General features: G+C 53.7%; 56 protein-coding genes (1 of these 56 only partly in view). 13 read left to right on the top strand and 43 right to left on the bottom strand.

The window, feature by feature from the left end:
• Window positions 1-1,558 carry the 3' portion of an aconitate hydratase AcnA gene (acnA, locus tag HVE01_RS16015; protein ID WP_146945094.1) on the top strand. The gene continues 1,175 nt to the left of window position 1, outside the view, so only the last 1,558 of its 2,733 coding nucleotides appear in the window; its start codon lies beyond the left edge, outside the window; its stop codon occupies window positions 1,556-1,558.
• Between the two features lie 83 nt (window positions 1,559-1,641).
• Here acnA and HVE01_RS16010 read toward each other — a convergent pair whose 3' ends face one another.
• The 24 genes from HVE01_RS16010 to fliD (HVE01_RS15895) all read right to left on the bottom strand — a co-directional run bounded on the left by HVE01_RS16010 (window position 1,642) and on the right by fliD (HVE01_RS15895) (window position 25,995).
• Window positions 1,642-3,321, bottom strand: coding sequence for an NAD-dependent malic enzyme (locus HVE01_RS16010; RefSeq protein ID WP_146945093.1), 1,680 nt, complete (start codon window positions 3,319-3,321; stop codon window positions 1,642-1,644).
• Between the two features lie 179 nt (window positions 3,322-3,500).
• Entirely contained in the window at window positions 3,501-4,712 is a 1,212-nt protein-coding gene (locus tag HVE01_RS16005) for a YeeE/YedE family protein (RefSeq protein ID WP_146945092.1), read from the bottom strand.
• 137 nt (window positions 4,713-4,849) lie between these two features.
• Complete coding sequence (locus HVE01_RS16000; protein WP_146945091.1) at window positions 4,850-5,872, bottom strand: tryptophan--tRNA ligase; 1,023 nt, start codon at window positions 5,870-5,872, stop codon at window positions 4,850-4,852.
• Between the two features lie 50 nt (window positions 5,873-5,922).
• Window positions 5,923-6,399 carry a pilus assembly PilX family protein gene (locus tag HVE01_RS15995; protein WP_244973753.1) on the bottom strand — a complete coding sequence of 159 codons (477 nt, stop codon included), beginning with the start codon at window positions 6,397-6,399 and terminating at the stop codon, window positions 5,923-5,925.
• Window positions 6,400-6,428: 29 nt separating this feature from the next.
• A complete protein-coding gene (locus tag HVE01_RS15990) occupies window positions 6,429-6,902 on the bottom strand; it encodes a PilW family protein (protein WP_146945090.1) in 474 nt (157 codons plus the stop codon).
• Between the two features lie 13 nt (window positions 6,903-6,915).
• Window positions 6,916-7,323 (bottom strand): type IV pilus modification PilV family protein, encoded by a 408-nt coding sequence (locus HVE01_RS15985; protein WP_146945089.1) that lies wholly within the window; start codon window positions 7,321-7,323, stop codon window positions 6,916-6,918.
• Window positions 7,324-7,725 (bottom strand): type IV pilin protein, encoded by a 402-nt coding sequence (locus tag HVE01_RS15980; RefSeq protein WP_146945088.1) that lies wholly within the window; start codon window positions 7,723-7,725, stop codon window positions 7,324-7,326.
• Window positions 7,726-7,788: 63 nt separating this feature from the next.
• Window positions 7,789-8,769 carry a 4-hydroxy-3-methylbut-2-enyl diphosphate reductase gene (gene ispH, locus HVE01_RS15975; RefSeq protein ID WP_038478382.1) on the bottom strand — a complete coding sequence of 327 codons (981 nt, stop codon included), beginning with the start codon at window positions 8,767-8,769 and terminating at the stop codon, window positions 7,789-7,791.
• 55 nt (window positions 8,770-8,824) lie between these two features.
• A complete protein-coding gene (fkpB, locus tag HVE01_RS15970; protein WP_125751655.1) occupies window positions 8,825-9,268 on the bottom strand; it encodes an FKBP-type peptidyl-prolyl cis-trans isomerase in 444 nt (147 codons plus the stop codon).
• A gap of 27 nt (window positions 9,269-9,295) precedes the next feature.
• Window positions 9,296-9,844, bottom strand: a complete 549-nt coding sequence (gene lspA / locus HVE01_RS15965) for a signal peptidase II (protein WP_146945087.1) — start codon at window positions 9,842-9,844, stop codon at window positions 9,296-9,298.
• Window positions 9,837-12,668 carry an isoleucine--tRNA ligase gene (gene ileS, locus HVE01_RS15960; protein ID WP_171880218.1) on the bottom strand — a complete coding sequence of 944 codons (2,832 nt, stop codon included), beginning with the start codon at window positions 12,666-12,668 and terminating at the stop codon, window positions 9,837-9,839. Before ileS ends, lspA begins: the two co-directional genes overlap by 8 nt.
• A 7-nt stretch (window positions 12,669-12,675) precedes the next feature.
• Complete coding sequence (gene ribF / locus HVE01_RS15955) at window positions 12,676-13,713, bottom strand: bifunctional riboflavin kinase/FAD synthetase (protein ID WP_125751665.1); 1,038 nt, start codon at window positions 13,711-13,713, stop codon at window positions 12,676-12,678.
• A gap of 145 nt (window positions 13,714-13,858) precedes the next feature.
• Entirely contained in the window at window positions 13,859-15,436 is a 1,578-nt protein-coding gene (gene murJ, locus HVE01_RS15950) for a murein biosynthesis integral membrane protein MurJ (protein WP_146945086.1), read from the bottom strand.
• Between the two features lie 109 nt (window positions 15,437-15,545).
• Complete coding sequence (rpsT, locus tag HVE01_RS15945; RefSeq protein ID WP_125751671.1) at window positions 15,546-15,812, bottom strand: 30S ribosomal protein S20; 267 nt, start codon at window positions 15,810-15,812, stop codon at window positions 15,546-15,548.
• 292 nt (window positions 15,813-16,104) lie between these two features.
• Entirely contained in the window at window positions 16,105-16,860 is a 756-nt protein-coding gene (locus HVE01_RS15940) for an amino acid ABC transporter ATP-binding protein (protein WP_146945085.1), read from the bottom strand.
• Window positions 16,857-17,525, bottom strand: a complete 669-nt coding sequence (locus tag HVE01_RS15935; protein ID WP_125751677.1) for an amino acid ABC transporter permease — start codon at window positions 17,523-17,525, stop codon at window positions 16,857-16,859. Before HVE01_RS15935 ends, HVE01_RS15940 begins: the two co-directional genes overlap by 4 nt.
• Window positions 17,526-17,627: 102 nt before the next feature.
• Complete coding sequence (locus HVE01_RS15930) at window positions 17,628-18,398, bottom strand: amino acid ABC transporter substrate-binding protein (protein ID WP_146945084.1); 771 nt, start codon at window positions 18,396-18,398, stop codon at window positions 17,628-17,630.
• 238 nt (window positions 18,399-18,636) lie between these two features.
• The gene (locus tag HVE01_RS15925; protein ID WP_146945083.1) at window positions 18,637-19,209 is read right to left on the bottom strand and encodes a PIN domain-containing protein; all 573 of its coding nucleotides are present in this window, start codon (window positions 19,207-19,209) and stop codon (window positions 18,637-18,639) included.
• Window positions 19,209-19,664 carry a helix-turn-helix domain-containing protein gene (locus HVE01_RS15920; protein WP_095603744.1) on the bottom strand — a complete coding sequence of 152 codons (456 nt, stop codon included), beginning with the start codon at window positions 19,662-19,664 and terminating at the stop codon, window positions 19,209-19,211. Before HVE01_RS15920 ends, HVE01_RS15925 begins: the two co-directional genes overlap by 1 nt.
• A 161-nt stretch (window positions 19,665-19,825) precedes the next feature.
• Window positions 19,826-20,425: a hypothetical protein gene (locus HVE01_RS15915; protein WP_146945082.1), complete on the bottom strand. Its 600-nt coding sequence runs from the start codon at window positions 20,423-20,425 to the stop codon at window positions 19,826-19,828.
• Window positions 20,426-21,024: 599 nt separating this feature from the next.
• A complete protein-coding gene (locus HVE01_RS15910) occupies window positions 21,025-21,216 on the bottom strand; it encodes a hypothetical protein (protein WP_146945081.1) in 192 nt (63 codons plus the stop codon).
• A 93-nt stretch (window positions 21,217-21,309) separates the two neighbouring features.
• Window positions 21,310-22,533, bottom strand: coding sequence for a FliC/FljB family flagellin (locus tag HVE01_RS15905; RefSeq protein WP_146945080.1), 1,224 nt, complete (start codon window positions 22,531-22,533; stop codon window positions 21,310-21,312).
• A 478-nt stretch (window positions 22,534-23,011) separates the two neighbouring features.
• Window positions 23,012-24,415 (bottom strand): flagellar filament capping protein FliD, encoded by a 1,404-nt coding sequence (gene fliD / locus HVE01_RS15900; protein WP_146945079.1) that lies wholly within the window; start codon window positions 24,413-24,415, stop codon window positions 23,012-23,014.
• Window positions 24,416-24,648: 233 nt separating this feature from the next.
• Window positions 24,649-25,995: a flagellar filament capping protein FliD gene (gene fliD, locus HVE01_RS15895; protein WP_146945078.1), complete on the bottom strand. Its 1,347-nt coding sequence runs from the start codon at window positions 25,993-25,995 to the stop codon at window positions 24,649-24,651.
• 381 nt (window positions 25,996-26,376) lie between these two features.
• Here fliD (HVE01_RS15895) and HVE01_RS15890 point away from each other — a divergent pair, with 381 nt between their 5' ends.
• Window positions 26,377-26,706 (top strand): hypothetical protein, encoded by a 330-nt coding sequence (locus HVE01_RS15890; RefSeq protein ID WP_125751695.1) that lies wholly within the window; start codon window positions 26,377-26,379, stop codon window positions 26,704-26,706.
• 294 nt (window positions 26,707-27,000) lie between these two features.
• Here the strand turns inward: HVE01_RS15890 and HVE01_RS15885 are convergent, their stop codons facing one another.
• From HVE01_RS15885 to HVE01_RS15825, 13 genes are all read right to left on the bottom strand, one after another.
• Complete coding sequence (locus HVE01_RS15885; protein WP_241006752.1) at window positions 27,001-27,603, bottom strand: YqhA family protein; 603 nt, start codon at window positions 27,601-27,603, stop codon at window positions 27,001-27,003.
• 64 nt (window positions 27,604-27,667) lie between these two features.
• Window positions 27,668-28,261, bottom strand: coding sequence for an exopolysaccharide biosynthesis protein (locus tag HVE01_RS15880; protein ID WP_146945077.1), 594 nt, complete (start codon window positions 28,259-28,261; stop codon window positions 27,668-27,670).
• Between the two features lie 90 nt (window positions 28,262-28,351).
• Window positions 28,352-28,804, bottom strand: a complete 453-nt coding sequence (locus HVE01_RS15875; protein ID WP_146945076.1) for a tellurite resistance TerB family protein — start codon at window positions 28,802-28,804, stop codon at window positions 28,352-28,354.
• A gap of 152 nt (window positions 28,805-28,956) precedes the next feature.
• Window positions 28,957-29,970 (bottom strand): nucleoid-associated protein YejK, encoded by a 1,014-nt coding sequence (gene yejK, locus HVE01_RS15870; RefSeq protein WP_146945075.1) that lies wholly within the window; start codon window positions 29,968-29,970, stop codon window positions 28,957-28,959.
• Between the two features lie 53 nt (window positions 29,971-30,023).
• Window positions 30,024-30,785: an ABC transporter permease gene (locus tag HVE01_RS15865; RefSeq protein ID WP_146945074.1), complete on the bottom strand. Its 762-nt coding sequence runs from the start codon at window positions 30,783-30,785 to the stop codon at window positions 30,024-30,026.
• A complete protein-coding gene (locus HVE01_RS15860; protein ID WP_146945073.1) occupies window positions 30,782-31,717 on the bottom strand; it encodes an ABC transporter ATP-binding protein in 936 nt (311 codons plus the stop codon). Before HVE01_RS15860 ends, HVE01_RS15865 begins: the two co-directional genes overlap by 4 nt.
• A gap of 58 nt (window positions 31,718-31,775) precedes the next feature.
• Window positions 31,776-32,054: a peptidylprolyl isomerase gene (locus HVE01_RS15855; protein WP_089040730.1), complete on the bottom strand. Its 279-nt coding sequence runs from the start codon at window positions 32,052-32,054 to the stop codon at window positions 31,776-31,778.
• Between the two features lie 82 nt (window positions 32,055-32,136).
• Window positions 32,137-33,201, bottom strand: coding sequence for a serine hydrolase (locus HVE01_RS15850; RefSeq protein WP_146945100.1), 1,065 nt, complete (start codon window positions 33,199-33,201; stop codon window positions 32,137-32,139).
• A 56-nt stretch (window positions 33,202-33,257) separates the two neighbouring features.
• On the bottom strand, window positions 33,258-34,364 hold the full coding sequence (locus HVE01_RS15845; RefSeq protein ID WP_146945072.1) for a heparan-alpha-glucosaminide N-acetyltransferase domain-containing protein: 1,107 nt from the start codon (window positions 34,362-34,364) through the stop codon (window positions 33,258-33,260).
• Between the two features lie 204 nt (window positions 34,365-34,568).
• Complete coding sequence (locus HVE01_RS15840; protein WP_146945071.1) at window positions 34,569-34,841, bottom strand: hypothetical protein; 273 nt, start codon at window positions 34,839-34,841, stop codon at window positions 34,569-34,571.
• A gap of 300 nt (window positions 34,842-35,141) precedes the next feature.
• Window positions 35,142-36,437, bottom strand: a complete 1,296-nt coding sequence (locus tag HVE01_RS15835; protein ID WP_095603727.1) for a TRAP transporter large permease — start codon at window positions 36,435-36,437, stop codon at window positions 35,142-35,144.
• Window positions 36,434-36,964, bottom strand: a complete 531-nt coding sequence (locus HVE01_RS15830; RefSeq protein ID WP_213017542.1) for a TRAP transporter small permease — start codon at window positions 36,962-36,964, stop codon at window positions 36,434-36,436. The genes HVE01_RS15835 and HVE01_RS15830 overlap by 4 nt, the downstream gene beginning before the upstream one ends.
• Window positions 36,965-37,077: 113 nt before the next feature.
• Window positions 37,078-38,058, bottom strand: coding sequence for a TRAP transporter substrate-binding protein (locus tag HVE01_RS15825; RefSeq protein WP_146945070.1), 981 nt, complete (start codon window positions 38,056-38,058; stop codon window positions 37,078-37,080).
• Window positions 38,059-38,368: 310 nt separating this feature from the next.
• Between HVE01_RS15825 and HVE01_RS15820 the strand changes: the two genes are divergently transcribed.
• Window positions 38,369-39,136, top strand: coding sequence for an SDR family NAD(P)-dependent oxidoreductase (locus tag HVE01_RS15820; protein WP_146945069.1), 768 nt, complete (start codon window positions 38,369-38,371; stop codon window positions 39,134-39,136).
• A gap of 18 nt (window positions 39,137-39,154) precedes the next feature.
• Here the strand turns inward: HVE01_RS15820 and HVE01_RS15815 are convergent, their stop codons facing one another.
• On the bottom strand, window positions 39,155-40,057 hold the full coding sequence (locus HVE01_RS15815; RefSeq protein WP_125751730.1) for a LysR substrate-binding domain-containing protein: 903 nt from the start codon (window positions 40,055-40,057) through the stop codon (window positions 39,155-39,157).
• Window positions 40,058-40,208: 151 nt separating this feature from the next.
• Between HVE01_RS15815 and HVE01_RS15810 the strand changes: the two genes are divergently transcribed.
• Both HVE01_RS15810 and HVE01_RS15805 read left to right on the top strand, forming a co-directional pair.
• The gene (locus tag HVE01_RS15810; RefSeq protein ID WP_125751733.1) at window positions 40,209-41,414 is read left to right on the top strand and encodes a CaiB/BaiF CoA transferase family protein; all 1,206 of its coding nucleotides are present in this window, start codon (window positions 40,209-40,211) and stop codon (window positions 41,412-41,414) included.
• A 10-nt stretch (window positions 41,415-41,424) separates the two neighbouring features.
• Window positions 41,425-42,387, top strand: a complete 963-nt coding sequence (locus HVE01_RS15805; protein ID WP_241006753.1) for a hydroxymethylglutaryl-CoA lyase — start codon at window positions 41,425-41,427, stop codon at window positions 42,385-42,387.
• A 2-nt stretch (window positions 42,388-42,389) separates the two neighbouring features.
• Here the strand turns inward: HVE01_RS15805 and HVE01_RS15800 are convergent, their stop codons facing one another.
• The 4 genes from HVE01_RS15800 to speB form a co-directional block, all read right to left on the bottom strand.
• Entirely contained in the window at window positions 42,390-43,850 is a 1,461-nt protein-coding gene (locus HVE01_RS15800) for an aldehyde dehydrogenase family protein (RefSeq protein WP_146945068.1), read from the bottom strand.
• A complete protein-coding gene (locus tag HVE01_RS15795; protein ID WP_146945067.1) occupies window positions 43,851-45,515 on the bottom strand; it encodes a 5-guanidino-2-oxopentanoate decarboxylase in 1,665 nt (554 codons plus the stop codon).
• 11 nt (window positions 45,516-45,526) lie between these two features.
• A complete protein-coding gene (locus HVE01_RS15790; protein ID WP_125751744.1) occupies window positions 45,527-46,909 on the bottom strand; it encodes a YjiH family protein in 1,383 nt (460 codons plus the stop codon).
• A 136-nt stretch (window positions 46,910-47,045) separates the two neighbouring features.
• Window positions 47,046-47,996, bottom strand: coding sequence for an agmatinase (gene speB, locus HVE01_RS15785; RefSeq protein WP_125751748.1), 951 nt, complete (start codon window positions 47,994-47,996; stop codon window positions 47,046-47,048).
• 199 nt (window positions 47,997-48,195) lie between these two features.
• Here speB and HVE01_RS15780 point away from each other — a divergent pair, with 199 nt between their 5' ends.
• The 5 genes from HVE01_RS15780 to HVE01_RS15760 all read left to right on the top strand — a co-directional run bounded on the left by HVE01_RS15780 (window position 48,196) and on the right by HVE01_RS15760 (window position 53,944).
• Complete coding sequence (locus HVE01_RS15780; RefSeq protein ID WP_125751751.1) at window positions 48,196-49,608, top strand: sigma-54 interaction domain-containing protein; 1,413 nt, start codon at window positions 48,196-48,198, stop codon at window positions 49,606-49,608.
• 114 nt (window positions 49,609-49,722) lie between these two features.
• The gene (locus HVE01_RS15775; RefSeq protein ID WP_125751754.1) at window positions 49,723-50,853 is read left to right on the top strand and encodes an ABC transporter ATP-binding protein; all 1,131 of its coding nucleotides are present in this window, start codon (window positions 49,723-49,725) and stop codon (window positions 50,851-50,853) included.
• A 29-nt stretch (window positions 50,854-50,882) separates the two neighbouring features.
• Window positions 50,883-52,163: an ABC transporter substrate-binding protein gene (locus HVE01_RS15770; protein WP_146945066.1), complete on the top strand. Its 1,281-nt coding sequence runs from the start codon at window positions 50,883-50,885 to the stop codon at window positions 52,161-52,163.
• 63 nt (window positions 52,164-52,226) lie between these two features.
• Entirely contained in the window at window positions 52,227-53,111 is an 885-nt protein-coding gene (locus HVE01_RS15765) for a carbohydrate ABC transporter permease (protein WP_146945065.1), read from the top strand.
• A complete protein-coding gene (locus HVE01_RS15760) occupies window positions 53,108-53,944 on the top strand; it encodes a carbohydrate ABC transporter permease (protein ID WP_146945064.1) in 837 nt (278 codons plus the stop codon). Before HVE01_RS15765 ends, HVE01_RS15760 begins: the two co-directional genes overlap by 4 nt.
• Window positions 53,945-53,949: 5 nt before the next feature.
• Here the strand turns inward: HVE01_RS15760 and mtnA are convergent, their stop codons facing one another.
• Complete coding sequence (gene mtnA, locus HVE01_RS15755; protein ID WP_146945063.1) at window positions 53,950-54,975, bottom strand: S-methyl-5-thioribose-1-phosphate isomerase; 1,026 nt, start codon at window positions 54,973-54,975, stop codon at window positions 53,950-53,952.
• Window positions 54,976-55,086: 111 nt separating this feature from the next.
• Between mtnA and mtnB the strand changes: the two genes are divergently transcribed.
• From mtnB to HVE01_RS15740, 3 genes are read left to right on the top strand one after another with little or no spacing between them, the layout of a single operon-like run.
• Window positions 55,087-55,677, top strand: coding sequence for a methylthioribulose 1-phosphate dehydratase (mtnB, locus tag HVE01_RS15750; protein ID WP_146945062.1), 591 nt, complete (start codon window positions 55,087-55,089; stop codon window positions 55,675-55,677).
• The gene (gene mtnC / locus HVE01_RS15745; RefSeq protein WP_146945061.1) at window positions 55,674-56,360 is read left to right on the top strand and encodes an acireductone synthase; all 687 of its coding nucleotides are present in this window, start codon (window positions 55,674-55,676) and stop codon (window positions 56,358-56,360) included. Before mtnB ends, mtnC begins: the two co-directional genes overlap by 4 nt.
• Before the next feature lie 11 nt (window positions 56,361-56,371).
• Window positions 56,372-56,920, top strand: a complete 549-nt coding sequence (locus HVE01_RS15740) for a 1,2-dihydroxy-3-keto-5-methylthiopentene dioxygenase (RefSeq protein ID WP_146945060.1) — start codon at window positions 56,372-56,374, stop codon at window positions 56,918-56,920.
• Window positions 56,921-57,132 lie beyond the last annotated feature (212 nt).

Raw genomic sequence — 57,132 nt, 5'->3', positions numbered from 1 at the left:
CAAGTTCATGCAAGAGGACACTAGCGCAGACACAACCGCAAAAGGAAAGCTCTCCTCGGAAGGCGGCCAAACGGCGGTGGGGGCTGAGCGCAGCTTTAAACATGACACCAGCCAAGCCGTTAAACTTAACGACAAGGATTTCAACCTCGATCCAGGTGCCGTGGTAATTGCCGCTATCACCTCATGTACCAACACCTCCAACCCCAGCGTCATGATGGCCGCCGGACTGCTAGCACGTAATGCACGCCAAAAGGGACTCACTACCAAGCCTTGGGTTAAAACCTCGCTAGCCCCCGGTTCCAAAGTAGTAACCGACTACTTAGCAGCCGCGAACTTAAGCGATGACCTGAATGCGCTGGGCTTTAACTTAGTCGGTTATGGTTGTACGACGTGTATCGGTAACTCCGGCCCGCTGCCCGATGAGATCGAGAAAGCGATCAGCAGCGGCGACCTTGCCGTGGCATCGGTGCTTTCAGGTAACCGCAACTTTGAAGGCCGCGTTCATCCGCTAGTCAAAACAAACTGGCTAGCCTCACCGCCCTTGGTGGTCGCCTATGCGTTAGCCGGCAATGTACAGTGCAACTTAACGTCCGACCCACTTGGCCAGGACGATGACGGCAACCCGGTTTATCTCAAAGACATCTGGCCTTCTCAAGCAGATATCGCCAGTGCGGTTGAACAGGTCAACACCGAGATGTTCCGCAAAGAGTATGGAGCAGTATTTGAAGGCGACGATACCTGGAAAGCCATCAACGTTCCTGAAAGCAAAGTTTACCAGTGGCCTGAATCGACCTACATTCAACATCCTCCGTTTTTCGAAGGCATGGAGCGTGAGCCGGATGCCATTGAGGATGTTGAAAACGCCCGTGTGCTAGCCCTGTTAGGCGACTCGGTGACGACCGACCATATCTCCCCGGCGGGCTCTATCAAGCCCGACAGCCCTGCGGGTCGTTACCTGCAAGAGCACGGCGTTAAGCCCGTCGACTTCAACTCCTACGGCTCACGTCGAGGTAACCATGAAGTGATGATGCGCGGCACATTTGCCAACGTGCGCATTAAAAACGAAATGCTGGATGGGGTTGTCGGTGGCGAGACCCGCCACGTTCCCAGCGGCGAGCAAATGGCGATTTACGATGCCGCCATGAAATATAAGGAGGAAGGTACCCCCTTAGTGGTGATTGCCGGTAAAGAGTATGGCACCGGCTCTTCACGGGACTGGGCCGCAAAAGGCACCCGCTTATTGGGTGTGCGCGCGGTTATTGCCGAGTCCTATGAACGTATACACCGCTCAAACCTAATTGGCATGGGCGTGGTACCGCTGCAGTTCCCTGAAGGTGAAAGCCGTGCAACGCTGGGTTTGACCGGTGATGAAGAGATATCAATTGCTGGCTTAAGCGATTTAAGCCCAGGCGGCAGCGTGAAAGTCGTCATCAAAAATGATGCTGGCGAGCGCACCGTTGATGCCAAGTGCCGAATTGATACCGTCAATGAGCTGGCTTACTACCGCCACGGTGGTATCCTTCACTACGTGTTGCGCAAAATGATCGGCGCAGCCTAAAGGTAAAACCTACCAATGCTTGCATAGCCCCCACCATGGTGGGGGCTTTTTTTACGCTCTGGTTTGGCTTCTCGTTTGTAAGCTTAGAAGGCTCTGCGGCGATAAGCACGATACTCAGGCGACCAGCACGCTCTCTCGATACGCTCACGTAGTTCGGTACCGCTTGTTTTAAGCGCCACGCCGTTTTGTTGCGCCTGGGCAGCTACTTCAAAAGCAATCGATTTACTAATATCGCGAATCCGCGATAGCGGCGGTAGCAGTGCGCCCTTGCCCTCCTTAACCAGCGGCGCTTCACGCGCCAGTGCCCGAGAGGCGCTCATCAACATTTCATCTGTCACGCGATTAGCGTTCGCGGCAATCACACCTAGCCCGATACCGGGGAAAATATAGGCATTGTTGCACTGGGCAATTGGATAGGTACGGCCGTTATACACCACCGGAGCAAAAGGGCTGCCAGTCGCGACTAGCGCTTGGCCGTCAGTCCAGCGAATCACATCTTCGGGTACTGCTTCTGCCTGAGAGGTAGGGTTAGATAGCGGCATAATCACCGGATGTTCGCAGCCCGCGTGCATGGTGCGCACCACTTGTTCGGTAAAAATACCGCGCTTGCCGCACACACCAATCAATATCGTTGGTTTCATTTGGGCAATGGTCTCTTCAAGCCCCTGACCATTCCAGTTAGCCACCAGCTCAGAATCGTGGGCCAAGCGGCGCTGGAAATCCCGCTGCCAAGGCTGATCCGTGGTCATCAACCCATCTCGATCAACAATAAATATTCGCGACCGTGCTTCGCTTTCAGTCAGCCCCTCTGCCTGCATGGCCACGACCACCTGCTCAGCAATACCACAGCCTGCCGAACCACCACCAACAAACACTACGCGCTGCTGGGCAATCGTTTCATCGCGAGCCTGGCACGCCGCCATTAAGGTGCCCACCACCACTGATGCGGTTCCTTGCACATCGTCATTAAAGCAGCACAAATCGTCACGGTAGCGCTCTAAGAGTGGCACCGCATTGGCCTGGGCAAAGTCTTCGAACTGCAGCAGAACGTTCGGCCAGCGACGTTTTACAGCGGCAATAAATTCCCCCATAAACGCATCGTACTCTTCCTGGCTAACCCGCTCATGGCGCCAGCCCATGTACATAGGGTCTTCCAGCAATGCCTGATTATTAGTGCCCACATCAATCATAATCGGCAACGTGTAGGCGGGGCTAATACCACCACAAGCGGTATAAAGTGCCAGCTTACCGATGGGAATACCCATCCCACCAATTCCCTGGTCACCCAGCCCTAGAATCCGCTCACCATCGGTGACAACAATCACCTTAACGTTATCTTTGGTGGCACTGCGCAGGATATCGTCCATATGCTCGCGATCCGGATAGCTGATGAACAGCCCCCGGTGATTGCGATAAATATTAGAGAACTCCTGACATGCCTGCCCGACCGTAGGGGTATAAATAATCGGTAGCATCTCTTCCAGATGCTGAGAAACCAAGCGAAAGTACAGCGTTTCGTTGTCATCTTGGATGGCACGCAAATGAATGTGCTTCTCTAAATCACTATGACACTGCTGATACTGGCGATAAGCCCTCGATAACTGCTCGTCAATGGTCTCTACTTTTTGCGGTAACAAACCAATCAGGTTAAACGCTAGCCGCTCCTCTTGAGTAAACGCGCTGCCTTTGTTCAATAGCGGCATTTCAAGCAAAGAAGGACCGGCGTAAGGAATGTACAGGGGGCGTTTACTCTTCGTAGACATAGGCACTCTCTTTTTATGTCGATTGCTATTGCAATGCAGCAACGCTGGGCGTTGGCGGCGTTTATCCGTAATGTAACACGCTAATACGACAAAGGTGGGAGGGACATAAGCAATGGCAATAAAAAAACGCCTTGGTAGCTACCAAGGCGCTCATAAAAAGCCTTAAAACTGATCAACTACTAGCAGCTTTTAGCAACAGGCTGGCGACCTTCAACACCGCTAAAAAAGAACGGCCGCAGCTTAACGCCCACCATGTTGCCGGCGAACGCCGCAACCATCCATATCCAGCCATGCAAGCTGCCAGAGGCAATGCCGCTGAAGTAAGCGCCAATATTGCAACCAAATGCCAGCCGCGCGCCATACCCCAGCATAACGCCACCAATAACAGCCGCTAATAAGGATTTAAACGGAATGCGGAAGTTGGGAGCAAAGCGCCCAGCAAGGCTCGCTGCGGCAAGCGCACCCAACATGATGCCAACGTTCATCACCGTCGTGATGTCACTCCATACACTCGCCTCTAATGCCGCCGCATTACCGGGCGCTTGCCAATAGCCCCACTGACTGACATCACCACCAACGAGCTCAAACCCTTTCGCCCCCCACAGCGCGAACGCAGAGGTAATACCCCAAGGGCGACCAGCAAGGGCCAATGTTGCGAAATTAAGTAGCGCTAGCGCCACTGCGCCAGCCATCAACGGCCACGGCCCCGTTAACCAGCGCTGACTGCCAGGCTTATCGACCAGCGGTGCCTGCTCCAAGTGGCCATGGCGACGCTTTTCCATAATCACAGTAAACGCAGTAATCGCTGCAAACAGCACCAAGCTAATCGCGATACCACCGCCAGCACCTGCCACATTCACCAGCGACACAGGCTGAAACGCGGGCAGGCTCTGCCACCACGTAAAATGCGCCGAACCAATCACCGACCCGACAATAAAGAACAGCAGCGTGATTAACATTCGTGCATTACCACCACCTGCAGTAAACAGTGTGCCCGACGCACATCCGCCACCTAACTGCATGCCTACACCAAAGATAAACGCCCCCACCACAACCGAAATACCAATCGGCGCAACAAAACCACTCACGCTAGTGCCAAACAGCGAACCAGCGCTTAACGCCGGAAAAAACAGCACCACCGCAATCGCCAACATCACCATTTGGGCACGCAAACCTCGACCCCGCCGCTCGGTGATAAATACCCGCCAAGCAGCGGTAAAGCCAAATGCCGCGTGATACAGCACCAGCCCAAGCAAGCCGCCAACAATCATTAAGAGACCAATATTGGCGCCAAACACGACACCGATAATCACCGCGCCCAGCACAATGGCTGCCGCTGAGAGTAATGGCACCCGGTTCTGACTAGGTGCCACTGCAGAAATCGTCGACATAGCTCACCTTCTAACAACGCCAAAAGCGCCTGTTAGAAACAGGCGCTTGGCTGAGTTGGACAATAATGAGAAGCCTAACGCTGGCTTTAGATCGCTGGAAATTCTTTATTCAGCAGTGCATATGCTTTTTAAGAATATTAAACAAAGCGTCCTAAACCTACTACGGAACGTAAGCGATCCATGGTGACGGCGGCTTCTTCTCTGGCGCGATCAGCACCTTTTTGCAGCACCGCTTCAATATGCGCGGGGTCTTCCATAAGCGCGATGTAACGCTCGCGGGGGGCAGTTAAGTGCGCATTCAAGTAATCAAATACCTGGTTCTTAGCGTCGCCCCAGCCAATACCTGCCACGTACTGCTCGCGTAGTGCAGCGGCTTCCTCATTGCTGGCAAACGCTGAGAATATCTGGAACAGCGTGCAGGTGTCTGGGTCTTTGGGCTCACCGGGTTCCAGTGAGTTAGTTTTGATTTTGCGCACCAGCTTCTGCAGTTTTTTCTCGCTAGAGAAAAGCGGGATCGTATTGTTATAGCTTTTGGACATTTTACGACCGTCCAAGCCCTTCAACACTTCGCCTTTTTCATCCACAACGGCTTCAGGCAGAGCGAAATACTGGCCTTTAAACATGTGGTTGAAACGTCCGCCGATATCACGCGCCATTTCAATGTGCTGAATTTGGTCGCGCCCTACCGGCACTTTATTGGCATTAAACATTAAGATGTCGGCGGCCATTAACACCGGGTAGCCGAACAACCCCATGGTGACGCCTTTATCAGGGTCTTGGTCACCGGCTTCTTCATTGTCAGCGACTGCCGCTTTGTATGCGTGGGCGCGGTTCATCAGCCCCTTGGCGCACACACAAGAAAGCATCCACATTAATTCGGGAATTTCAGCGATATCCGACTGACGATAAAAAATGGCGTTATCGGTATCTAGCCCTAGCGCAAGCCACGTGGCGGCAATTTCCAGACGCGACTCTTGCACACGCTTCGGATCTTGGCATTTGATCAGCGCGTGATAGTCAGCAAGAAAGTAAAACGACTGTACATTGGGGTCTTGGCTTGCCTCAATGGCAGGCTTAATAGCCCCGACATAGTTACCAAGGTGTGGCGTTCCGGTCGTGGTTATCCCGGTCAGCACGCGGGTTTTGGCTGTCTGACTCATAATGTGGATCCAGCTGGGTAAAGGTCAAAAAAAGGTAAGTCATTGTACACTTAATGCCAAACCACCGTCGCCTGTGTCTGATCCTCTCCTCCTTCTACTTTGATAAACACAGGTAGGCTCTGTGCTAGTAATGTTTCACTATCGGCATCGCTAATAACCGCACCTAACGCCACTACCCAAGGTTGGCCGTCACGCTCAATGGGCGTAAATAAACAGCTATTGTGTTCGCAGTCATCGCCCAGCAGCGTGGTCGACAGGTGTGCTACGACATCATCCCAATGGAGAGTTTGATCGCTATTGATTCTGAGCACGCTTTCTCCCCAGGTTAATTCACTAAATGATGCCACTGCTTGCGAGGCGGCTATTTCAGCGCGCATTTGCGCTAACGTCGATGCCCGGTAATTACTCGCTAAGCGTTCATCCACAAACGCAGATTGAACGCAGATAACGCCAATAATCAACGCGCTAGCTAGCAGCGCCATCACCACAACGAGCGCAGCGCCCTGCTCCTGCGGTCTAAGCTGCATATCGCCTCCTTGTGCACACTCCACACCGTTCATGGACTAGCCGAAAACGCAGACTGCAGAGCAGCCTCTCGATGGGTAACGTGGAAATCGATATTGGCCCCTTGCCGACCTAATGGCAGTGACACTACGCTAACCCCGTTGCTGGCGGGCGCTCCAAGCGGTTCGTCCCGCTCACAGCTAGCGCCAGCGTCATAATCAAAGGTGACCAGCGGCTGAGCCTCCTGCATATCCTGAACCGTGCAGCGACAGTCAGCTTCAATCACCACGCACTGCAGGCGAAAAAAAGGCGCTCCGTTTGAGTCGGTAGCGCCGTGTCTGCGTAGGGTGTCGGTAATTGATGTCGCCGCGTAAAGAAGCGCTTCCTGATGACGCCCCAATTGATCTACCTGCTTAAAGATATGAAAGGTGCTCAAGAAAAGCTGTCCAGCACCCAGAATCACCACCGTCCCAATGACCATGGCGACCAGTAGCTCTGTTAACGTAAAACCGCGCTGCACATCCATGGCAGGCCTACCTTTACGGCTGATTGGGAAGTTGGAACACGTAGTTGAAGATATCGTCGGACCCATTAGGCTCAGTCCGCAGGCGCACCACCACATCAAACCGGCAGCCTTGGCGCTCAATACGACTCTGTTGCCCCTGGGCATAGCCTAGCGCCGCTTGTTGGCCTGCAAACCAATGGCTATGCCATGCGGACTCAATGGTGGATAACAGAATCGTGTCACAGTCTTGGTGTGAGGAAAGCGCTGCCCATATCCGCTCTTGGGCATCTAGCGCAGCGACATTCGCTAGCGACTGCGTGTAGCCTGCACTAGCGCTTTGCAGTGCTGTTATCTGCATCGCGGCGACACCTATCAGTCCAAACGCTAAAATCACCAGCGCGATAAGCGCTTCAATTAGCGAAAAGCCGTTTTGCCTAACCATTTACCAGCACGCCTCAGGCAGGCGCTCACCTCGCGCATTAAATTGAATATCGCTGTGACAACCGTCAGTTTGTGATGTTGTCGCCGTCAGTAAAAACCCGCCATCGTCCTCACCGCCGTCATCGGCTGTAATCGTGTAGTTACCATCGGGAGAAGAGGGAGTAAAGGAGCAGTCGGCATACGTGTATTGGCGAGAGTAACAGCGCTCAAGCTCGGCGGCGGCCTGCAGCAAACCAGCATGGGCATCCGTGCGTAGCGAGCGCTCAACATAGCGGGTGTAATTGGGGTAGGCAATGCCCGCCAAAATGCTGATGATAGCGACGACAATCAGCATTTCAATGAGCGTAAAACCGTGCTGACGAGCTTCCTGGCGCCCAGCACGGTTAGCAAAAGGCAAAGGCACTGAACGCGCTCCTATATCAGTTAGCCCATACCCTGAGTATGTCGCAAACCGATATGCTTTGCATCAGTCGCTTACAATCACTTGCTCACGCAGCTCTTTCGGCATAGAAAAGGTAATATTCTCTTCGCGTCCCTGCAGCTCAACAGGCACCTCTGCACCAAAGGTCTGCAGCTTGTCGATAACACCTTTCACCAGCACTTCTGGCGCACTGGCTCCGGCAGTGACACCAATGCGGCTGACACCTTCCAGCCACGCTGGCGCAATTTGGTCGGCATTATCGATCAAATAGGCAGGCGTGCCCATCCGCTCGGAAAGCTCGCGCAGGCGATTAGAGTTGGAGCTATTGGGGCTGCCGACGACCAATACCAAGTCGCTATCTGCCGCTAGCTCACGCACCGCATCCTGGCGGTTTTGAGTGGCATAACAGATATCATCTTTGCGTGGCCCCTGAATCTCTGGGAACTTCTCTCGCAGCGCATCAATTACCTTAGCGGTGTCATCCATCGAAAGCGTGGTTTGGGTCACAAACGCCAGCGCTGACGGGTCGTTGACGGCTAACTTCGCCACGTCCTGCTCATCTTCGACCAGGTAAATCTGGCCACCGTGGGAAGTGTCATAACGCCCCATGGTGCCTTCGACTTCCGGATGGCCTTCGTGACCAATCAAAATGCACTCTTGGCCGCGCTTAGCATAACGCAACACTTCCAAATGCACTTTGGTGACCAATGGGCAGGTCGCATCGAAGACTTTGAGACCGCGCTGCTCGGCTTCTTGTTGCACGGCACGGGAGACACCGTGGGCCGAGAAAATCACGATCACGTCGTCAGGCACTTCATGCAGCTCTTCAACAAACACCGCGCCACGTTCACGCAATGTTTCCACCACAAAGCGGTTATGCACCACCTCGTGGCGCACGTAAATGGGCGGGCCGAAGACATCTAGCGCGCGGTTGACGATGTCGATCGCGCGATCCACGCCAGCACAAAAACCGCGCGGGTTCGCTAGCTTGATCTGTATTGGCTGAGAGGACTCTGATGACTGCATAAAAGCGCCTTGATGCAACTTGCATCGCCGGTTAAATGAAAACGAGTGCTTAAAATCAGTGTTTGGTGATGGGCGTTACGTTCAGCACATCGACTTCAAACGTCAACGTACGACCGGCTAGCGGATGGTTAAAATCCACTTCCACACGGTCGCCGTCTATGCTTTTGACCACGCCAGGCAGTTCCGTTCCCGCTTTATCAGCAAATGACATCACCATACCGACTTCAGGTGCTTCATCACCGAAATCGGCACGCTTCAGCGTTTGAATATTTTGCGGATTATGCTGCCCAAAGGAGTGCTCAGGCGTGATTTGAAACGACCCGCTCTGGCCTGCGGCCATGCCTTTAATCGGGTGCTCAAAGCCAGGTGGTAAGTTACCGTCGCCATACTGAAACGTCGCCGGGGCTTTCTCTTTGGTGGAATCGACTACCGTGCCATCCTCCAGCTTCAGCGTGAAGTGCAGGGTAATTTCCATACCATCGTCAATTAGGTAGTCCATGGTTCCTCACTCGTCACTCTATGGCTTTCAATCACGCTGCTGTAGCGCGGCTTTCTTACGACGTCGATCACCCATTATCGACTCCCAAATTAACCCCACCGCCCCCAGCGTAATGCCGATATCCGCCACATTAAAGGCGGGATAGTACCAACCAGCGGCATGGAACGATAAAAAGTCCACCACATAGCCATGTACTAAACGGTCATACAGATTACCCAGGGCACCGCCAATAATCAGCGGCAACGCCACGGCCAGCAGCTTTTCATCCGCCTTAACGCGGGAGAGCCAAACGGTTAAGCCAATGCTGGCTCCAATGGCAATCAGCGCAAAAAACCAGCGCTGCCAGCCGGGATGGTCCGCTAGAAAGCTGAACGCAGCGCCAGTATTGTGCAGCAGCGTTAGGTTGAAAAACGGCAGCACCTCAATGGGCTGGGCATAATTCAACAAATGGCTGGCGGTGTATTTGGTCAGCAAATCTAACACGATGATCGCCACCGCTAGCCACAGCCAGCGCAGCGGCCGCCGCATTGGCGGCCGCTGGTGTGGATCGTTGGTGGTTGACGCAGTGTTAGGCATAGTAACGAATCTCGCCGCTGCCCTCTGGAAGGTTACTGATACAGCGACCACACAGGTCGGCATGCTCAGCATGGGTGCCTACATCGGCACGATGGTGCCAGCAGCGCTCGCACTTCTGGTGCTCGCTTCCGCTAACCGCCACTTTCAAGCCTTCAAGCTCGGTGCTTTCTGCGTTGGCGGCATCCGCTAGCGGTGCTAGATGGACTTCACTGGTAAGCATCACGAAGCGCAGCTCGTCGCCCAATTTGGACAGCGTAGCGTTCAGTTCGTCGCTCACGTACAGCGTAACTTCCGCCGCCAAGCTGCCCTTGATGACTTTGGCATTACGGGCGTCTTCCAAGCACTTATTCACCGAGTGCTTCACTTCCAGCACTTGCTCCCAGAAGGCACGGCCCAGCTCAGCGCCGTCATCTAAGGTGCTAAGCCCGGTGTAGTAAGTTTCCAGCAGTACGCTGTCGCCACGCTGGCCAGGAATATGCTCGTAGATCTCCTCAGCGGTAAACGACAAGATCGGTGCAATCCAACGGCTCAGCGCTTCAACCACATGATAAAGCGCGGTTTGTGCGCTACGGCGGGCAAGTGAATCCGTTTGGGTGGTGTACTGGCGATCTTTAATGACATCCAGATAGAAGCCACCTAATTCCCGCGCGCAGAAACCGTGTACCTGCTGATACACATCAAGGAAGCGGTACTCTTCATAGGCTTTTTCGATACGCCCCTGCAGCTGTGCCGCACGGTCAACCACCCACTGATCCAGTGCCAGCATATCGCCAAAGGCCACCTGGTCGTTAGCCGGATCAAAACCATTCAAGTTAGAAAGCAAAAAGCGTGCAGTGTTGCGGATACGACGATACACATCGGCGGTACGCTTCAAGATTTCGTCGGACACCGCCATTTCACCGGAGTAGTCGGTAGACGCGACCCATAGACGCAAAATATCAGCGCCCAACTTATCCATCACACTTTGCGGCGCGACCACATTCCCCAGCGATTTGGACTGCTTACGGCCCTGTGAATCGACGGTAAAGCCATGGGTTAGCAGTTGACGATAGGGCGCATGACCATCAATCGCCGAACCGGTCAGTAGCGACGAATGGAACCAGCCACGGTGCTGGTCCGAGCCTTCCAGGTACAAATCAGCACGCGGGCCGCTTTCATGACCATGAGGATGCGAGCCACGCAGCACATGACGATGCGTGGAGCCGGAGTCAAACCAGACATCCAATGTATCGGTGACTTTGTCGTACTCAGCAGCTTCGGCACCGAGCAGCTCAGCGGGATCGAGTTTAAACCACGCTTCGATACCCTCTTGCTCGACGCGCTTAGCCGCCTCTCCCATCAACTCAACCGTCTTGGGATGCAGTTCGCCGGTTTGCTTATGCAAGAAGAACGGAATCGGCACGCCCCAGTTACGCTGGCGAGAGATACACCAGTCCGGGCGATTAGCGATCATGCTATGCAGACGCGCCTTGCCCCACGCGGGGGTAAATTCGGTGGCTTCGATGCCTTCCAACGCCCGCTCGCGCAGCGTTTTGCCGTCTTTACCTTTGATATCCATGCCCACAAACCACTGGGCGGTGGCACGATAAATCACCGGGGACTTATGGCGCCAGCAGTGCATATAGCTGTGTTTGATAGGCGTGTGCGCCATTAGCGCATTAACCTCGCGCAACTTCTCAACGATATGCGGGTTGGCCTTCCAGATCATCTGGCCGCCGAAGAACGGCAGATCATCAGCATAGACACCGTTCCCCTGCACCGGGTTAAGCATGTCATCAAAGCTCATGTCATGCTCACGGCAGGTGATGAAGTCATCCATACCGTAAGAAGGCGCTGAGTGAACGATGCCCGTGCTGCCCACTTCAGACTCAACGTAATCTGCTAGGTAAACCGGCGAGAGGCGGTCATAGAACGGATGACGGAAATTGATCAGATCCAGCGCGGCACCTTGTGCGGTAGCAATTACGCTGCCCGTCAGCTCAAAGCGCTCCAAACAACTTTCTACCAGCTCTTCTGCGAGCAGTAGCAGGCGTTCGCCGGTATCCACAAGCGCATAGGTAAACTCAGGGTGAACGTTCAGCGCTTGGTTAGCGGGGATTGTCCAAGGCGTGGTGGTCCAGATCACCACCGCCGCCGGCTTGGGCAATTCGCTTAGGCCAAAGGCCGCCGCTAGCTTGTCGGCATCTTCTACCGGGAAAGCGACGTCGATAGCATCGGATTTTTTATCGGCATACTCAACTTCCGCCTCAGCCAAGGCCGAGCCACAATCAAAGCACCAGTTAACTGGTTTTAGGCCTTTGAACACATAGCCTGCATCTACCATCGCCGCCAAAGCACGGATTTCGCCTGCTTCATTAGCGTAATCCATCGTGCGATAGGGGTGGTCCCAGTCACCGATGACGCCCAGGCGAACGAAGTCAGCGAGCTGCGTTTCAATCTGCGCACCGGCATATTCACGGCACAGCTCGCGAGCTTTATCCGCGGCCAAATGTTTGCCGTGGGTGGTTTCTACTTTGTGCTCAATAGGCAGACCGTGGCAATCCCAGCCCGGCACGTAAGGGGCATCAAAGCCTGCCAGATTCTTCGACTTAACAATAATGTCTTTAAGGATTTTATTGAGAGCGTGACCAATATGGATACTGCCGTTGGCGTAGGGAGGGCCATCGTGCAGAACAAACAGCGGCGCACCCGCACGGGCATCGCGCAGGCGCTGGTATAGGTTCATATCCTGCCATTTAGAAACGCGCCCTGGCTCCTGCTTCGGCAGCATGCCGCGCATAGGAAAGTCGGTTTCTGGCAAGTTTAGCGTGTGCTTATAATCCATAGTCCGGTCAGCCGTCGTTAGCATCGGCGGCGTTATCCGCCGAAGAGAAATCAGAAGAAGCGGTCTCACGCCCAAGCGGGGCCGAGGCCAGCGGAAGAGAATTCATGCAGCCAGCACCCGCTGCTGCAAAGTAGCGGCGCGCTCTGGCTTGATCGTGTTCAATTTGCGTTTTTAGCGCATCAAAGTCGTCAAACTTCACTTCCCCGCGCAAACGCGCGCAGGGGTAAACCGTCAGCCGCTGACCATAGAGGTCGCCTGAAAAATCCAACAGATGAACTTCCAGCGTGGGGCGTTTAGATCCCACCGTTGGCCGAAAACCAACATTCGCCACGGCGGGATAGCGCTGACCATTAGCCAGCTCGGCCACCACAGCAAACACGCCGCGCAGCGTTAATGGCTGAGGCAACAGCGGCAGGTTAGCAGTGGGCACACCAATGGTGCGCCCTAGCTGCTGGTCGCGTACCACACGGCCATGCAGCGAATACGACCTGCCAAGCAGGCGTGCAGCGACCTCAAAGTTACCGCTGGCCAGCAAGGTACGCACGCGCGAACTGGATACCCGCTCGTCATCAACTTTAAAGGTGCGTGTGTGTTCAACGCCAAACCCTTCTACCTGCCCAACAGTTTCAAGCAAGGTGAAGTCACCACGGCGGTCGCAACCAAAGCGGAAGTCGTCGCCCACCACCAGATGCTGCACTCCCAAGCCCTCAATGAGCACTTGATCGATAAACTCGCGCCCAGTCAGGCTGCGCAAGGCATCGTTGAAAGGCAGGCACAGTACCTGTTCGGCACCATGGTCTCGTAGCAAGCGAACTTTTTCACGCAGGCGGGTAAGCCGCGGCGGTGCTTGATCACCGGCAAAAAACTCCCGCGGCTGAGGCTCAAACACCACCACGGTCAGCGGCACCTTCAAGCGCGCCGCATGCTCACGGCACTGCTGCAGGATCGCCTGATGGCCGCGATGCACACCATCAAAATTACCGATAGTGGCAACGCAGCCCCGATGAGCCGCTGTCAGATTGTGCAGACCTCGAATGACGTGCATGGCACCTCTTTTTTAAAGCCTTTTTAAAAAGCGTTTGCCGTCTAAAAGCGTTTGATTATAACCAACGCGCTGATCAGCTGCAGGGGAAGATTACGTTCACCCGGTTATCACCTTCTTTACCACCTTAACACTGCTTGTTTGCGCATCAGCTATTCATCTTAAAATGACGCAGCCGTAGGCCAAACGCGGCCAGCCAGGCAAAATAAAGCCCACCACCCAATACCACGAGTCCCGCTACCCAGCGAATGCGCTGCCACAGTGCAAAATCAAGCCACTCCTGCCAGTCGGGGGCAGCCAGATAAAGCGCAATACTCATCAACGCGCTACCGCCCACCAACTGTACTGCGTAGCGCCCCCAGCCCGGCTGAAAGACCAACACCTTCTGGCGGTAGAGCAGATACCCTAGCAGTCCAGCATTTAAAAACGCCGACAGCGCGGTCGCCAATGCCAAGCCTGCGTGAGCAAGCGGCCAAATTAACAGCAGGTTAAACACCATGTTAGCCACCATGGCGATAATGCCCACTTTGACCGGTGTTTTAGTATCCTGGCGGGCAAAGAACCCCGGTGCCAACACCTTGATCAGCATAAACGCCACCAATCCAAAGGCGTAAGCGCGTAGGCTCATGGCGGCCATTTGAATATCGGTATCGGTCATTGCCCCGTAGTAGAACAAGGTAATCAAAAACGGTTCTGCCAGCACGGCCAGTGCCAGCGCGGCCGGTACCCCCAGCAGTAGCACGACGCGAATGGCCCAGTCTAACATCGCAGAAAAGTGTTCGGTGGACTGCTCCGCATGGCGCTTGGAAAGTGCCGGCAGAATAATCGTGCCAATCGCTACACCGAAGACCCCAAGCGGAAGTTCGACCAACCTATCTGAGTAGTACAGCCAAGACACGCTGCCCGCCGTTAACAACGAGGCCAGCACCGTATCCAGCAGCAAGTTAATTTGCGAAACCGATACGCCAAACAGCGCGGGAGCCATGAGCTTCAGGATGCGCTTTACGCCTTCGTGGGCAAAATTTGGCCACGGGGTCGGCAGCAACCCAAGGCGCAGCAAAAACGGCACCTGAAATGCTAACTGGGCAGCACCCGCAATCAACACCCCCCAGGCCAGCGCCATGGCGGGTTCTTCCATTAACGGCATTAACAGTAGCGCCGCGCCAATCAGCGAAATATTCAGCAGCACGGGGGTGAACGCGGGCACCGCAAAGCGGTTCCAGGTATTCAGCACGCTTCCCGAAAAAGCGGTTAACGAAATCAGCAGCAAATAGGGAAACGTCAGGCGCAACATGTCAGCTGTCATGGCCAACTTTTCGGGGTCGCGCCCGAAGCCAGGGGCAAACACCCACACTAGCCACGGGGCCCCCAGCATCGCCAACGCGGTTATTAGCGCCAAAATAGCGGTCAGACTGCCCGCTACTGCGTTCAGCAGCTCGCGAATTTCCTGCTTACTGCGCTGGGTTGAGTACTCTGAAAGCACTGGCACAAAGGCTTGGTTAAACGCCCCTTCGGCAAACAAACGACGCAGAAAATTAGGAATTTTAAACGCAACGAAGAACGCATCCGAGCCATTGCCTGCCCCCAAGAAGGTGGCAACCACCACATCGCGCACCAACCCCATCACACGCGACAACATGGTCATGGCACTGACCACTAACCCAGAGCGCATCAACCCGCGGCGCGGGGGCGACATATTTGCTTGCGGTGGTGTGTTGGCGGTCATCACTCAATCCATAGCGACTAAAACAAGAGACCCAAAGTCGCCGCGGGCAACGCGACGTATAGACACAAAAAAACCGGCCGCAGCCGGTTTTTTTATGGCGCCTGCCGGCTTACGCCGCCAGAGCCTTAATGCGCTTGTTCAAGCGGCTTTTCAGACGTGCAGCTTTCTTCTTAGAAAGAACGTCTTTATCAGCGATGCGGTCGACAACCGGCTGCATTGCCCGGAACTCTTCCATCGCTTTGCCATGATCGCCGGTGCTGATCGCTTTGATCACACGCTTGATGTAGGTGCGGACCTTGCTGCGCTGGCTGGCTTTCAGGACGCGACGAGTCTCGGCCTGGCGGGCGCGCTTGCGTGCTTGCTTGCTGTTCGCCACAGGTATCTCCTTGGAGAATAAAGGTTGCCAATAAACGGCAACGGATTAACTATGTGATTGTCGGTCGGCTTTCGCCACTAGGTTTTCACCATGACACGACATTTCCGTCAGAATCTTTCCACAATAACCAATTGATTTGGAAGCAATTAAAACGCTGCCAAATGGTGTAACGAGCAGTTCAAAAGCTGCCCGCCCACGGGTCTTGTCTGAGAGGATGGCGTAGTCTATCACGCGTTAAGCGGGCTTGCCAGCGCTTGTCAATGCTTTTCCCGCACGGATCGCCACTCATCCGTTATGGCAATGCCTGCCCCGTTGGCGCCAAAATTTTGCGCAGAAAACGCCGTGTTCGCTCATCTTGAGGGTTGGTGAACAGCGCTTCGGGCGACCCTTGCTCGACAATTTGCCCTTCATCCATAAACACCACCCGGTCGGCGACGTCTCTGGCGAACTGCATTTCATGGGTCACCACAATCATGGTTTGCTGCTCGGCGGCGAGCTGTTTCATTAAGCTCAGCACCTCTTCCACCCATTGCGGATCCAGCGATGAGGTTGGCTCGTCAAATAGAATCACATCAGCATTCGCGGCCATCGCACGCCCAATGCCTACCCGCTGCTGCTGGCCACCGGAAAGCGATGCTGGGTACGCATCCGCCTTATCGGCCAAGCCAATGCGCTCTAAAATCTCCCTTGCCCGAGCGTGTGCCTGAGCCTTAGGCAGCTTATCCACGACAATCATGCCTTCGCTGATATTTTCTAACGCCGTCTTGTTGGCAAACAATCCATAGTTCTGAAATACAAAAGCGGTTCGTCGGCGTAGCGCCAGAATATCGGCACGACTAGCACGCCGGGCATCGACTCTTAAATCGCCTACCGTAATGTGCCCCGCCTCTGGGCGTTCTAGAAAGTTAATACAGCGCAGCAGGGTTGATTTTCCGGTACCCGAGGGACCAATAATGACGATGATTTCACCCTGTTCCAGGTGCAAATCAACGTCCGAAAATACTGGCTGCTGGCCAAAACGCTTACTGACAGATTCGAGGGTGATCATCGCTGGTACGCCTTATTCAGATACGTTTCCAGACGGCGCTGCCCCCAGGAAAGCACTTCCACCACCACCCAGTAAATAATCGCCACCAGCAGAAATGCTTCCAGGTAGAGAAAGCTGCCCGAGGCTTCTTTTTGGGTAGCGCCCATCATTTCGGTGACACCCAGGGTAAACGCCAGGGAAGTCGCTTTAATCATATCGATGAAGTAGTTCATCAGCGTTGGCGTTGCCACGCGGGTGGCTTGAGGCAGAATAATCCGCCGCATCAATTGAGACTGGGTCATACCGATGGACAGCGCTGCTTCGGTCTGGCTGCGGTCAATACCGACAATCGCCGCGCGAATGGATTCCGCCATGTAGGCCGAAAAGTGCAGCGTTAAGCCCAGCACTGCGGCCGTCACTCCGTTGATGGAAATCAGCGCGTTAATCAGCTGGGGTAAGCCGTAATAGAACAAAAATAGCTGTACTAACAGCGGCGTTCCACGAAAAAACGAGATAAACAGCATTGCCGCGCCGTTCAACACCGGCACTCGCGACACCCGGATGACCGCCAACAGGCAGGCAATGATCAGCGCCAACAGCATGGCGATGCTCGCCATTTGCAGCGTTAACGGTAAATAGCTCAGTAGGACCGGCAACAGGTCCCACATATACTCCACATTCAGCATGGTTATTCCAAGGTCAGTTTCGCAACGTCGCTATAAGCGAAACGGCCGTGGCAGTGCCACGGCCGCAATCAGTTGCTGGTCGTCTAAAGGTAAACGCCGCGATTATGGCTGGGTGATATCAGTATCGAACCATTTTTGCGATATTTCACCTAATGTACCGTTTTCACGCAGCTCTTCCAGGGCGGCATCTACGCGGTCACGCTGCGCACGGCCCTCTTCATCATCACGAAACGGCAGCGCGTTTTCTATGATGGTGAACGGCTGGCCGGCCAATGCAAGCGGCAAGCCGCGCTCGCTGATCACTTGGCTAGCGCTAACGCGATCCATCACAAATGCATCGATACGGCCAAGCGCCACATCCTGCTCGACGTTGGATTCGTAGGTACGGATATCGATCTCATCAGCATTAGGCTGTTCACGCAGCAACTGCTCATAGTTAGAGCCTAGATTGACCGCGACGCTTTTGCCGGATAAATCTTCAACCCCCTGAATAGTGTCATTACCTGCCCGTACAACAACCTGGGCACCATCGTAAACATACGGTGCGGTGAAGGCGTACTTCGCTTTGCGCTCATCGGTGATGGTAATTTGGTTAGCAATGGTATCAATGCGCCCCGATTCCAACATGCCCGCCAAGCCAGAGAAGCTTGCTGTCACGAATTCAATCTCATCGCCAGTCACATCACCCACGGCGTTCATGACATCCACTTCAAAGCCTTTAAGCTCATCACGCTCAACGTATGTAAAGGGGAAATACCCCCCAGACATGCCGACACGCAGCGTATCCGCGTAAGCAGCGGCAGACAGCACACCACTTACAACGCTAAGCGAAAGAACGGCAACGGCTTTTTTCCAACGGCTCACATTCGTCATCATATCTCCCTCTCAGTGGCACCGAGGCGCCCTGCTTTAAATGTGAGCACTGGTTGCGACGTTCGTCGAACATCGGCCAGTGCAATGAGGCCAAGATACCAGCAAAAAAGAAATAATAAACCTATTTTTTAGTTCTTTTTGGAATTTATGAGCAACCGGTGGTGCTATCGTGATGATAAAGGAAGCACTCTGCGTAATCGCCCAGCTAGCACTAAATCAAAAGAGAGACGCGCGCCCTCTAAAGCAGCGACCCAAAGCGCCTTAACTCACTCACTGACTCGGGAAGTCTTTGATTAAACAGCAAGTCTAGATATTCATTAATACTAAAAGGTGGTTTTTTTAGGCTTTTACGATGATTTTGAACGGCTTGGACAACATGCCCTGGGCTTAAAGCCAACATATCCGAAATGAATTCATCTGGATGTATTGCCCTGATATCGTATTGTGCTAAAGCATGATCAGGAAAATCCTTTAAGTTAAACGTAATGATAGCTTCTGCACCACTATGAATAGCACAGGCAAGCACATGACGGTCATCTGGATCGGGAAGCAATAACCCATCAATCAATGGCTCAAACCCTGATACCACCGCATCTCGTGTGTGCTTATCCATCAAGTCGCGAACACGCTCCAACTGCGCCCAAGTTAAATCGCTACGTTGCTCCAATAGATTGCGCATCCATTCGTCATGGATTAGTTGCGACCAGCGTGCTCGATAAAGATCCGTCATGGCCAAGTGAATCAAAAAACTTCTTAGCGGGGCTGGATAAAGCACACATGCATCGTATACGACAGTGTAGTAAGAACTCATCAATACCCCAGACCCAGCGACTGATCGAGCTCCGACAACTCCTCAAGTACTTGCAAACGTTTTTGATCTACGCTGGTTTTATAAGCCATCACATCGGTGTATTTGAGTTTTCGCCGATTTCCAGCACGATGATAAGGAATCCTTCCTTCATCCAGCACTTTAATTAATGTCGGTCGTGACATGTTGAGCACATCTGCCGCCTCCTGAGTTGTCATTTCAGCATGAACAGGAATTAGCTTTACCGTATTACCATCACCGAGCTCGGTCAAAATATCGATCAACAGGCGCAAAGCGCTCACAGGGACTTCAACTTGATGAATATGCCCATCTTTATCAGTAATAGCGACATGTTGTGTGGAAGCTCGCGTTTCAACATGTGCCGCAAGTTCACGACTGGAGAGCTTAGCCAGAGCAGCCTCTTCTTGGCTAGGTAGCAAATTAGACAACGATCCCATTTTTATCTCCTCAGGTGTCATATATACCATTATGCACCCAGAAAACAATTTATTCGAATTTTTCGAAATCGTGACTGGCTGTTATCTGTCATCTAAGAACTGAGGTAATCTCCCCATTGCAAAGTGAACGAGCAAGCGAGCAGCAATGGCGCCTCAGATAGCTAAACTTTGGCCTTACCAGAAATAACGGCTTTAAACCCTGCCTTGCTGATTGGCTGCTGATTGGCGTCAACCACCTTACCGCCTAAACGTGCCAATGATTTAGCAAGAGAAACCAGCCGCACAAGCTGGAGTTTGCTGGGTGAAAGGGAACGACTATTCTCATTCACCTTAATAGTGACGCCCTTAATTAAGTACTGGCTATTATCATCAGTAAACGAAGGAAGCTGCCCAGGAGGAAAGGCGTTTTCAACAACGATAGGGTTACGTGAAGACTCCCCCATCACCGTAAAAGATTTCGTACTAGGCTCATACACCGCTCCCGCAGATGCCAGCGCTACGCTTAAGCGCTCATTTAGCCCAGGAGAGGGAGTATCGAACAACACTTGAACGCCCCAAGAAGTGTTGCCCTCATTCGCCAGCGTGGGGATATCTTCCGCTTGCGTTTTAGCGCCCATCGACAGCTTTCTCGGCCGATTAGCAGGCTGGGAAGCGCCCCTAAACTCGCCGCTAAGAATTAAATACATAGCAACAAAGCCACAGGTCAGGCTAACCCACATCGTACCAATCGCCACCACTAGCGTGAGCGTATACGTATCCATACTATGTTTATTATCCTTACCCTATTGTTGCCAGCACGGCCAAAAGTTAACCGACCAAGTGGATTATGCTAGATAAGCGCGTCACCACAAGCCCCTCTTGGTCTATAGCACCTTTTGAAGCTACCCCAACATCGCTCGCGCATGCAACACACCGCCATGCCCGAACAACCCACCGCACCGTCATTCCCGAGCAACCCACTGCACCGTCATTCCCGAGTGGGGTTATCGGGAATCCATTTTGCCCTTTGCCCGATAATACTCCGCTGCCTGCTTCATCATGGATTCCCGCTAAGGACATGCGGGAATGACGGACCTAGGGCGTAACCTCTGTGAGTGGCGGGTGTCAGCTAGCCAACATCACTCGCGAATGCAACACACCGCCATGCCCTAGCAACCCATCACACCATCACTCCCGAGTAACCCACCGCACCGTCATTCCCGAGCAACCCACTGCACCGTCATTCCCGAGTGGGGTTATCGGGAATCCATTCTGACCTTTGCCCGATAAAACTCAGCTGCCTGCCTCCCCATGGATTCCCGCTAAGGGCATGTGGGAATGACGAACCTGGGGCGTAACCTCTGCAAGTGGCGGGTATCAACTACCCCAACATCGCTCGCGTATGCTCGCGCTGCTGCTTCACAGCGCCATCTAATATATCCAGTAGCTTTTCATAATCCTCCGGCATCTCCTTATCCATGCCGGTGTCTTCAAAGCGTTGTAGCATGGCTTGAGTGTCCGCTATAACGGTTTGCAGCTCGTCGATAACGTATTGTTGTTCTTCATTGGTCATGTTACCCCCAACAAAAAACCGGCCCCCATAGGGAGCCGGTTCATTTTGCACCTTAGCGATAGAGAAAACTCCCTATCAAAGCTAAGCCTCAGATTAACCCAGCAGAGAAAGAACGTTCTGCGGAATCTGGTTGGCCTGTGCCAGTACAGAAGTACCGGCCTGCTGCAGAATCTGTGACTTAGTCATGTTAGCCACTTCTACCGCGTAGTCTGCATCTTCAATACGCGAACGTGCCGCAGAGAGGTTGGTCTCATTGGTATTCAAGTTAGTGATGGCGGATTCGAAGCGGTTTTGGACGGCACCTAAGTCGGAGCGAAGAGTATCCACCATGCTTAATGCATCATCTAGCTGCTTCAGCGGGTCAGCAGTGCTACCATTTTGAAGGCTGGCAGCGCTCAGTTTAGCTCCATCAACAGTAAATGCTGCGGTAGCGGTTGAAGTATCAGCATCTTGCGGATCTAGAGCGACGTAGAATGTTTTAGCAGCACCATCAGCCGCAACATCCAACCCTTTATTGGCTAAGCTTTCGGAAGCAGCTTGGCCTGCAGCATCATTGGTCAAAGTGATGCTGACCTCCGCATACCAGTTGCCGTTACTATCCACTTTAGCATTTCCAGAAGTGTCAGCAATAGTAACACTACCGTTACCGCTTAATCCTAAAGAGGTCTGAAGGTCAGCGGAGAAGTTATTGATGCTAGTATCATTAACCGAAGTGGTGTCACCATACGCTGCTTGCATGGCTACAGTAGTGCCGCCAGTTTGATCTGTGAAGCCACCGGCAACATCAGGTCCGGATACGCTGTAAGTGCTCAAGCCCAAAGTAGTTGAGGTAATTTCTTTGAGGTTAACGGCGATCTGTTCACCATCATTTGCACCCACTTGAATATTGAGCGCTTGGTCATTTGCCAGTACCTTAACACCGTTAAAATCCGTTTGTTGTGAGATTCGGTTAATCTCACCCATACGCTGCCCAATTTCAGCTTGGATAGAGTCAAGGTCTTTCTGCGAGTTGGTACCGTTTTGCGCCTGAACGGTCAGCTCACGAACACGCTGCAGGTTGTCGTTCACCTGGTTCAGTGCGCCTTCAGCAGTCTGGGCAACAGAAATACCGTCGTTAGCGTTACGCTGCGCCTGAGACAGACCAGTAATCTGGCTGCTCATGCGGTTGGCGATGGCTTGGCCAGCTGCGTCGTCTTTAGCGCTATTGATACGCAGACCAGAGCTCAAACGCTCCATAGAGGTTTGCAGGGCACTTTGTGATTTGGACAGGTTGGACTGGCCAATCATGGAGGTAATGTTGGTATTGATCACTGACATGGTGTGATTCTCCTTGCATGAACACTGGCCGGAAGGCCTGCTATTCGGCCACTTTGTGCGCCGTTATTAGAATTAACGGCACGGCGAGAGGAATCTTTAGGGCGGTTAGTAAAAAAAGATGTAATGTTTGGTAACTGAAGCGGGAGGGAAGTAGCACTTTTAGGGAAGTTGAGGTTGATTCACTATCTTCGCAGCTGAGATCGCGAGCTAAAGCTCCCTCCTACAAAATATCTTGCCACTGTTCTGTTGTAGGAGGCCACTTCCAGTGGGCGATGGCGGCGTAGCCGCCCTTAGTTAGCGCAAGCATTCAAGCCTGAATCATCGTCAAAGTGTCGAACCAAAGCTAAAACTCACTTCCACAACGACTCCCCAACAGTGACACTGCATTAGATCGCGCGCTAAAGCGCCCTCCTACAATGTCACAGCGTTTAGGTCGCGAGCTGAAGTTGCCTCTCGCAATGGAAAAGCAGCGTTAAGATTATTTCTTACGGCCTAACTGACTATCCAGGGCGTCGAACTGCTGGGTGAGGTAACTGCTCATGCTGTTCATCTGGGCAATCATCGCATCCAGTTGGCCGAACTGGGTGCGGTAGCGAGAGATGGTGCCTTCAATGGTTTTTTCCATACGCTCGAAACGGTCGTCCAGGCTTTTTACACGGTTTTCCGCGCCGCTAATCGCCAGCTTGACCACGCCGTTGTTGCCCAGCACCTGTTCGATAGTGGTGTTTAGTCTACCCGCCATACCCTCCCCCTCGTTTTCACCGGCAAAAAAGGCATTGAGTGCCTGGGGATTATTAGCGATCAAGCCATCTAACGTCTCTTCATCGACCTTTAGCTTACCATCTCGTTGCAGAGTGATGCCTAGCTGGTTAAGGGTAGACAACTCACCGCCTTCTACCCCACCGGTTAATACACTGCGCAGCCGGGATTCGATGGTGCGCACGGTGTTATCGCCCAATAGCTCACCAGCGGTTTCGCTATCGCCGGTAAAGCGAGTGAGCTTGCCAATAGTGCCTTTTAAGTCATTAAACGCTTTTACAAAGCCATTAATCGCTTCGCGCTGCTTTAGCGTGTCGCGCTCAATATTAATGGTGCTGGAAGCCGTTTCGCCCTCGGCAATGTTGAGATCCGTAAGGTTGAGCGTTACGCCCTGAATCGCGCCTTCGATTTTATTGTCAGCACTGCTAATCGCAATGCCGTTTACCGTTAACGCGGCGTTTTCGCCAGGGCGCTTGGTGAGTGCATCTTCAGCAAAGGGGCCGGGCACTACAGCGCTATCAGCATCAACAAAGCTAAAACTTTCAATAGAAGCGTCTGCGCCAGTGGTTTTAGAACTCAGTGCCAGCCGGTAGCCCGTGCCATCGTTGATAATCGTGGCGTTAACACCAGATTCTTTATCAGCGTTAATGGCATCACGAATATCCGCAAGGCTACTGCCTTCTGCAATGTTGATAGCGACGCTCTCGCCATCGCAAAAGGTTAGCTGCAGCGCAGTTGCCCCTTGTAGATCCATGGCTGCGTCCCGCTCTCCCACGCGGTTTGAAGCTAGCGTGCCAGAGGTGGCCAATTGGCTGACCTCTACCCGGTAGCTGCCCGGCAGCGCATCAGCGGCGGCAGTCGCTTTAATAGCTTCTCCACCACCAGTGCCACGCACATTGGCTGAAAGGCTTTGGTAGAGCTTGGGGTCATTGATTTTGGCGACCGCGTCTTGAAACGCGTTCAGCGACGTTTGAAGTTGGCCAAAGGCAGAAATTTTCGCCTGCTGCTGCTTCTTTTGAAGCGTAATCGGCGCGAGTTTGCCTCGCTCAGCCGCTTGAAGCTGATCAAGCAAACCGGTGAGATCAAGGCCAGAACCAACGCCAAGAGAGGTTATCGTCGCCATGCGGGGGGTATTCCTCAGTGCAAAAGGCTAAACCACAAGACTCAGGCGCGCATGCACACGCCCGTTTATTTAATAGCACTGCTATCGGCAGAAAAGCGCACAACTTTAGCGCCTTTTCGCGCTTTCGCTGATTTTCATACTTTTTTACTAGAAATGAGAAACTTCTAATAAAAACGCCTGCAGGAAGCAGGCGTTAGCGTAGGCGTTCAACAACCATCCAATTACTTTAGCGGTTATTTACGCCCAAGCTGAGCGTCGAGGGCATCAAACTGCTGGGTTAGATAGCTGCTAGTTTGGTTCATCTGGGCAATCATGCTATCTAACTGGCCGAACTGGGTACGGTAACGAGAAATGGTCTGCTCAATGGTTTTTTCTGTGCGGGTGTAGCGCTCCACTAGGGACTCTACGCGATTTTCCGCCCCGGTAATAGCGCCTTTCACAGCCCCGTTAGTGCCCAACAACTGGTCTAGGCCTTGGTTTAACTGACCAGCCATACCTGCCTCGTCGGCGTCACCAGCAAAGAACACCGACAGCGCATCCTGGTTATTGACAATGGCGTTATCCAGTTCGCTTTCATCAATAGAAAGCGTGCCGTCCCGCTGTAGCGAAATACCAATATCACTAAGCACCGAGAACTCACCTTCGATACCGCCACTTAATATGCTGCGCATGCGTGATTCCACAGTGCGCACCGTATTATCACCGTTGAGCTCGCCAGCCACGCCGGTTTCCGCATTGTAACTGGTCAGCTCGCCGATGGTGCCCTTAAGCTCGTTATAGGCATCGACAAAGCCCGTAATTGCTTCACGAACAGCGCGTGTATTCTGCTCGACTTCCACGGTGCTATCGCCTTCCTCTTGCAGATTAAGCGTCACGCCTTGAATCGCTCCTTCAACCTGATTAGTGGGACTGGTGATAGCAATACCATTCACCGTTAACGCGGCATCGGTGCCTGCTTGCAGAGTGTTATCGGTGTCCGCAGCGAAGGGTTCGGTGCCTGAAAAGCTAAAGCCGGTAATAGAGGCGTCCGCACCGGTTTCGCTAGAACTAAGCGCCAGCCGGTAGTTGGTGCCGTCGTTCACAATAGTGGCGTTAACGCCTGAATCTTCACTGGCGTTAATCGCATCGCGAATATCTTCCAGACTACTATTCGCACCGATGGTGACCTCTTTACTGGACCCATCACCGAATGAGAAGGTCAGCGTTTGCTCAGCGGTCGTTAGCGACGCGTCCAGTTCAGCAACACCTTCAGAAGCCAGCGTGCCACGAGTAGCGAGTGTATTAACGGTGACATTGTAACTACCGGGCTGCGCTTCGCCGTCTGCCGTGGCAGTAATAGCATCGCCTCCTACATTCGTGGAAAGGCTTTCATACAGCGCACTGTCGTTTAACTCAGCGGCTGCAGTTTGAAATTTGGAAAGCGCACTTTGCAGCTGACCATAAGCAGAAATCTTGGTCTGCTGGGTTTCCAGTTGACGCTCTATAGGCTTCAACTTCCCTCGCTCAGCATCTTGCAATTGATCCAACAAGCCGTTGAGGTCGAGTCCTGAGCCAATACCGAGTGATGAAATGGAAGCCATAAGTTACTGCCCTTTTTTTAAATAACGCCCAACACGCTGGCGCTGCTCATACATAAGAATGTGATTTATATTTAATACTATCGGCCATTAAAGCTTAGACTTGAGCCTATTTGGCTTTTTTTACGTACTAAAAAGTAATGAATTGTAAAGAATGACGCTTACATAAAACTAAAAAGCCATAACGCCATCAATTTTAATTAATACTTTTTGCTTTTCCCCTAGCGGCTTACATGCTGAATTATCTAGATGACAGAAATGTGTCAGAAAAAGGTCGGTGGTGGCTTTGACATCAACCCATCATAGACCTTGGTCTAATACTCGCATTGCTTTATAATGCGCTGCAACAAGCCCATTTTGGGGCTATTTGCAGGAGAACGACTTATGCCTTCCGAGGTGTCACACCCCGCATCCAGCGTAGCGTCTGCCGCTTATCATGTTCAGCGTAGCCTACGTCACTGCCTTTCTAGCGTTGCCGAGCTGCTTTATGATAACGGCCATGTGCTCGAAACCATTACCTTGCCACAGCGTGGCCTTGCCCGGCGTGAGCTAGCTCATTTGAAGGGGCAATGCCCTAGTTGGAAAACATGCCAACAGGTGCTCGAAGAGAGTGGTGCCGCTGAATTTAACGACTACGACCGTTTCGTACTGACGTCGATGGGACGGGAACTAATGTTTGATATGTTTGGCCAGGGCGCTGCCGACTGCGCGTAAATACAAAGCGCCCGCAGCCCCTTGAAAAAAGGGCTGCGGGCGTTTTTCTATTGGCGCGGTGTGCTTAACGCAGTCCAAGTAGCGATAGAATAAACAGCACAACAACGATTAGACCAATAATATAGATAATGTTACGCATAACGGCACTCCTTGCTTTTGCGTTTAAAGGCTTGCTTCAAAGAGAGCAACACCTTGGGATAACATTTCCAGCCTAGCAGTGATTGATAATGTTTGCGTAATTTACCCTCGGCGGGTATTAACTCACTCGCTTAAGAGACAGCCCGACGATTCGTCTCACTCCCCCTTATGCCCAAGACTCATGAGATACAGCGCTGCCGCCAGCGCCAGCACCGAAAGCGCGAGGTAGATGGCTTCCAGTGGCGTCGTGAAACGGATATCCACCACAGCGCGGAAAAACTCAATAATTACCGCCAAAATCACCACGCGGGCAATCTTGTCTTTGAGCTGATCCAGCGAGCCTACGTTAAACGGGTGTTTGGGATAGCGCACTTCCGCCTGATCGATTCGGGAAACAAACAGCCGATAGATACCCAGCCCAAAGATCAACAACACAATCGCTATTAAATAAACATCAACAGCAATGATGATGTCCGGCACCAGGGTATCGTGGATATCTTGAGAACTACCCACCAGATAGTAACGCAGTACGTCGCCCACCACGGTTAAGATATCCAGCGTACCCACAATAAACAGCATCAGTGAGCCCAATAGGCTCGGCACTACCGCCAGCATTACTAGAAAGCGAGAATTCCACAGCAGCGTTTCAATCCGCCGCTCCCAGGGGGATTGCTCACGGGGCGTTTTGGGCGCAGGCGGCAGTGCTGAATGTGGCGATGGCGAGTTCGATGATGACTCAGACGGCGCTGGATCAGACATGGTATGTGCTTGCTCCTTTAAACAGCCGCCAGCTCAGGCGGCATTAGGATGGTCGTAGGCGAATTTATAGCACGTTGATCAGCACAACCGTCAACGTCGCCCCGGTGAGTAGAAAACCCAGCGAGAGCATAATGCCATCTCGGGCAACTAAGCCTAAACCAAACAGGGTAAGCGCTAAGCCCGCGCCGTTGGCGCTAAACGGAATAAACTCCATCGGCGGCATGGCTAGGGCGATAAACAAGCACATCACGGCGGTAACTCGTATCCCGATATAGCCGGTCATCCACGCTAGACGCACACCCAGTAAACTATCCACCCATCTAGCGGGCTTCTTCATGTAGTGAATGGCTTTATCGAACTTGTTGCGGGAAAGCGAACGGCTTAATAACCATTTGGGCAGCCAGAACGTTTCTCTTCCCAGCAATAGTTGTACCGACGTGAGTAACACCAACGCCGCCATAAGCGTTGGCATGCCGGGGATATCACCAATAATAGGCGCAAGTGTAATTAGCCCAGCAAGCAACAAGAGAGGCCCAAATGAACGCCTGCCTACCGCGTGCACCACGTCGTCTACGCTTACCTTGGCTTTTTCACGCTCCATTCGCTCCATGGTATTAATCAGTTCGGTTAAGTTCGATGCATCCTGCATATCACTCATTGGTGTTTCTGCGCTCCAAGCCCTGTATCAATGGGTCGATTAATGGTTATGTCGACGGCAGGGGGTTTCTGCTGAGCCGGAAGGGAGCCGCTAGGCCTGGGGCGTGCTGGCAAGCTTGCTGCGAATAAAATCACTATGGCTAACGTGTAAAAGATCTGCCAGCCGCCGGATACGGTGCTCTTCAAGCGGGTCGATACTGCCGTCTGCCCAAGCAAGCTGCCACATTAACGTTACCAACTCGCAGCGCTGCTCATAGCCGTAGTGCTCTTTTATTAGGCTAACAAACTGATAATGATCGACGGCATCATCCACTTCTGTTTCCGCCAACGTCATTAATTCGTTAACATCGCTCTCACTTAAGTGATAACGACTGGTTAGCATCTGCTTCAGCGCGGCGCGTTCAGCATCGCTTTTATCGTAATCGGCGCGCATTACCTCACAGAGTAATGCCGCCGTTGCCAGCTCTAGCGTCAGAGTTTGATTATCACGCTGCTCAGGTTCTGCCAGCGCGCGTTGGAAGAAATTGCTAATGGCATCCAGCACGTTAAGCACTCCTGTTAATATACATGTCACATTTAATAAACATGCTACTTCGACTGGCGTTGCGGCATTTAGTGCCCTTTACACCTAAGCGCCCACCCGCTCCTCACTCCTCACTCCTCACTATTCACCTATCACTCCTCACTATTCACCTATCACTCCTTACGCTTCGCCAACTGCTCTTTTAGCTGCTTGGGCACTTGCTTAATAATCAGGCGATCCTGGTTTTCATCGTACTCAATGCTGGACCCGAGTAGGTGGGAGTCAAAACTGATCGATACGCCCCCAGCGCGTCCGGTAAATCGCCGGAACTGACTGATAGTACGCTTGTCCGGTGGAATCTCTGGAGAAAGGCCATAGTCAGCATTCCGGATATGGTCGTAAAACGCTTTGGGCTGCTTTTCGTCCACCAGCTCTGAAAGTTCTTCTAATGTCATTGGCTCGCCACGGCGCAGCTGCTCGTTGGCGTAGTCAACCAGGGTGTCAGTTTTTTCTCGGCTGGCTTCGTCGTCGTAGTCCTCTTTTTCGACGTAATCACTGAAGGCTTTCAACAGCGTGCGGGTTTCGGCGGGGGCATCAATGCCCTCTTCCATTCCCAACAGGGCTATCAAGCCATCGGCTAGCTTTTTGCCGCCGCGGTCTTTTAAAAACGACACATACTGTGTGCTTTCAGCGTCGCTCTGCCATTGGGTAAGGTTTATCCGTGCTGCCAAGGTGAGCTGGCTGGTATTAAGCTGCGCGGCAGGCACTGCTTGGTGCTCTGCGTTAATGCCAATACCTTCCCGCTGATGAACTAAGCCTAAAAATAGCGTCTCGGTATCGCCCTGGCGCAGATGTGCGAACACTAAGTAGCCGCTAACGGAGAGCTGCTCTTGTAGTGTTTTCGCCAAGCGCTCGGCAATCGCCATAGAAAGCTGGGTAAAATCTTGCTCTTCTGCCATATAGGCTTGCAGCCAAGCGACCAGCGGCCCAGCCTGCTCGCCCTGCTCGGCAAACCTTCCCCACCCTTTGGCTTTGGTGTTGTAGGTGTCATTTAGCGAATTTACCAGGCTTGCCATCACTGGATCATCGTTGGCCGCGGGTGTTGACGCAGGTGCCGCCGTGACGGTCAAACGTTCACCATCTAGTGATGGATCAAGGCGGTGCACAATACTTTGCAGTAGCGGCATAAGCGGGAGTTACCTTTTTATCAGAAGAACAGCTAAATAAGACATTGGCGCACTCAAGGCTTTAAGCGATAGCCAGTGCGAAAAATCCAGGCAATGGTGGCAAGGCTGGCTGCCAGGAAGAGCATGATCATTGCCACGCTAGCCGCTAAGCTAACATCGCCAATGCCGTAGAAGCTCCAACGGAATCCACTGACCAAGTAGACCACGGGGTTGGCTAACGTTACGGTTTGCCAAAACGGCGGCAGCATATCAATGGAGTAAAAACTGCCCCCCAAAAACGTTAGCGGAGTGATCACCAACAAAGGCACCAGCTGCAGCTTGTCGAAACCATCTGCCCAAATACCGATGATAAAGCCCAGCAGGCTGAAGGTGACGGCGGTCAGCACCAGGAAGGTCAGCATCCAAATCGGATGAGCAATTTCCAGCGGCACAAATAAGCTGGACGTTGCCAGGATGATCAGCCCCAAAATAATCGATTTCGAGGCAGCCGCGCCTACATAGCCCACCACCACTTCTAAATAAGAGATGGGCGCTGAGAGAATTTCATAAATGCTGCCGGAGAACTTCGGGAAGAAAATCCCAAACGAGGCATTAGAGACACTCTGAGTAAGTAGCATCAGCATAATCAGACCAGGCACAATAAAGGCCCCGTAGCTGACCCCGTTAATTTCGCTGATGCGTGAACCAATCGCCGCGCCAAACACCACAAAGTAAAGCGAGGTTGAAATCACTGGCGATACAATGCTTTGCAGCAAAGTACGGCGGGTGCGCGCCATTTCCGCCATATAAATGGCACGAACGGGGTAGAGATTCATGGGCGCTCCTTTACCAAATCGACGAAAATATCTTCCAACGAGCTTTGCCGGGTATGCAGATCTTTAAAGCCAATGCCCGCCCGCTCCAACTGGGTGAGCAGCGCAGAAATACCGCGCCCGTCCTCCTCCTGACGGCCATCGTAGGTGTACACCAATTCATAGCCATCGGCTGCCAGGCTCAACTCGTCTTGATCAAGAGATGCAGGCAGTGCGGAGAGCGGCGTGTGTAGCTGCAGCGTTAGCTGCTTGCTGCCAAGCTTTTTCATCAGCGCTGCTTTCTCTTCCACCAAGACAATCTCACCGCGATTAATAACGCCAATGCGGTCGGCCATTTCTTCGGCCTCTTCAATGTAATGGGTGGTGAGAATGATCGTGACACCATTATCCCGCAGCCCGCGTACCACTTCCCACATATCACGGCGTAGCTCGACGTCTACCCCTGCGGTGGGTTCATCTAGAAACAGAATGCGTGGTTCATGAGAGAGCGCTTTGGCGATCAATACGCGGCGCTTCATGCCACCGGAAAGGGTCATCAAGCGATTATTGCGTTTGTCCCACAAGGCCAGCGACTTAAGCACTTTCTCAATATGCGCAGGGTTAGGTGGCTTACCAAACAAACCACGGCTAAAGCTAACCGTGTTCCATACCGTTTCAAAGGCTTCGTTGGTCAGTTCTTGAGGCACAAGACCAATTCGTTCACGAGCCTGACGATAGTGGCTAACGCTATCATAGCCATCGACAATGACGTGGCCTTGGGTTGGGCTTACCAGCCCACATACCACGCTGATTAGCGTTGTTTTGCCCGCCCCGTTGGGGCCAAGCAGGGCAAAAATTTCGCCGCGCTGAATAGTTAAATCCACACGGCTAAGGGCTTGAAAGCCACCTTCGTAGGTTTTGTTCAAGCCTTCAATAGTAATAATGGGATCGTTCAAGGCGTGCTCCTCACACCGCGACAGCATTGCCGCGGTGCTTGACGGATGTTCGGCGCCATTAACTGCGGCTAGTGATTTCCAGCAGGTGGTAACCAAACTGGGTTTTGACCGGGCCGTGTACCTTATTCAGCTCACCGCTGAAAACGACCTTGTCAAATTCCGGTACCATTTGGCCGGGGCCAAAGCTACCCAGGTCACCGCCTTGACGGCCAGAAGGGCAGCTAGAGTGCTGCTTGGCCACTTCTGCGAAATCACGACCGTTTTCGATCTCTTGCTTCAGTGCGTTGCACTGCTCTTCGCTGCTTACCAAAATATGACGGGCGCTGGCACTTGCCATAACAAACTCCTTATTAAAAAGCCCCAAAGCGGCGTATCAGTTTATCATGCTGGTACGGCGTTAGGCGCTAGCGTTAGCTTGATTAAAGGTCAGCTAACGCACCACTAAAACGTAGCGCCTCCCCAACACTTGCCAAGGCGCGCTCATGGGCGCTTACCGAAAGCGGGCCTCGGCTACAAGTGACAATTACCCAAGGCCCCTGGACTGAAGAAAAGCGTGAGGCAATACCCGCATCGCAACTGCGACGGTGCTGGGTGCCGGTCTTATGGGCAAAATGAATGTCACTGCCCAATCCTTGTTTCAAGCGGCGCTCGCCAGAGGAAGTACGGCTCATTACCGCCAACAGCGTTTGGCGCTGCTCGCTATTCAAATCCGCCATACCCCCATGGTGAAGTGAGGCTAGCACATCGCCGAAGGCGCGCAGCGTGCCTACGTTCTCACCCGTAGCTTCATAGGCATCAAAGGCACTGTCATAGTCAGGTTGCGCGAAGGCATCTTGGCGCACGCTAAGTACACGGGCTAACGCCACCGGTCGCTGGCTAACACTGTGCTTGCGCAACGCCATAAAATCTAAACCACCTAAGCCTTGAGCTTCTGGATGAAGCTGGCCATACACCCCTTGGCGTACGCCAACGAGCTTGCTAATTGGCCCTATATGATCGGGCTTTCCTCCGCTCGCGGCCACCATCGACGTTACCCGTGTATTTACTGCCTCAAGCCCTACACGATCAATCAGCATATCGGAGGCAGTGTTATCGCTAACGGTGATCATCTGTTCCAACAAATAACGGATGGAAATAGGCGTACCTGGGTCATGCCAGTTAACCGGGCCTGCGCCGTCCACATAGTCGCTGCGTGCCAGGGTAATCCGCTCATCAAGAGCTAGCCTGCCAGCTTGATGCTCGGCCAACACTTGGGCAGCCACCGGTACCTTTATCAGCGATGCCAAATACCATGGTTCATCGGCTTTCCAGGCATAGGCTTCGCCACTGGCTAGATTCTGCACATACACGCCCAGCTGCCCACCAAATACCTCTTCGATGGCGGCCATGCGGGCGTTTAAGTCACCCTGCCAGCGACTCTGTTTATCAACTACATAATACCAATCTGCATGAACGGGCAGCGCTATTAACAGCGCGACTACCATCAGCCCACGCTGTATCCAGTGTCGCAAATCGTCAACTCCCGTTAGTTTGCTCGCGTTTAGCGATGAGCCGCCATCCAGCGGGTTAGCCAAATCCATAGCGCGGCGCCGAGTATTAACAAGCCACCAGCGCCTAGCGCCTGCGGGTAGCTGTAGGCCCCCTCGCCTTCCAATAAAAAGCGCAGTACCAGAAAAATCATCACGATATGGAAGATAAAGGCTTTGAGCGCATCACTACCAACTAGCGTGATCGGCAACAGTACTTTCGCAGCGGCTGCTCCACCCGCTAAGGCAAGCCCGAGCAGTACCAGCGCGCCACCCACGCTAAACAGCATAAAGTTTATCCCTGGCGGGTGTTTTCCCACATTACGAGCCACCGCCATCATCGCACCATGAACATCACCCCCGGCGATGGCGATGGCATAAAAAGCAGCGACCATCAGCGCCCCCGCCCCTATCAGCCAAAGAATTAAACGACGGCGTAAAGCGGCATCGAAATAGCAGCGTAGCAGTGCTTCGCCAACCAATAAGCCAGATAAAATTAACGGGGCACGGCTAAGCTGCCCCCAGGCATAGTGCTCTTCATGATCGACCAGAAATGCTTTTAAAAGGTCGTAGCCCCCAAAGGAAAACCCTTGTAGCCATGCAGAAAGTAGCGTTAATCCTGCAATGGTCGCCAAACGTCCCCAGAGGGGCATTCGCGCCCACAGCGGCAGTATCAGCGGTACCCATAGCAAGGCAATGGCATAAAAACCGAGAATCTCTACCCAGATAGCAAATCGACCGTAGAGCAGCGTGCTAACCATATCGCTAGGCGAGCTAAAGGGTAGCATTTCGATAATAATCAGCGCTTTATACCAAAACCAAACCTCAACGGCCCTTACCCACAGTTTCAACCGCCGTCGAGGCCAATCGTCACTTTGCGTGTAAGCAAGGAAGGCCACCGCCAGCGCAATGCCGAAAACTAAAATAAACAGCGAGGACGAGAACTTGGTCAAAAAGTGGATAGGCACCATGCCCCAGTCGGGCACATGGCGCATACCTACTAAACCGCTAACGGCATGACTGATAATCATCAGCCCAATGGCAATACCACGCGCGAGATCAATCGCCTCGATTCGTCCTTGCGCTTTAGGAAGCTGTGGAACCTCCTTCCAGTTCAACACGTCGGCAACGTCCTTGTGGCTGATGTTAGTAATAGAACTCTAACCATAGCCTATTCATTCCCGACACCCTATCCTTACGCCCTATCCTGACGACCTTTACGCCCTATGTGGCACCTTTTAACGCAAAAATGCCCCGCAACTGGCGGGGCATTTTCTGGTTCATCCGTGAACCTGGGTAGAAGTTAATCCGTTAGCAAGCAGGGTTTACCAACCGGAATCGTCTTCCTCTTCAGTTTCCCATGTGCCTTGCTCTTCTTCTTCCTCTTCGTACTCAGTGGTTACGCCTTCATTGGTAGCACCTTGCTCTTGCTCAGAGTCGAAGGAGTTGTAAGCGCCTTGCTCATCCTGGGTCGTTTCTTCCTGAGGAGCAGGCTCGTAATCATCGTTGCCTTCCATGCCAGCAAAGGCCAGCGGACTAGCGATTAAACCAAACGATACGCCTAAAATGCCAAGTTTCTTGAGAGATTCCTTTTTCATAGTCATGCCTCCTGGTATGGCTTCGCTTTCACTTTGGTTTTCGGTGACCAGAAAATTCGGTCATTTGAAAACCTTGGTTAGTGGCAAGAACGTCATGTCTTCCTAACATTCCGCTCTTGCCCAATACATTGCAGCCGCCATACCAAGCCATGCCAATAAAACAAAAAACACAATAAATACATAATCTTGAATATAAACAGTGCATGCCAACCTAAGGCTGCATCTATCTTTAATTAGCGATTTATTGTTTACCATTGGCACATGGGTCCTGTTGCATCATGTCAATTGGGTGTTAGGCAATTAATACCCCATCACTCGAGGCAGCCACGTGGCAAGGCCAGGTATCGCAATCAACAATAAAATCGTGGCCAGAATCGGTAACAGGAATGGCAACACCGCTTTGACCACCTGCCCATAGCGTAGTCGCGTAATGCCCACCATTAGAAACAACACCGTGCCAAAGGGTGGTGTGATAACCCCCACTGAAAGCGTAATGACCATCACAATGCCGAAATGGACAGGGTCTAACCCCGCGCTTAGCGCAGCAGGCACCACAATCGGAGTGAAGATCAGGATGCTCTCAATGACCGACATGAAACAGCCGATAAGCAGGAAGAACAGCGCAAAGCAGAGCAGCAACGCAATCGTCGGCATATCGATGCTGGCCACTTGTCCCGCCAACGCTTGCGGAATGCCCATGCGAACCAAAATCCAGCCATAAAAGCTGGATACCGCAATAATCAGCAGAATCACGGCGCTGAACATAAGGGTACGTTGGAAAGCATTAAACAAGTCGCGCAGGCTTAAGTCACGGTAGATCAGGCCGCCTAAAATAACCGCATAGAGCGAGGCAATGGCGCCGGCTTCTGTGGGCGTAAAGAAGCCCCCCCAAATACCACCGACAATAATAGTGGGCATCATCAAAGGCAGAATAGCGCGCTTGCCGGTTCGAACGACCTCGCAGGCATCAAACGGCGTAGGCTTAGGCATCACTACTTTGCCTGTTGCCCCGAGCACTACCGTCATCCCCATCAATAGTAATGCCATCAAAATACCGGGCAGCAGCCCCGCCATAAATAGCCCGCCGATACTCACGTTGGCCAACCAGCCATACACGACCAACGCAATACTGGGCGGTAGAATCGGCCCAATGACACTTGAGGCGGCGGTAATCCCAGTGGCATAACTCAAATCATAGCCACGCTCTTTCATGGCTTTAATTTCAATGCTCCCCAAACCCGCCGCGTCGGCCACGGCAGTACCCGACATAGTGGCAAAAATGGAGCTGGCCACTACGTTAGCGTGACCAAGACCGCCCTTGGTAAAACCGACTAATGCGGTGGCGAAGTCAAAAATACGCGTGGTTGTTGAGCCAATATTCATAATATTGGCCGCCAGAATAAACAGCGGAATGGCCAACAGGGTAAAGTTGTTGAGCGTTTGCACCATTCGCAGTGGCAGTAGCTCAACGGGCAACCCTCCGGTACCGGTGAATACCAAAGCGATAAATGAAGTCACACCGATGGCAACCACAACAGGCAACCCGATAGCCATTAGCACCAACAGGCCGCCAACGAAAATTAGTAATTCAGTCATGGTGCCGTCACCTCTTCTTCGCGGGGTGCTTCAAGCCACAAAACCGGGCCGCGCAGCGCTTTCCAAAAGGCGATGACCGCCATGCTTGCGAAGCTAAAGAAGATACCGTAGTAGAGGTAGCTGAAACTGATACTTAACGAAACGGTTTTATTGTTGGCGCTCATATCCGACATAATCCACGCGCCCCATGCCGCGAGGACAAAAAAGCCGCAAGAGATCAGCGAAGTAAGGCGATACTGTATATTCTTACCTAAGCTAGAGAGCTTGTGGCTGAACAGGTCAACCACTAAATGCTCACTGCGTACCCACGCAGAGATAGACCCAAAACCAATGGCATAGATGGCCAGCAGTGATGCGACTTCTTCTGTCCAGGGCATCCCCAGCCCAAGTACGTCACGGGCCACCACTGCAGACACAATGAGCAGTAATATCGCGGCCATTAACGCAACACCTATCCCATCACAAAGACGGGTGGTGTAACGCAACACATAAAAAGCGATTCTATCCGGCCCGTTTCTGGGCGGCATAGCTGAATCCACGGGAACGCTCCTGAGGCTTAATAAGGCTTAACTTAAATAGGTATCTTTTAAAACTACAACGACGGCCCGATAGGCCGCCGTTGTTCATTTAGCACAGGCAATTACTGACTTTCATTACCTAACGCATCTTCACGCACACCATCAGCCATATCGGCCATGACACGATCAATCGCAGGCAACGCTGCTTCGCGGAAAGGTGCCACATCCGGCTCAATGATGGTCATCCCTTCATCCTGCAGCGCTTTTAGATAGAACTCGTCAAGTTCACGCTCTTGCTCTGAACCGTATTGACGAGCTACGTCGATCGCCTCTTCGATCAATGCCTGATCATCGACTTCTAAGCCATCCCACCAGCGTGAACTGGCTATCCAGCTCCACGGAAACTGCACGTGGCTGGTCATAATGATGTGATCCTGAACTTCCCAAAGGCGGCGGGTATAGGGCGAGGAGAGCGAGTTTTCATGGCCATCGACTTGACCGGTTTGCATGGCCAAGTAAATTTCCGGCGCGGGAACGTTCACTACCTGGGCGCCGATCTCTTCCCACACCTTAAGCCACACGGGGAGCGATGGCAGACGCAAACGGAAGCCGTCTAAGTCCTCAGGGCTATTGATTGCCTTGTTGGCGGTCATATGGCGTGGGCCACGGTGCTGCAAACCAAAATACTTAAGCCCGCCTTGGTTCTCAGCCTGCTCGATCAATGCCTGGCCAGAAGGGCTTTCCATATAGGCGTCGACTTCGTCCCAGGTTGAAAAAACAAACGGCACGGTAATAGCGTCATACTCTGGCGCATACTGCTGGCGCCAGTTACCGCCTGTGATAGCGATCTGGGTCTGCCCTAAATTGAGCAGCTCCAGCACCGCGTTTTCACCACCGAGTGAGCCTGCTAGAAAAGGACGCACCTCAAAACGGCCCGGTGCCTGCTCTTCTAGGTACTCGGCAAAGCGCTCAACCGCTGCGCTTTCAGAGCCGCCTTCGCTCATGGTGTTGTTAACTTGAATTTCGATCGGATTTGCCAAGGCAAAGGGGGCCGCCGTTAGCATACCCAGGGTGGCCAGCGTGGTAAGCAATGTTGTCCGCATAGGATGACTCTCTACGGTTGTCGTTATTGGATGTGGTTATGGTTATTAAGCGTGATACCTATCACAGCATTTTTGCTGTTTGATTGATCTTGAAACAAGCAGCCAAGCGGCTCAAATCGACGTTCATGAAGGCTGACTTCGTCAAATACGATGGCTAGAAACGCCGCTTATAGCGCGCTTCACTACGCACCTTATTATTAGTGTACGACCAAAGATGAATATCTACTGCACCCTTAGGCTATCTCAATGGCGCTTGTCTGCTACTTTTTAGCAGTGGTTTTAACCGCTATGTTCGCCAGGAGCTTTCATCATGCACGAAGTCAAACCCGTCGTATTTATTACCGGCGCCACTTCTGGGATCGGCCTTGCTTGTGCCCACCGTTTTGCCCAAGCAGGCTGGTCACTGGTGTTAACAGGGCGGCGTCAAACTCGCTTAGAGGCGCTCTATCACTCACTGAAAAACAAAGTAGCTGTGCACACTGCCCAACTGGATGTCAGCAACCCACAAGACGTTGCCAACGTGGTTGCAGCGTTGCCAGAACGCTTTCAGCAGGTGTATACCCTGATCAATAATGCAGGGCTAGCGCTGGGTAAGGGACCAGCACAAAACGCAGAGCTGGATGACTGGCATCGCATGATTGATACCAACGTCAAAGGGGTAGTAACCGTTACGCGCCACCTATTGCCCAAACTCATCGCCGCTGGCCCTGGTTCAACGGTCATTAATCTGGGTTCTATCGCCGCTCATACGCCTTATCCAGGTGGGCATGTGTATGGCGCCACCAAAGCCTTTGTAGAACAGTTTAGCTATAACCTGCGCTGCGACGTTGGCCCCCAGGGCGTTAGAGTGACCGACCTCGCTCCAGGGATGACAGCGAGTGAGTTTACGTTGGTTCGGATGAAAGGTGACCACCAGGTAGCCGATAGCTACTACGCAGGAGCGCAACCGCTCCAGCCTGAGGATATAGCCGACCAAGCGTTCCATATAGCCTCACTTCCGCCGCATATCAATATCACGCGCTTAGAAGTGATGCCGCTTTGCCAGCAGTGGTCGGCCCCCACAATACTGCGAGATTAAGCAGCGACTTGATCAACCTTATAACGCTGAATGCTTTTCTGCGGTTAGAAGGTCCACCATGTGCCTTGCCGTGACAGGAAGTGTTGCGTAGCGGCGCACGCCAATCACAAGCTCCCGCTGGGCCCAGGCGTCGTTCAATGGGATGCTTTTAAGCTGCAGATCACCTAGCTCGCGGTAGATCGTTTGTTCTGGTAGCACGCCGACCCCCATACCATGGTGGATCATGCGGCAAATAGCATCAAAGCTACGTACTTGAATGCGCATTCGCAGCGCTTTCCCCGATAGGTTAGCCTGCTCAAACAATAGCGCTTGCAGTGAAGCATCTTGCTGCAAGCCGATGAAGTCGAAAGCCAGCGCTTCATTGAAGGCAATGCTACTTCGCTCCGCTAGAGGGTGTTTGTCAGGCGTGACTAGCACTAAGCGGTCACGCCGATACGGGATTATCTGTAAGTCTGGCGCAGCTACATGCCCAGCAAAAATGCCGATATCGGTTAAGCCGTCTCTCACGGCGGCAATAATTTCACTACTGACCCGCTCTTGCAGGTCGATTTTAATTTCAGGGTAGTGGCGAGAGAACGCGCTGAGATCTTGGGGAAGGAACGCGATGATTGCTGAGGTATTGGAATGGATACGCACATGCCCACGCACGCCTTCACCATATTCGCTAAGCTCTGCCTGTAAGCGTTCAACGTTGTCGAGTATGCGCCGCGCATGATGCAAAAATGCCTGCCCTGCCGGGGTTAGCTCCACGCCACGGGGCTTACGGTAAAGTAGCGTTGTCCCGACCAAGCTTTCAAGATCGCTCATTCGCTTGCTAACGGCGGCAAGGGCTAGGTGTTCGCGTTCGGCAGCCGCGGTCAGGCGGCCTTCGTCTGCAACAGAGATAAACAGCTTGAGCGTAAAAAAATCAAAGCGGCGCATCTCGGCAAACTCCTGAAAAGTAACCTGACTATGCTAGCGCATACCTTCGCCAGTCACGAAACCTTTGTTACCCATTGCCTAATTGTCGCACCTCAGCAGCTCACGCATGCTGGTAGGCAACAATATTAACGACACGACCAGGAGAGTCTTAATGCACGCTCCCGAAGCTCGCCAGCTTCCCTTAGAAGGCCTGAAAGTTCTTGAACTTGGGCAGCTCATTGCAGGCCCATTTGCGACCAAGCTGTTGGGCGAATTTGGTGCCGATGTGATTAAAGTTGAGCCGCCCGGCACTGGCGACCCCCTTCGCAAATGGCGAATGCTTGAGGAAGGCACCTCGCTTTGGTGGCACGTACAGAGCCGTAACAAGCGCTCGGTGGCGCTGGACTTGCGCAGTGAAGAGGGCCAAGCGCTGGTGCGCAAACTCGCTACCGAGGCTGATGTAGTGGTGGAGAACTTCCGCCCAGGCACATTAGATAACTGGGGGCTGGGCTGGCAAGCACTCTCAAAACTCAACCCACGGTTAATCATGGTGCATATTTCCGGCTACGGGCAAACAGGCCCTTACCGCGACAAGCCCGGCTTTGGTGTGGTGGGTGAAGCCATGGGTGGACTGCGTTATCTCACTGGTCAGCCGGGAGAGCCCTCTGTGCGCGTAGGCGTGAGCATTGGTGATTCGCTGTCCGCACTTTACGCTGTCATCGGCACCTTGCTGGCACTGCAAGAGCGTAATCGCAGCGGCCTGGGACAAGAGATCGACGTGGCGCTGTATGAGTCGGTATTTGCCATGATGGAGAGCCTGCTGCCGGAATTCGATGCCAGCGGCCAAGTGCGCGAACCTAGCGGCAGCGCCCTCCCCGGCATTACGCCTTCTAACGCTTACCGCTGCCAGGGCGGCGATTACGTACTGATTGCCGGTAACGGCGACAGCATTTTTAAACGCCTGATGGGCGTGATTGGCCGTGATGATCTGGCCAACGACCCCGCGCTAGCCCACAACGATGGCCGCAGCCAGCAGGCTGAAATGATCGACGCAGCGATTCAAGCGTGGTCTGAAGAGCGCCCAAGAGAGGCGATTCTTAAAGCGCTGGATGAGGCACGTGTGCCAGCAGGCTATCCGTACACCGCCGAAGATATTGCCTTTGACCCCCATTACTTGGCGCGGGAAATGATTCAAACCTTCACCCGTCCCAACGGCAAACCATTAAAAGTACCCGGTGTACTGCCCAAACTTAGCGCTACCCCAGGGCGACTCGGCGATGGCGGCCCGGCGCTTGGCCAGCATACCGATGATGTGCTGGATGAGCTGGGCATTGACCAGGAAACCCGCGCCAAACTGCGTCAAGCGGGCATTATTTAAGGAGAGCGCAATGCACAAGTCCACGAGTCAACCCATGCTCTGCCCCACAGCACCCTGTCCTACCAAAATAGAAATTAATGAAGTCGCCCCGCGTGACGGCCTGCAGATTGAAGCGCGCTTTGTACCCACAGACGATAAAATCCGCTGGATCGACGCACTCTCCACCACCGGCCTGCGGCGCATCGAGGCAACGTCGTTTACGTCCCCCAAAGCGATTCCTAACCTGCGCGATGCCGCTGAGGTTGTCACAGGTATTCAGCGTCGGGCAGGCGTCGATATCAGCGTATTAGTGCCTAACCTTAAGGGCATGGAGCGCGCGCTTGCCTGCCAGGTGGATGAGATTAATTTGGTGATGTCGGCAAGCGATAGCCATGGCTTGGCTAACCTGCGCATGACACCAGAGCAGTCGCTTGAGCAATTTGCTGCGATTGTGGAGGCCAGCCAAGGCAGCGGCGTATTTATCAACGCCTCGCTTTCGACCACCTTTGGCTGCCCGTTTGAAGGCGAGGTGCCTGAAACGCGGGTGCTTACGCTGGTGGAACAGCTGATCGCGCTGGGCATTCAGGGTGTCACGCTATGCGACACTACGGGCATGGCCAACCCAGCCCAGGTGAGGCGCCTGTGCGACGCCGTGCTTGAGCGATGGCCGGAAACGCCGTTCACCCTGCACTTTCACAACACGCGTGGCATGGGCTTAGCCAACGCGCTGGCGGCGTGGCAGGCGGGCATTAACCGCTTTGATGCGTCGTTAGGCGGGCTGGGGGGCTGCCCTTTTGCCCCAGGCGCTAGCGGTAATGTATGCACCGAAGACTTAGTGCATATGTTCGCTGCGATGGGGGTCGATACCGGCGTCGATTTAGATGCGCTGCTTGACGTTGCCGCTACCCTGCCGACACTTATCGGCCACGATGTGCCCGGGCAAGTGGTAAAAGCCGGGAAGTCATCCCGGCGTTATGCGATGCCCAAGCGTTAGTCTTACGCCGGCCCAATCACATGCTTCACTTCCAGGTAGGCACTTAGCCCCCAGGGGCCAAGTTCACGCCCAATACCGCTGCGCTTGAAGCCGCCCCAGGCGGTTTCAGGCAGCACCAGCTGCTCGCTGTTGTACCAAATGCTACCGGCTTTTAGCTGGCGACTAATACGCTTCGCCCGCTCAGGGTCACCGCTAATCACCGTCGCAGCTAATCCATAAGCGCTATCGTTGGCGAGCTTAATCGCCTCTGCTTCGCTGGTAACGCTGCGTGCGCAGAGCACCGGACCGAAAATCTCCTCTTGCCACAAGCGGCTTTCCAGCGGTACATCACGGTAAAGCGTCGGCGCTAAAAAGTAGCCCTGGGCGGGTAACGTGCGATGGGTAATATCGCGCACTGCCGTTAGGCCTTCTTGCACCGCCAAGTCTAAATAGCGCTGTACCGCATCGCGCTGCTTAGCGCTGGTCAGCGGCCCTAAGTCAGTGCCTTCCGCCAGTGGGTCGCCCAGGGTTAGCGCATCCATCCGCTCAGCCAGGGCGGTGTAGAGTGCTTCTGCCACGTTTTCATGTACCAGTAAACGCGAAGTCGCCGAACAGATTTGCCCGGCATTAAAGTAAATACCCGCCATTACCCAGTCGGCGGCTTGAGCGGGGTCGGCGTCTTCCATTACCAGAATCGGCGATTTTCCACCTAGCTCTAAAGAGACACTGGCGGTGCGAACGGCAGCCGTTTGCATGACCGTTTCGCCGACTCGGTTACTGCCCGTAAAGGAGATTTTATCTACACCTGGGTGATTGGTTAGCGGTGCGCCAATGCCCTCGCCGTCACCATTAAGCAGGTTCAGCACACCTGCTGGCAGGGCAATCTCCAGGGCAATTTCTGCCAGTGCTAACTCGGGGAGCGGCGTTACCTCTGACGGTTTGAGCACTGCGGTGCAGCCTGCCGCTAACGCAGGCGCCAGCTTCCAGGCGCTTGTCACCAGCGGAAAGTTCCAGGGAGCAATCAACCCCACAACGCCCACAGGGTCATGATACGTGCGCGCCTCGACGCCCTCCATTGCCACACGAACCAACTCACCTTGGCGAGCATCTAACGCCCTGGCCTGCTTGGCGTAATAACGATAACAGGCAATTGCGTCGTCCAGGTCAATGCCTGCTTCTGCCAACGGTTTACCGTTATTAGTGGCTGAAAGAGTGATTAGCGCTTCTCGACGGGCTTCCAACGCATCGGCAAAGCTATCTAGGTACTTTGCACGCGCAGCTCCACCCAACGCTTGCCAAGCAGGTTGTGCTTGCTGAGCAGCTTTAACGGCAGCGTCGACATCTGCCGCGTCCCCTGCCGTGACCTGGGCAATACGCGCTTCGCGATAAGGGTTCATCACATCGAGCATGCGTGTGCCTGCTGAGGCAACCCATTGGTTGTTAATGAACTGCTGATTGATAACTTGCTGGTCGAGTAACGGCATCTAGGTATCCTGGTCGGAAATTCGGCACGCACGCTGCCAAGCAGCCGCGTCTATTTCAATGAGTAACGGGCCATTTGAAACGCGCTTAGCGAGTGAGTTTGCAAGCTCCTCAGGGCTTTCAACCCGCTCGCTTGGGCAACCAAACCCTTCGGCCAAAGTAAGAAAGTTAGGGGCTTGAATATCCACGCCCAAACGGGCCACACCGTTGGCATCCATATAGCGGCGAATTTCTTCGTAGCCTGCGTTGTGCCACAGCACAATCACCACCGGCAGGCGTTCCTCCACCGCGGTAGCAAGCTCAGCAAGGGTGAACATCACCCCACCATCACCGACAAGCGCCACCACAGGTAGATCAGCGCGAGCTAACTGCGCCCCTAGCGCTGCCGGCAGCCCATAGCCCAAGGTGCCGTAGCCGGTAGAGGCATTGAAATAACGCCTTGGCGCTGGCTGGCTGACTAGGTGGTTGCCCGCATACACCGGTGCAGTGGAGTCACCCACCAAAATCGCCTCAGGCAGATGGTCAGCCAGGGTTTTATAAAGCGGCACGAAGTCGCTAAAAGCCGGATCGTTAACCAGGTTAAGTGCGCTCAACGTAGTGGCTGTTCGTTCAATACCGCGTTCAACACCGTGGCGCTGCAAAGGTTCGGGGAAATGAGCGAGTAGGAGCGCTAGGCTACGTCCGGCATCGCCCACTAAACCAAGCGTTGTATGCTGGTTGCGCACCAGTTGTTCAGGGTCGAGATCAATACGAATCAATTTGCCATTGAGGTGAAAGCCACCATCAAACACGACATCGTAGTCGGTCTCGCCAAGTTCGGTGCCCACCGCCAAAATCACATCGGCGTTAGCGGCCAGTTCACGCACCGCTGGCAGCGCTGCGTTAGCCCCCAAGTCTAACGGGTGGTCGCGACCCAGCAGCCCTTTAGCGTTGATAGTCGTCACCGCTGGGGCATCAAGCCTCTCTACCAATGCCCGCGCAGCCTCTGGCGCTGCCACACAGCCACCACCTAACAGCAGCAAAGGTTGCTTCGCGGCCTTTAACAAGCGGGCAGCTTCGGCAAGCCCATCCGGGTCAGGCGCTGCTCGGTAAAGCGATGGCACTGGCCAACTGGCCGGAGCCTTCACCGGCGCATTGAACAGATCAATCGGAATTTCAATATGCACCGGACCAGGGCGCGCACCATTGAAGATCGCAAAGGCGCGAGCCAGCACATCAGGCAACGTATTGGCATCTAATAGCGTGTGGCTAAAGCGTGACACGCCGCTGATCATCTGCTGCTGGCTGGGCAGCTCGTGCAGCCGACCTTGGCCCATGCCCAGCGTATCGCGGCGGTTAACGCTGGAGATCACCAGCATGGGGATAGAGTCTGCTAAGGCTTGGCCCATCGCAGTGGCAATATTGGTCATTCCCGGGCCAGTGATAATCAGACATACCCCAGGCTGACCGCTGGCGCGGGCATAGCCGTCGGCCATAAACCCGGCACCCTGCTCATGGCGCGGGGTTACGTGGCGCACATCGCTACCTTCAAGCCCTCGGTACAGCTCCACCGTGTGAACGCCAGGGATACCGAACAGAGTTTGAACTCCATAGGTTTCGCGCAGCAGGCGGATCAACAGCTCGGCACAGGTCGTCGTTGAGTGATTGCGCATGGCGTCAGCGTTCATGACAGGCCCCCTCAGAAGAAAAATGTATGGGCCATAAAGGCGATGATGGGCAGCGTAATGGCCGTGCGCAGTAAGAAAACGGCGGCTAACTCCCAGAGCTTGATAGGGATTTTTGATTTAAGTAGTAGCGCACCAATTTCCGACATATACACCAGCTGTGTCATGGACAAGCAAGCGATCACAAAGCGGGTCAGCTCGCTTTCAATATTCGTCGCCAGCACCGCTGGTAAGAACATATCGGCAAACCCGACCAGCGTCGCTGGCGCAGCCGCTTGTGCTTCAGGGATACGCAGCAACTCAAGCACTGGCACCATGGGGTAAGAGAGCCAGGTAAACAGCGGCGTAAACTCGGCTAAAATCAGCGCGACAGTGCCGATGGCAAATACCAAAGGCAGCAGTGTCAAAAAGATATCAACCACGTTGAGGAGTGCTAAACGCACCAGCTCTTTTGGCCCTGGCGCATCCGCTGCCCGGCGAGTTGCCTGGAGCAAGCTGTAACGAAACAGCCCTACATTTTCGGTGCGTTTCTCGCGTAACTGGCAGCCAACAGGTTCGTAGTAGTCGTTAGATTTGAGCGATAGAGGGGGAATCCGTGCCACGATAATGGCAGCAATCAACCCTGACATGACTACCGTAAAATAGAACTGTACGAAGAGATGATTGATATCAACAAAGTTCGTCACCAATAAACTAAACGCGATGGAAGCCACTGAAAAGTTAGTCGCAATGACCGATGCCTCGCGAGCATTGTAATACCCCTGCTCATACTGTTGGGCAGTGATCAATACACCCACGGTGCCTGACCCCATCCAAGAGGCCGTTGCATCGATAGCGCTGCGTCCTGGGAGATTAAAAATCTTCCGAAACGGCTTGCGCACCATGGTGCCGATAAATTCCATAAAGCCAAATTCGACTAGAAACGGTAGCAGAATCGCCGCAAAGAAGAAGAACGTCAGTAGCACCGGCGCTAAATCATTGAGCATTACGCCGCCAGTATACGATGCCGTCACAAATTCGGGGCCGACTTGGAAAAAGGTCATGACGACAAAAATGGCACCTAAGATGCGCATCACTACCCAAATAGTGTCGACGTCAAACATATCTTGAAAGTGACCATGTTGCGCCCAGTTGGGCTTTGCCACTTTAACGTAAAGCGTTATCACCACAGACAAACATAGGACTAGCATAGCAATGACAGGTAGCGCAGAGCCAAGCAGCGACTGCAACCCATCGGCCATCAGCCCCATGCCAATGTTAATCGTACCTCCCACTTGAAAAGGCACCAAAAACAATAGGATGCCAATTAAGGATGGGATCAAAAATTTCAGCAAATGAGCACGATGGATTGGAGTCGACGGCTCGGCGTCATCCAATTTTACTTGAGAGAAAGACATACGGTTCACCTGTTGGAAGTGATTATTGGAGGTGGGCTGGTGGCGTCCTGGCAGGCAATAAGCAACCTGCCATTTCTCTGACCATTAGCGCTTTGTCAGGTAAGCGCTTTTTATTTATTAGCTATTTCAGGACAGCTTAATCACTGTGTTTCACGCCCGGCAGCACACAGAGCATTTCGTACAGCAGTGTGGCGCCCATCAATGCGGTATTACCGCTGGGATCATAAGGAGGCGACACTTCCACTAGATCACAGCCGACGATGTTCAAGCCTGCCGCACCGCGGACAATTTCTAGCCCCTGGGCTGAGGTCAGTCCGCCCATCTCTACCGTTCCCGTCCCTGGTGCAACGGATGGGTCCAGGCCATCGATATCGAAGCTGATATAGACAGGCACATCGCCCATCTGCTCACGCACTTCTTTCATCAAGGGGGCAAGCGAGCGATGCCAGCACTCTTCAGCGGGAACAACACGGAAACCCTGGCTGCGGCACCAATCAAAATCTTCAGCCGCGTAACCGGTACCACGAAGACCGATTTGCACCACTTTGCCGTGGGCTAACAAGCCTTCTTCCTGGGCACGACGAAACGGCGTGCCATGGGCAATCGGCTCACCGAACATGTGCTCATTTACATCGGCATGGGCATCAATATGGATCAGCCCCACTGGCCCATGCTTTTTAGCAATGGCACGTAAAATGGGCAGTGTCAGGGTGTGTTCGCCACCCAGTGTTAGCGGAATGCAGTTGTGTTTAAGCACGTCATCATAAAAGGCCGTGATGATGTCGACGCTTTTGGGCAGGTGAAACGTGTTGATGGGCACGTCACCTATATCGGCCACTTGTAAACTTTCAAACGGGGCGGCGCGGGTCGCCATGTTATAGGGTCGAAGCATGCGAGATTCATCACGAATCTGACGTGGGCCAAGACGCGTACCAGGCCGGTTAGACGTACCAATATCCATTGGAATACCGATAAAAGCAGCGTCTAAGCCAGCAGCACTTTCCTGAGTGGGTAAACGCATCATAGTGGCTGGCCCACCAAAGCGCGGCATACTATTGCCCCCAAGCGGCTGGTTAAAATCAGACATACAGATCTCCTTGGCGTTGTTCGTGTTGTAGCGCTGAATAACAACTACATTGCACAGAACATGCCAAGTCTCTGAACGCCCTAACCATAGGGTTCCCAGTCATTAACGATGCAGTAATGAATCAAAATCACGTACACTCAAGTCATCTATGCATCATTGATGCAAAAATGAATCGCAAGTTACTCAAGAGACAAGCGCTGTGAGTGAAATCGATAAGTGCGTGCTAAAAACCATTGTCGAAACCGCCAACGATCATTTCTTCATCGTCAGCGGGGAGGGTCGAGTGCTTGATATCAGCCCCGGCGCTGAGGCTGTTTATGGCGCGCCCCGGGAAGAGTTGCTAGGTAGTAGCGTTTACCAGCTTCAGCAAGCAGGCATTTTGAAGCCATCCATCACCTTGGAAGTAATGCGCACCCACCAGCCGGCCCAACTGATGCAGGTAACCGGTACCGGGCGCCGTGTGATAGCTCAGGCCTACCCCGTCTTTGTGAATGGAAAGTTAGAGCGTGTTATCAGCCGCTCCAGAGACTTAACCGATTTGCAGCTCCTACAAGACGAATATGCACTACTCCAGAAACGCTTTAGTGAGCACTTAAAACGTAGCCAAGCAGCCCACGGTGCCGAGGAACAAGCGCTGGACGACGCGCTGGATAACTTACAGGTGAGAAGTCACGTTATGCGTGAAGTCGCCCTGCTTCTCAAACGGGTCGCCCCCTCGGACGCTAATGTATTGATGCTGGGAGAGTCGGGCGTGGGGAAAACCGCGTTTGCCAAACAGTTGCACCGTTGGAGCCAGCGCCATAACCATCCCTTTATTGAGGTTAACTGTGCGGCCATTCCCGAAAACTTATTTGAGTCTGAGATGTTTGGCTATCAGCCCGGCGCGTTCAGCGGCGCGGCTCGCCAAGGAAAAGCAGGCTTATTAGAGCAAGCGGAAGGTGGCACGCTGTTTCTCGATGAAATCGGTGAGCTCCCCTTATTAATGCAAACCAAACTATTAAAAGTCATCCAGGACGGCAGCCTTACCCGGTTAGGCGATACACGACCGCGCAAAGTGGACTTTCGCTTAGTTGTCGCCACGAATCAGAATCTAGCTAAACAAGTAGAAGCAGGCCTATTTCGCCTGGACCTTTACTACCGTCTCAACGTCATACCGGTCACGCTTCCTCCTTTACGCGACCGCCGAGAAGATATTCCGGACCTCGTGGAAGCCTGTTTGAAACGCCTTAACCAACGCTATGGGCGGCAAAAAATCCTGGGCAACCCAGTGTGGTCAACGTTAATGGGAAGCGACTGGCCAGGTAACGTCCGCGAGCTTGAAAACTGGTTGGAAAGAGCTTGGCTCTCCAGCCCAACGGATCAAATTGAAGCACCTAGCCTTCCTACGCAGCAGCCCCCTGCTAATCTGCCGCAAACGCCAACCTCTTCGCCAAGAGCCGCCTTAGCCCCCGAAGAAACCCTAAAGCAGTACCTAGCCAGACTAGAGCGCGAAACACTGGAAGCGTTGAGCAAAACGCTTCCCAGCACGTACGCCATCGCTGAACGGCTGGGGATTAGTCAATCCAGCGTGGTGCGCAGGCTGCAGCGTTATGGCATCAAAGTCACCAAGTGAATTTTCTGCTTGACACAACGGCTGTCATCAACCATCCATGTAAGTGTCATGCAACGGCAACACCTTCAACACAAGCTGAACCAATAACAACCAGCAGCCGGTGATGTGTGTGCTATGTCAAACCAATCGCGTATTCGCTTGGAACGCGTCACTAAACGTTGGGACGCGGCCACTGCCGTCGATGACATCTCCTTCGACGTCACGCCTGGGCAATTTGTCATTCTGCTCGGCCCTTCAGGCTGTGGTAAATCCACCACGCTGCGCATGATCGCAGGCCTGGAAGAGGCTAGCGACGGGCGTATTTATATCGGCGAGCGCGACGTTACCCGCCTGCCGCCCGGCGACCGTGGGCTGAGCATGGTGTTTCAGTCCTACGCGCTGTTTCCACATTTGAACGTTGCCGACAACATCGTTTTTGGCCTGCGCAGCCGCAAGGTACCCAAAGATGAGCAGCGCCAGCGACTAGCCAAGGTCGCCGAACTGGTTGATTTAACCGATTACCTAGACCGCAAACCTGCGCAACTTTCCGGCGGCCAACGCCAGCGGGTTGCTTTGGCGCGTTCAATTATCTCCGAACACCCGATCTGCCTGATGGATGAACCGCTATCCAATCTGGACGCTCGGCTGCGCAGCGACATGCGTAGGGAAATCAAAGCACTACACAGTCGCCTGACTATGACGGTGATTTACGTCACCCACGACCAAGTGGAAGCGATGAGCATGGGAGATCGTGTAATTCTGATGCAGCACGGCAAAATCGTCCAGGACGGCACCCCTGACGAGCTTTATAACCGCCCTGCTAGCGCTTTTGCCGCCAGTTTCATTGGCAGCCCTGCCATGAACCTGCTGCCCCTAGTGGCCGGTAAAAATGGCGCCGTTATCGAAGGCGAACCTAGTACCCCCGTAGCCCCCTTGGATGCCGCTGGTGGACACTTGGGCATCCGCCCGGAAGATCTCGAACTGCGTATCGCACCCGGTTCCGGCGTACCCGCTAACGTATTAAGTGAAGAGTATCTGGGAGCGGATACCATTGCTTATGTGGCAGTGGGGTCGCACACCCTACGCGTGCGGCTTAGCGGCAAGCAGGCGCTGGCAGGTCAGCCATGCAGCCTCTACTGGACGCCAGAGAATACACACCTTTTCGATGCCGAAGGTCTGCGGCGGGATGACCTGACGCCGCTCCCCTTACCTAGCTCATCGCGAAGCGTTCCTCGCCCACCGGCGGTGGGCTCTTTCCAACACTGACAGCAGTATTGACACTTGCGGAGTCTCTTATGCGTTTGCGTACCCCTTTTGCAATGACCGCCCTGGCAGCGGGCTTGTTAAGCGCCGCCCAGGTAAACGCGGATAGCGTCGATCTGACCATGTACTACCCGGTCGCAGTGGGCGGTGCACTCACCGACGTCGTTGATACGCTGGTGGCAGAGTTTGAAAGCGAGTACCCCGATATCAATGTGGAAGCGATTTACGCCGGTAACTACGACGACACCCGCGTGCGCGCTATGTCGGCAATGGAAGCGGGCGAAACGCCGCAGCTATCGGTCATGTTCTCCATTGATCTTTACGAGCTGATTGAGCAGAACGCCATCGTCGCTTTTGATGATCTAGTCGAAACCGCTGAAGAGCGCGAATGGCTCAATAGCTTCTACCCAGGGCTGATGGAAAATGGCCAGTTGGATGGCAAAACCTACGGCATCCCCTTCCAGCGCTCCACCATCGTACTGTTCTGGAACAAAGACGCCTTTGAAGCCGCTGGCCTAGACCCCGAAACACCCCCGGAAAACTGGCAAGAGATGGCCGAGATGGCCGCCACCGTGCGCGAAGCCTCCAATGGCGAGCAGTGGGGCGTGATGGTGCCATCGACCGGCTACCCCTACTGGATGTTCCAGGCCTTTGCCTTTCAGAACGGCCACCGGCTAATGAGCGAAGATGGCACCGAGGTCTACTTCGACGACCCCGCAGCGGTTGAAGCGCTAGAGTACTGGGTATCGCTAGCCACCGAGCACAATGCCATGCCCGACGGCACCATTGAGTGGGGCACCCTGCGCCAGAACTTCCTTGAACAGTCCACGGCAATGATGTGGCACACCACGGGCAACCTAACCGCCGTACGTAGCGAAGCCAATTTTGATTTTGGCGTCGCCATGCTGCCGATGAAAACCCAGCGCGGCAGCCCCACCGGCGGCGGTAACTTCTACATTTTTGAAGATACGACGGAAGAAGAGCAACGCGCGGCGATGACCTTTATTCGTTGGATGACGGCTCCCGAGCGAGCTGCCGCCTGGTCGATTGAGACTGGCTATATGGGCGTTAGCCCCGCTGCCTACGAAACCGACGCGCTACAAGGCTATGTAGAAGAGTTCCCACCTGCCGCGGTCGCCCGCGACCAGCTTGAACACGGCACGGCAGAGCTTTCCACTTACCAGGGTGGCCGCATTCGCCGCGCCTTGGATAACGCCGTGCAAGCAGCGCTGACCGGCCAAATGACAGCGCAAGAAGCGCTTAGCCAAGCGCAGCAAGAGGCCGATAGCGTGTTACGCCGCTACGCCCGCTAATCGTTAGCCATTTTACTGTTCGCCGGGGCATGCCCCGGCTTTTCCAACGTGCGGTACGTCTCTATGTCATTCACCAACCACCGCAAAATGCAGCTCTACGGTGCGCTTCTGCTACTGCCCGCTGCGGTACTGCTAACGACGTTTGCTTATTTACCGACCGTAACGACGCTTATTAACAGTCTGTTTTTACCCGGCTTTCGCGGTGCACCCACTGAATTCGTCGGCCTTGAAAATTATCAGGTGTTGTTCGATGACCCGACGTTTTGGAAAGTAGCGCGTAACAACTTAATCTACGCCGTCGGTACGATTCCTACGTCTATCGCGCTGGCCTTGGGTATGGCGCTATTCGTCAATGGCAAGCTTCGCGGGCGGGGCTTTGTGCGCATGGCCTACTTTACGCCGACGATTCTTCCCATGATCGCCGCGGCCAATATCTGGATGTTTTTCTACGCGCCGCAGATCGGCCTATTCAATAAACTGCTCGGTATGCTGGGCTTATCCGGAGTGAACTGGCTGGGTGATCCAAGCATTGCTTTAAGCTCGGTGATCGTGATGTCGGTGTGGAAAGAAGCCGGCTTTTTTATGATCTTCTACTTAGCGGCGCTCCAGAGTATGCCCCCCGAGTTAAAAGAGGCGGCTGATTTAGAAGGCACTAGCCGTTGGAGCTTTTTCTGGCGGGTGACATTTCCACTGTTGATGCCCACCACGCTGTTTGTGCTCATCAATGCGCTGATTAACTCGGTGCGGGTCGTGGATCACCTATTTATCTTGACCAAGGGTGGGCCCAACAACGCCACCAACCTGCTGCTCTACTACGTTTACGAGAATGCGTTCTCGTTCTTTGACCGCACCACGGCAGCTACCATTACGGTGGTGATTCTGCTGGTGCTCGCGGTAGTGGCGACGTTTAAGTTCACGATTTTAGATCGCAGGACGCACTATCAATGAATACGACCACTGCGCCCCGCTCCCGCTTCTTCTCAATTCCAGCGCTGGAAACCGTGGCCGCGTGGCTACTGGCGATTATTTGGATTTTTCCGCTGCTGTATGCTTTTTGGGCGGCCTTCCACCCCAGCGAGTTTATGGTCAACTTTGCGCTCTTCGCCCCGCTGACGTTGGAGAACTTCGCTAACGCTTGGTCTCAAGCGCCCTTTGCCCGCTACTACTTGAACACCTTTGCACTGGTGACAGGGGTGGTCATCGGTCAATTTGTGGTCTGCACCCTGGCGGCGTTTGCCTTTGCGCGCTTTCCGATTCCCGGCAAGAACGTTCTGTTTATGCTGGTGCTGATTCAGCTCTTTGTGTTCCCAGAAGTGCTGATTGTCGAAAACTACCGCATCGCCAGTGAGCTGGGGCTGATCAATACCATCACCGGGATTGGCTTACCTTACGTGGCCAGCGCCTTGGGTATTTTTCTGCTTCGCCAAACCTTTAAAACCATTCCAAGGGAGCTGGAAGATGCCGCCCGCATCGAAGGCTGCAACTGGTTGGAAATTCTCTGGAAGGTCTACGTACCGCTCGCTAAGCCCACCTACCTTGCTTACGGGCTGGTCTCGATTAGCCACCACTGGAATAACTTTATCTGGCCATTAGTGGTGACCAACTCAGTAGAGAGCCGCCCGCTAACGGTAGGATTAGGGGTGTTTTCCGCGCCCGAAACCGGCGTGAACTGGGCGACCGTTAGCGCGGCGACGCTGTTAAGCATCGCCCCACTACTGATTGCCTTTTTGCTCTTTCAACGCCAGTTCGTGCAATCGTTTTTACGGGCAGGAATTCGCTAAGACCGCTATCTTTCTGCATGCCCCTGGCAGTGATCGCCACGCGCTATCGCGGCGGCATCAAAGGTGCCAGTGTCTAGCACCCAGGCAGTGACCAGCTTGGCGGGAGTTACATCAAAGGCTGGGTTCCACACGGGAGCATTCTCGGGAGCCCAGACTGCATCGCCGAAAGCACCTGAAACACCACGAATTTCTGCCGCATCACGCTGTTCAATAGGAATATCGGCGCCAGTGACGCAGGCGGGATCTACCGTGGTGTAAGGGGCCACTACATAGAACGGCACCTGATGATAGTGAGCAATCACCGCCAGCATGTAAGTACCCACTTTGTTGGCGAAGTCACCGTTGGCGCAAATGCGGTCGGCACCGACCATGACCTTATCGACTTTCCCTGCGGCCATTAAGCTCGCGGCCATGCTGTCAGCAATCAATTGATAGAAGATACCTAAGTCGGCCATTTCCCAAGCGGTTAAACGGCCACCTTGCAGCAGCGGGCGGGTTTCATCCACATACACATGCAGCGTTACACCGCGCCGCTTGGCAACTGCGAGTGCGCCGATAGCGGTGCCAACGCCTGCGGTGGCCAGCGCCCCGGTATTGCAGTGGGTTAATATGCGGTCGCCTGATTGCAAAAGGTCAGCTCCCCGCTCGGCCATGCGCTGGCAAAGTGCGCGGTCTTCTGCAAACAATTCAGCGGCGCGCTCAGCCAGGGCGGCAGCCCCTTGCTCAAAGCAGGCTTCCATAGCATCCAGGCAATACATCAGGTTCACTGCGGTGGGTCGTGTAGCACGTAAGCGATCACTTACCAACTGCCAGTCACCTTGCGGATGACGCGCGGCAGTCTGCGCCAGTACAAAGGCCGCACTCAAACCAATCAGCGGCGCGCCGCGAATCGCTAGATTTTTCACCGCACGCTGCCACTCTTCTGGCGAGTCACAGCGCACCCACTGCTCCTTCTGAGGCAGTTGGGTTTGATCCAAATACTCAAGGTGGTCGGCGTAGACCCGTAAACTGCGTGACTGTAGATGTGGCATTGCTGGACTCCTTGAGCACTTGAACTTGACTAGCAGAACAACGGCGCGGCTTATCAGCCGCGAAGCTTATCATATAGAATGGCTGCTACTAGATGAGGCGACGCAGATCCTATGATGACGCTACAAACTGAACTGCTGGCCGCCATTTCATGGGCGGCGCAGCAAGGCTGGACACCCGCTACCGGCGGTAACTTTTCCGCCCGTACCGAGGCGGGCTATCTTGTCACCGCTTCTGGCCGGGATAAAACCCGCATTCAGGCCGATGACCTCTTGCTCTGCAACCTGGATGGCAAGGTGCTATCCGGTGATGGTAAACCTAGCGCAGAAAGTGATCTTCACGCTGCGCTTTACCGGTTAGACCCGACCATCAACTGCGTGCTGCATACCCATACCCTAGCCAGCACTGTGCTGTCACGGCGCTTTCCAAACGGCATTGAGCTAAGTGGCTTCGAGATGCAAAAAGCCCTGCAGGGCAACGTGACTCATGATGCCTCGGTTCTTTTACCTGTGGTACCAAATTCCCAAGATATGGACGAGCTAGCGGAGCATGTACGCAGCGGCTGGCCGATGCCCTGGGGCTTTTTGGTGACGGGGCACGGTATTTATGCCGTGGGCGATAGCATCGCTAGTTGCCGTCGGCACTTGGAAGCCATTGAATTTTTACTGTCCTGTGTACTTGAAGAGAGCCGGTGGTCTAAATGAGTAACCCTGCTGTTCGCGCCGTTGTCACCGATATCGAAGGCACCACCACGGATATTAACTTCGTCCATAAGGTGCTGTTTCCCTACGCTCAAGCCAAGCTGCCCGATTTTTTGCGGGCAAATGCTGACTCTCCAGAGGTTGCCGAGCAAATTAGCGCCGTACGCCGCGAAATGGGCGACGCTGATGCCACGCTGGAAGCAGTCATTGCGCAGTTGCTACATTGGATCGAGACTGATCAAAAAGTCACGCCGCTGAAAGCACTGCAAGGCATGGTGTGGGCCGATGGCTATCAGCGTGGCGATTTTAAAGGCCATTTGTATAGCGACGTCGCCCCGGTGCTGCGCCAGTGGCAGCAGGCAGGCAAAGCACTGTACGTGTATTCGTCAGGTTCCGTGCAGGCGCAAAAGCTGCTGTTTGGCTACAGCGATGAAGGCGATTTAACCCCCCTGTTTAGCGGCTACTTCGACACCCATATTGGCCATAAGCGCGAAGCCACAGCCTATCAGCGAATTATCGCTGAGCTTGACCTGCCGCCGGAAGCGGTGCTGTTCTTGTCGGACGTAGTCGAAGAGCTGGACGCAGCCAAGCAGGCGGGCATGCAAACCCTACAGTTAGTTCGCGAAGGCACCCAGGCAGGCAACACCCATGCTTGCGTTACCCGCTTTGATGAAATAACGCTTTAGGAAAGCCTAGAATGTCACAACTAAAAGTATTTGCTGATCAGAACCCCAATGACGCCCTGCTAGACATCACTGACGGCGAACAGATAACTGCGGAACTAAACAAGGTGGGGGTGTTGTTTGAGCGCTGGGCAACGCCGGGCGAGATTGCCGACGACGCCACCCAGGAAGATATTTTGGCGCTCTACCAAGACGATATCGACCGGGTAAAGGCCATCGGCGGCTATCAAACCGTCGATGTGCTGCACATGGTGCCCACGCACCCAGACAAAGACGCCATGCGCCAAAAGTTCTTAAACGAGCACCGTCATCACGAAGACGAAGTGCGCTTCTTCGTCAAGGGCCAGGGGCTTTTCTGCCTGCATATTGAAGACAAGGTGTATCAGGTACTGTGTACCCGCAATGACCTGATCAGCGTACCCGCGAACACGCCCCATTGGTTCGATATGGGCCCAGTGCCAGAATTCACTGCACTGCGCTTCTTCGATAACGTTGAAGGCTGGGTGCCCCACTGGACAGAGAGCGATATCGCCGGGAAGTTTGATCGCTTGGATCAGCTTTGATTAGTGAATAGTGAATCGGAAGTAGTGAATCGTGGGAGGCAGTTGTAGCGCGGCGTAAGCGTCAGCGCACCCGCGAAGCAACGCGCTAGCGGTGCCGAAGGTGGCACCGAGGCTGGATCAGGCGCGTAGGCATTACCCAGGCGGCTGGCGCCGCCGTCGCGGGTGCCTCATACACTCGTCCCTCGCGAGATTCGTTACACCGCGCTACTGGG

It is taken from the genome of Vreelandella venusta (assembly GCF_007989605.1).
GTDB lineage: Bacteria > Pseudomonadota > Gammaproteobacteria > Pseudomonadales > Halomonadaceae > Vreelandella > Vreelandella venusta.
Note: the sequence above shows the minus strand (reverse complement) of the source record. Positions and strands in the feature narration are given on the sequence as shown.

Excerpts from the sequence above, each read along its gene's own strand:
- HVE01_RS15770 (WP_146945066.1), top strand. The coding sequence starts at position 50,883 with ATGCGTTTGCGTACCCCTTTTGCAATGACCGCCCTGGCAGCGGGCTTG.
- HVE01_RS15885 (WP_241006752.1), bottom strand. The coding sequence starts at position 27,603 with ATGTCTGATCCAGCGCCGTCTGAGTCATCATCGAACTCGCCATCGCCA.
- HVE01_RS15940 (WP_146945085.1), bottom strand. The coding sequence starts at position 16,860 with ATGATCACCCTCGAATCTGTCAGTAAGCGTTTTGGCCAGCAGCCAGTA.
- HVE01_RS15910 (WP_146945081.1), bottom strand. The coding sequence starts at position 21,216 with ATGACCAATGAAGAACAACAATACGTTATCGACGAGCTGCAAACCGTT.
- ispH (WP_038478382.1), bottom strand. The coding sequence starts at position 8,769 with ATGCAGTCATCAGAGTCCTCTCAGCCAATACAGATCAAGCTAGCGAAC.
- lspA (WP_146945087.1), bottom strand. The coding sequence starts at position 9,844 with ATGCCTAACACTGCGTCAACCACCAACGATCCACACCAGCGGCCGCCA.
- HVE01_RS15905 (WP_146945080.1), bottom strand. The coding sequence starts at position 22,533 with ATGTCAGTGATCAATACCAACATTACCTCCATGATTGGCCAGTCCAAC.
- HVE01_RS16005 (WP_146945092.1), bottom strand. The coding sequence starts at position 4,712 with ATGTCGACGATTTCTGCAGTGGCACCTAGTCAGAACCGGGTGCCATTA.
- murJ (WP_146945086.1), bottom strand. The coding sequence starts at position 15,436 with ATGACCGCCAACACACCACCGCAAGCAAATATGTCGCCCCCGCGCCGC.
- HVE01_RS16000 (WP_146945091.1), bottom strand. The coding sequence starts at position 5,872 with ATGAGTCAGACAGCCAAAACCCGCGTGCTGACCGGGATAACCACGACC.
- HVE01_RS15930 (WP_146945084.1), bottom strand. The coding sequence starts at position 18,398 with ATGACGAATGTGAGCCGTTGGAAAAAAGCCGTTGCCGTTCTTTCGCTT.
- HVE01_RS15800 (WP_146945068.1), bottom strand. The coding sequence starts at position 43,850 with ATGCCGTTACTCGACCAGCAAGTTATCAATCAGCAGTTCATTAACAAC.
- HVE01_RS15890 (WP_125751695.1), top strand. The coding sequence starts at position 26,377 with ATGCCTTCCGAGGTGTCACACCCCGCATCCAGCGTAGCGTCTGCCGCT.
- HVE01_RS15805 (WP_241006753.1), top strand. The coding sequence starts at position 41,425 with ATGCACAAGTCCACGAGTCAACCCATGCTCTGCCCCACAGCACCCTGT.
- HVE01_RS15855 (WP_089040730.1), bottom strand. The coding sequence starts at position 32,054 with ATGGCAAGTGCCAGCGCCCGTCATATTTTGGTAAGCAGCGAAGAGCAG.
- HVE01_RS15765 (WP_146945065.1), top strand. The coding sequence starts at position 52,227 with ATGTCATTCACCAACCACCGCAAAATGCAGCTCTACGGTGCGCTTCTG.
- HVE01_RS16010 (WP_146945093.1), bottom strand. The coding sequence starts at position 3,321 with ATGTCTACGAAGAGTAAACGCCCCCTGTACATTCCTTACGCCGGTCCT.
- HVE01_RS15925 (WP_146945083.1), bottom strand. The coding sequence starts at position 19,209 with ATGAGTTCTTACTACACTGTCGTATACGATGCATGTGTGCTTTATCCA.
- HVE01_RS15820 (WP_146945069.1), top strand. The coding sequence starts at position 38,369 with ATGCACGAAGTCAAACCCGTCGTATTTATTACCGGCGCCACTTCTGGG.
- mtnC (WP_146945061.1), top strand. The coding sequence starts at position 55,674 with ATGAGTAACCCTGCTGTTCGCGCCGTTGTCACCGATATCGAAGGCACC.
- speB (WP_125751748.1), bottom strand. The coding sequence starts at position 47,996 with ATGTCTGATTTTAACCAGCCGCTTGGGGGCAATAGTATGCCGCGCTTT.
- HVE01_RS15835 (WP_095603727.1), bottom strand. The coding sequence starts at position 36,437 with ATGACTGAATTACTAATTTTCGTTGGCGGCCTGTTGGTGCTAATGGCT.
- HVE01_RS15795 (WP_146945067.1), bottom strand. The coding sequence starts at position 45,515 with ATGAACGCTGACGCCATGCGCAATCACTCAACGACGACCTGTGCCGAG.
- HVE01_RS15815 (WP_125751730.1), bottom strand. The coding sequence starts at position 40,057 with ATGCGCCGCTTTGATTTTTTTACGCTCAAGCTGTTTATCTCTGTTGCA.
- HVE01_RS15830 (WP_213017542.1), bottom strand. The coding sequence starts at position 36,964 with ATGCCGCCCAGAAACGGGCCGGATAGAATCGCTTTTTATGTGTTGCGT.
- HVE01_RS15915 (WP_146945082.1), bottom strand. The coding sequence starts at position 20,425 with ATGGATACGTATACGCTCACGCTAGTGGTGGCGATTGGTACGATGTGG.
- HVE01_RS15850 (WP_146945100.1), bottom strand. The coding sequence starts at position 33,201 with ATGGTAGTCGCGCTGTTAATAGCGCTGCCCGTTCATGCAGATTGGTAT.
- HVE01_RS15740 (WP_146945060.1), top strand. The coding sequence starts at position 56,372 with ATGTCACAACTAAAAGTATTTGCTGATCAGAACCCCAATGACGCCCTG.
- fliD (WP_146945078.1), bottom strand. The coding sequence starts at position 25,995 with ATGGCTTCCATTTCATCACTCGGTATTGGCTCAGGACTCGACCTCAAC.
- HVE01_RS15880 (WP_146945077.1), bottom strand. The coding sequence starts at position 28,261 with ATGAGTGATATGCAGGATGCATCGAACTTAACCGAACTGATTAATACC.
- ribF (WP_125751665.1), bottom strand. The coding sequence starts at position 13,713 with ATGCACGTCATTCGAGGTCTGCACAATCTGACAGCGGCTCATCGGGGC.
- HVE01_RS15985 (WP_146945089.1), bottom strand. The coding sequence starts at position 7,323 with ATGGTTAGGCAAAACGGCTTTTCGCTAATTGAAGCGCTTATCGCGCTG.
- HVE01_RS15990 (WP_146945090.1), bottom strand. The coding sequence starts at position 6,902 with ATGGATGTGCAGCGCGGTTTTACGTTAACAGAGCTACTGGTCGCCATG.
- HVE01_RS15935 (WP_125751677.1), bottom strand. The coding sequence starts at position 17,525 with ATGCTGAATGTGGAGTATATGTGGGACCTGTTGCCGGTCCTACTGAGC.
- fkpB (WP_125751655.1), bottom strand. The coding sequence starts at position 9,268 with ATGGACTACCTAATTGACGATGGTATGGAAATTACCCTGCACTTCACG.
- HVE01_RS15840 (WP_146945071.1), bottom strand. The coding sequence starts at position 34,841 with ATGAAAAAGGAATCTCTCAAGAAACTTGGCATTTTAGGCGTATCGTTT.
- HVE01_RS15920 (WP_095603744.1), bottom strand. The coding sequence starts at position 19,664 with ATGGGATCGTTGTCTAATTTGCTACCTAGCCAAGAAGAGGCTGCTCTG.
- mtnA (WP_146945063.1), bottom strand. The coding sequence starts at position 54,975 with ATGCCACATCTACAGTCACGCAGTTTACGGGTCTACGCCGACCACCTT.
- HVE01_RS15790 (WP_125751744.1), bottom strand. The coding sequence starts at position 46,909 with ATGTCTTTCTCTCAAGTAAAATTGGATGACGCCGAGCCGTCGACTCCA.
- yejK (WP_146945075.1), bottom strand. The coding sequence starts at position 29,970 with ATGCCGCTACTGCAAAGTATTGTGCACCGCCTTGATCCATCACTAGAT.
- fliD (WP_146945079.1), bottom strand. The coding sequence starts at position 24,415 with ATGGCGACGATAACCTCTCTTGGCGTTGGTTCTGGCCTTGATCTCACC.
- HVE01_RS15775 (WP_125751754.1), top strand. The coding sequence starts at position 49,723 with ATGTCAAACCAATCGCGTATTCGCTTGGAACGCGTCACTAAACGTTGG.
- HVE01_RS15865 (WP_146945074.1), bottom strand. The coding sequence starts at position 30,785 with ATGAATCTCTACCCCGTTCGTGCCATTTATATGGCGGAAATGGCGCGC.
- HVE01_RS15760 (WP_146945064.1), top strand. The coding sequence starts at position 53,108 with ATGAATACGACCACTGCGCCCCGCTCCCGCTTCTTCTCAATTCCAGCG.
- ileS (WP_171880218.1), bottom strand. The coding sequence starts at position 12,668 with ATGGATTATAAGCACACGCTAAACTTGCCAGAAACCGACTTTCCTATG.
- HVE01_RS15825 (WP_146945070.1), bottom strand. The coding sequence starts at position 38,058 with ATGCGGACAACATTGCTTACCACGCTGGCCACCCTGGGTATGCTAACG.
- HVE01_RS15810 (WP_125751733.1), top strand. The coding sequence starts at position 40,209 with ATGCACGCTCCCGAAGCTCGCCAGCTTCCCTTAGAAGGCCTGAAAGTT.
- mtnB (WP_146945062.1), top strand. The coding sequence starts at position 55,087 with ATGATGACGCTACAAACTGAACTGCTGGCCGCCATTTCATGGGCGGCG.
- HVE01_RS15995 (WP_244973753.1), bottom strand. The coding sequence starts at position 6,399 with ATGCAGCTTAGACCGCAGGAGCAGGGCGCTGCGCTCGTTGTGGTGATG.